We start from the raw sequence: 57671 nt of genomic DNA, 5'->3' as shown, positions 1-57671 counted from the left end.
GCACTGGAAGAGGCAGAGACAAAAGACGTTTCAGACGATCTGGAGGAGCTGATCGAGAGGCTGGAAGGATCGGACAAAAGCCAGGTTCCGGTAGAGGAAGAGCCGTTCTCTGAGGAAGAAGGGGAAGAGCCGGACTTTGAAGAGACGGAAGTCCCGGAAGAAGAGTCGGAGACAGAAGAACCTGTGGAAGAGTCCCGCGAAGAAGTTCTGTTTGAGGAAGAGATGGAACCGGAAGCTTCTCTGGAAGAGGAAGAAGGTCTGGAAGAAGCATTGACAGAGGAAGAAGAGACAGAGGAGTTCCCGGAAGCGCTCTCCGAAGAGGAGGCAGAGTCCGAAGAGTGGGAGGAAGATCTTGAAACTGCTTCGGAGGAGAACCTGGATGAAGAGTTTGACGAGGACGACTTTGACGAAGAAGAGATCTTTGATCAGGATGAGGAAATGCCGGAAGAGGCAGAAATGATCCATGCTCCTATGGAAGAGGCGGAAGCAGAGGACGATTTTGACGAAGAGGACGGAGACGATTTTCTCGATACAGAAGAATCGGAAGAAGAGATCGAAGAGTTCCTAGATGAGGAAGAGGACGAAAGCGAAGCGGACTTTGAGGAAGCAGAGCTTGCAGAGACAGACTTTGACGAGGACGATTTTGAGGAGGAGCCTCTGGAACCGGAAGAAGAGGAAGAATTGGAGATTGAGGAACCCTCTGAGGAGGAGATCCAGGATCGGATCCGCAAGTCGAAAGGCGGAGTTCCCTTTGATACCGGATTTGTGGTAACCGGACGATACGACCTGAGCGCTACCAGCGAGATCGGTCTGAAGGCAGGACTTACAGAAGAGCAAAAGAAACTGTTTTCTTACTTTGTTCCTGTTCGAGGCATGAGTGAGCAGATCGTGGAAGTGTTGGACAATGACAGAAGAGCGCAGCGGGAAGGCACATCCAAGACAGGAAACCTTCTGGTGATCGGACGGAAAGGCTCCGGGAAAACGGTGCTGGCTGTAGACATTGTCAAAGCGATCCAGAAGCAGAGAAATCTGAAGCAGGGAAAAGTGGCTATCGTGACGGGAGAGTCCCTCAACAAGAAAGAGCTGACGAATATCATTCAGAAGCTTCGAGGCGGTGCCATTATCGTGGAGAAAGCAGGCAAGCTGAATTCCAGAACCATCAAGGAACTGAGCTACCTGATGGAAAAGAAAACAGGAGAGTTGCTTTTTGTACTAGAAGACCAGAGAAAGCCGCTGGAGAGACTTTTGACGGCGCATCCCGAGTTCAAAAAGAAATTCACTTCCAAACTGGAGCTTCCGGTGTTTATCAATGATGAGCTGGTAACGTTTGGTCAGACCTATGCAAAAGAGAATGGGTATAAGCTGGATGAAATGGGAATCCTGGCGCTGTATAGCCGAATCGACGTGATGCAGAGGGAAGACCATGCGGTGACGGTAGCAGAGGTAAAAGAGATCATGGACGAGGCCATTGAACATTCCCAGAAGGCTAATGTGAAGCATCTGGCAAGGAGGGTGTTTGGTAAGGGCACGGACGATTCCTCCAGGATCATTTTGAAAGAAGAAGATTTCAGGGTATAAGCAAAGAGAAAGGGTTGGAAACATATCTCCAAACCCTTTCTTTTTACGTGTGCGTAAAGTATAATAAGAATAATACAGTAAAGGCGAGGTGAAGGTGAGGATGGAACAGAAGAAGCAGACGTCTTACGAGATAGAAGAACTGGATCAATACTTGTTTGGCCAGGGAACACACTACGAGATCTATAAGAAGCTTGGAGCACACAAAGCCAAAAAAGACGGGGTGGAAGGAGTATATTTTGCGGTATGGGCACCTCGGGCACAGGGAGTCTCCGTGGTGGGAGAGTTTAACGGATGGAATACGGAAGCGAACCGTATGGAGAGGCAGGAGCCGCTGGGAATCTACACCTGCTTTATTCCGGGGGTCCAGGAATACCAGATGTATAAGTACTGTGTCTGGACCTATACGGGTGAAGCAGTATTTAAATCGGATCCATACGGGAACTATGCGGAGTATCGTCCGGGAACGGCGTCGAAGGTGGCAGATCTTTCCAAGCTGAAATGGACGGATAAAGCCTGGATGAAGAAACGAAAAACATGGGATCATAAAGAAAGCCCCATGTCTGTTTATGAGGTCCATATCGGCTCCTGGAAAAGACATCCAGGGAGAGAGGATGAAGGATTCTACTCTTACAGGGAATTTGGGGAGGCGGTTGCCGAATATATAAAATATATGGGGTACACACATGTGGAACTAATGGGAATCGCAGAGCATCCCTTTGACGGCTCCTGGGGATATCAGGTGACTGGCTATTTTGCTCCCACATCCCGCTATGGAACGCCGGAGGATTTTGCCTGGATGGTCAACCATCTTCATGAGAACGGCATCGGCGTTATTTTAGACTGGGTACCGGCACATTTTCCAAGAGATCTTCACGGACTGGCAAACTTTGACGGAACGCCTACCTACGAATACGCAGACGCCAGAAAGGGAGAGCATCCTGACTGGGGGACCAAGATCTTTGATTATGGGAAAAATGAGGTCCGCAATTTCCTGATCGCCAATGCGTTGTTCTGGGTGGAGCAGTTCCATATAGACGGGCTGCGGGTGGATGCGGTTGCCTCCATGCTGTATCTGGACTATGGAAAGCAGGATGGACAGTGGATCCCCAATGAGTACGGCGATAATAAAAACCTGGAGGCCACCGAGCTGTTCAAGCATCTGAACTCCGTCATGAAGAAAAGGAATCCGGGAGTCGTGATGATCGCAGAGGAATCTACCGCCTGGCCGAAGGTGACGGGAGACGTGGAAGAGGGAGGACTGGGCTTTCACCTGAAATGGAACATGGGATGGATGCACGATTTCCTGGAATATATGAAGCTGGATCCCTATTTCCGCAAGCATAACCACAACCAGATGACCTTTGCCATGAGCTATGCATACGGAGAAAACTATATCCTGGTGCTGTCCCATGACGAGGTAGTACATTTAAAGTGCTCCATGATCAACAAAATGCCGGGGATCGGAGAAGACAAATTTTCCAATCTGAAGGCAGGCTACGCATTTATGATGGGACATACGGGAAAGAAGCTGCTGTTTATGGGACAGGATTTTGCACAGCAGAGAGAGTGGAGCGAAGGAAGAGAACTGGACTGGTATCTGCTGGGAGAAGAAAATCATCGGCATATGCAGGAGTTTGTAAGAGATTTGCTTCATCTGTACAGAGAGCATCCGGCTCTTTCCGAGATGGATAAAAGCTGGGATGGATTTGAATGGATCAACGCAGACGACTGTTTCCGCAGTATTTACAGCTTTGTGCGGTATTCGGCCAAGAAAAAGAAGAATCTCCTGTTCGTATGCAATTTTACCCCGGTAGAACGGGAAGATTACATGGTGGGGGTTCCCATGGACACGGACTATCGGCTGGTTTTAGATAGCGACTCGGCCAAATATGGGGGGAATAGTAAAAGAAAGAAAAAAGTTTATACAGCAAAACTGCAGGAATGTGACGGAAGAAAGCATTCGATTGCTTATAAGCTTCCTGCCTATGGAGTTGCCGTGTTTGAATTTGAGCCGGGCGCAGCACAAAAAGGAAAGCGAAGCCACGAAAAAAAGGGCACAGAGAAGGATAAACAAAAATAGGCAAAGAAAAGGAAGATGGCGGAGGGAACTTGAGATGTCCCCGAAGCATCAGATTTTGATAGCGAGACAGCGTTTGCTGCCTCGCTATTTTGGATCAAGGGGAAGGGCTTTACACCGCGCGATACTGCGAGGATCATAAAGTTACAGTAAATTTTCAAAAAGGCATTGACTATGACACAACGTAATCGTTTATGCTTGGCATTGTTAGGAGGTGCTTTCATGTATTTGATCAAAAAAGTTAGTGAAATGAGTGGGGTATCGGTGCGCGCTTTACGCCATTATGATAAGATCGGCCTGCTGTCTCCTCAAAAACAGGAAAATGGATATAGGTACTATTCGGAAGAGGATATGTCCTTTTTGCAAATGATATTGTTTTATAAGTACCTGGGCTTTTCTTTGAAGAAGATAAAAGAACTGCTAAAACAAGAGGAGAGCCAGGTGCTCTATCATCTAAAAAATCAACTGGCTTTGCTGCAAAAAGAAAAGCAAAAACTCCTGACATTGATAGATACCCTGGAAAAGACAATCGCGTCACAAGAAAGGAGAGTTACGATGTCAACAAAAGAAAAATTTAATGGATTTACGTACCAGGACAATCAAAAATATAGGCAGGCGGCAGTAGATCTGTATGGGAAGGAAGTGGTGGAAGAAGCGATTGAAAAACAAAAAGGAAAAGAGCAGGAGCTCACAGACGGCTTTAACAACATCTTCTTTGCTTTTTCTGAGAATAGGTCAAAGGGGATAAGCTCCGCCGCGAAAGAAACCATAGTGTTAGCAGAAAAGCTGCACAAACATCTTTGCGAATATGCGTTTGACTGTCAGCTGCAGGTATTTGCAAGCATTGGCCGGGGCTATGTTCAAAATGTGGAATTTAAACAGAACCTGGACAAATTTGGAGATGGAACAGCGCAGTACATCTGCGATGCGATTCAGCAATATGTGAAAGAAAAAGAAATTTAAAAGCAGCTTTCATTCACGCGTTACAATTCTCTTTCGGACGGGCGATCAGCTTGCAGATGGCGTTGCCCTTGGAGGAAAATTTCTCCTCATATTCTGTCATAATATTTCCCCGGCTTAGGACGGGATCCCGGTGAAGATCGTATGTGGAGCTGACCAGTTCAAAGACGGGGGAAGCCTGGATCTCCTCCAAAGAGAAATCAAATAAGAGACGGTTGTCCGTTTTGAATTCCAGCCGTCCGTCTGTCTTCAGGATCTGATGATAGAGGGGCAGGAAAAACGAAGAGGTCAGCCGTCTTTTGGCGTGCCGTGCCTTAGGCCAGGGATCTGAAAAATTCAGATAGATAGCGGATACTTCTCCTTTTTGGAAAATGTCGGGCAATGTTCGGGCATCTGTGCAGAGGAACCGAAGGTTCTCGGGAAGCAGATCTCCCAGTTTTTCCACGGCACGAAGCAGGACGCTGGAATAGCGTTCGATCCCAATGTAGTTGATGTGGGGATTTTGAGTAGCAAGAGATAAAAGGAACTGGCCTTTTCCCATGCCGATTTCTATGTGGATGGGGTGATCCTCCCTGAAAACCTGAGAATTCCATGCTCCGCATACCTTCTGCAAAGAAGAGATCACCAGCGGGCTGGCTTCCAGGACAGAATCTGCCCGGGGGATGTTTCTAAGACGCATAACGGTCCTCCTTGTAAGTCATTTGATGGATTTTGCAGGAAAAAGAAAGGCGGCAGCCTTCTATCTGCTAAGAACTTCCGCTTTGGTATCCGTGATCAGAACCATGTATTCCACTTGCGCGGACAGGCCGCCGTCCACGGTGGATACCGTCCAGCCATTTTGGCTGTTTACAGTAAAACGGGGACTACCTTGATTGATCATAGGCTCAATGGTAAAGATCATACCCGGCACCAGGACCATTTCGCTGCCTTTGGGAGTCACATAGCTGACATAGGGATCCTCATGGAATTCCAGACCGATGCCGTGTCCGCCGATCTCTTCCACTACGGAATAACCGTGTTTTTTCGCGTGGGAGGAGATGGCAAAGGCGATATCTCCCAGATGCCCCCAGGGGCGGGCGGCGGCAAGGCCGAGCTCCACACACTCCCTTGTGACCGCCACAAGGCGCCGGGCTTCGGGAGAAGGCGTTCCGATGCAAAACATGCGGGAGGCGTCAGAAAAATAACCGTCCAGGATGGTGGATACGTCTACGTTGATAATATCGCCCTCCTTCAGTATTTCCTGTTCAGATGGGATCCCATGGCAGATCACGTTATTGACGGAGGTGCAGACGCTTTTGGGAAACCCCTCATATCCGAGCGGGGCGGGGATCCCGCCGTGCTCCTTTGTAAACTGAAATACCAGACGATCGATGTCCTCTGTGGACAGACCGGCGCGGATATGGGCTTCTACATGATCTAAAACGGCCGTGTTCAGCCGGGCACTTTTTTTGATGGCCTCAATCTGCTGAGGCGTCTTTAACAGCGAGCTGTCCGGAACGATCTCTCCTTTGGCAGCCAGCTTCCATAGTTTTTCTTTTAACTGATCCAAGGTGCAACCTCTCTTTCCCCTCTTTTTGGATTGCCGGTCGTAACTTTTCCGGCAGCAATTCTTTTTTTCAGTATAACACAATTGTGCGGGAAAGAAAAATAGAGTATAATTCCAATGTGCAGGAAAGAAGAAACCAAGGAGGAAAGCCATGCTTAGAATAGGGATGCTGACCAGCGGAGGAGACTGCCAGGCGCTGAATGCGGCTATGCGGGGAGTCGTCAAAGGACTTTGCAGGGAAGGCCGGTCTGTAGAAATATATGGATTTCAGGATGGATACAAGGGATTGATCTACTCCGATTTCCAGATGCTGAAAAAGGAGGACTTTTCAGGAATCCTGACAAAAGGAGGCACGATCCTGGGAACGTCCAGACAACCGTTTAAGCAGATGCGGATCTCGGACGAGAATGGATTGGACAAGGTGGAAGCCATGAAGCATACCTATCACAAGCTGCATCTGGACTGCCTGGTGATCCTGGGGGGAAATGGAACCCACAAGACGGCGAACCTTCTGCGGTCAGAAGGGCTGAACATTGTGACACTGCCAAAGACCATTGACAATGATCTCTGGGGAACGGATATGACCTTTGGGTTTCAGAGTGCCGTAGATATTGCTACAGATACCATTGACAAGATCCATACCACGGCCACCTCCCACAGCCGGGTCTTTATTGTAGAAGTGATGGGACATAAAGTGGGGTGGGTCACACTTTATGCGGGCATTGCAGGCGGGGCGGATATTATCCTTCTGCCGGAAATCCCTTATGACATAGAAAAAGTGACGGAAGCGCTGGACGCAAGAAAGCGGGCAGGGAAGCGATTTACCATCATTGCAGTGGCAGAAGGCGCTTTGTCCAAAGAGGAAGCAGAGCTTCCAAAAAAGAAAAGAAAACAGCAGAAGGCGGCTGCCGGCTATCCTTCCGTGGCTTATGAGATCGCAGAAAAGATCCAGGAGAGAACAGATCAGGAAGTGCGGATCACCGTGCCGGGCCATGCGCAGAGAGGCGGAGCGCCCTGCGCTTACGACAGGGTTCTGGCCACCCGGCTGGGAGCTGCGGCGGCAAAGGCGGTGCTGGATGGGCAATACGGCTGCATGCTGGGCGTGCGATCCGGGAAGATCGTCCGTGTTCCCCTGGAAGAGGTGGCAGGCAGGCTAAAGGGTGTGGATCCGAAGGCGGAGATTCTGGAAGAAGCAAGGCAGACAGGCATCAGCTTCGGCATCTGACGGCGGCGGGAAAGGAACCGCAAACGTCTGGCAAACGACAGCGAGAGAAGCAGAAAAGACGGGAGAAAAATCATGTCATATATGGCATTATATCGCAAATTCAGACCGCAGGGATTTCAGGATGTAAAAGGCCAGGAGGCCCTGGTGCGGACTTTAAAAAATCAAATACAGGCGGATCGGATCGGGCATGCGTATCTGTTTTGCGGAACGAGGGGAACCGGAAAAACGACGGTGGCAAAGATTTTTGCGAAGGCAGTCAATTGTGAACACCCCAGGGAAGGCAGTCCCTGCGGAGCCTGCTCCATGTGCAGGGAGATCGGGGAAGGCAGCTCCATGAATGTCATCGAGATCGATGCGGCATCTAATAACGGAGTAGACAATATCCGGGAGATCCGGGAAGAGGTGTCCTACCGTCCGGCAAAGGGAAAGTATAAGGTCTACATTATCGACGAGGTGCATATGCTTTCGGCAGGAGCCTTTAACGCACTGCTGAAAACACTGGAGGAACCGCCGGAATATGTGATCTTTATTCTGGCTACCACAGAGGTGCACAAAATTCCGGTCACGATCCTAAGCAGATGTCAGAGATACGACTTCCGCAGGATCGACAGCGGTACGATCACAGAGCGCCTGCAGGAGCTGGTAGAAAAGGAAGGGCTTCAGGTGGAGGAAAAAGCGATCCGGTACATTGCACGCATGGGGGATGGATCCATGCGGGATGCGCTGAGTCTTCTGGACCAATGTACCGCCTTTTATCTGGGGGAGAAGCTGACCTATGAGCATGTACTGGAGGTGCTGGGAGCGGTGGACCAGTCCGTTTTTGGGAAACTGCTGGAGAAGCTGCTGGCGGCAGAAGTAAAGGGTGTGATCCAAACGGTGGAAGAGCTGGTGCTCCAAGGACGGGAGCTGACGCAGATGACGATAGACTTTACCTGGTATCTGCGAAATCTCCTTCTGGTAACGGAAGGAGAAGAAGCGGCAGAGCTTCTGGAGATTTCGGCAGAGCAGTTCCATCAGCTTCAGAGCCTGCGAAAGAAGGTAGAGGACGAAACATTGTTTCATTACATCCGGGTATTCTCCGAGCTGAGCAATCAGATGAAATTTTCCGGGCAAAAGAGGATCTTGCTGGAAATGACACTGATCAGACTTTGCAGGCCGGAGATGGAGAAGAAGGAGGATGCCCTGTGGGACAGGCTGCGGCGAATGGAACAGCGGCTGACAGTGATGGAGGAGGAACCTTCTGCCCGCCCGGTGATCCGGGAGGGGGGAACAAAGCTGCAGCAGGAGGCACAAAGTCCCAGGCCGGCACTTCCCGAGGCGTTGACGGAAGAGGTGCAGTATGTAGCAAAAAACTTTCGGGAGATCATACAGGAAGCATCTCCCCTGCTTCGGATATGTCTGAAAAAAGCGAGGCTGAGCGCGGGAGAGGGAAATCTGCTTTTGGTGGTGATGCCAAGCGAAGTGGAGGCGGATGCAGTAAGAGCTCCGGAACGGCTGGAGGAGCTGTCGCGTCTGTTGGAGGAAAAAACGGAAAAACAGATCCGGATAGACGTTCGCCAGATGGAGAAGGGCAGACGGTTTGAGGACAGCTTTGTAGACATAGAACAACAGATACACATGGAACTGACGATTGAGGAGCAAGAATAAAGGAGGAACAGACAATGGCAAAAAGAGGTGGATTTCCGGGAGGCGGAATGCCGGGAAACATGGCAAATCTGATGAAGCAGGCACAAAAGATGCAGCGGCAGATGGAAGAGCAGGCAAAAGAAATGGAAACCAGGGAATTTGTGGCTACGGCGGGAGGCGGAGCCGTGGAGGTGACGGTTTCCGGAACCAAGCAGATCCTGAAGCTGAAGCTGGATCAGGAGGTTGTGGATCCCGATGATGTGGAAATGCTGGAAGACCTTATTGTGGCGGCAGTCAATGAAGCGATGGGGAAAGTGGATGAATCTTCTGCTTCTGCCATGTCCAGGCTGACTGGCGGAATGGGTGGACAGATCCCGGGATTGTTTTAATGGAGTGAACAGGAATGGATTATTACAGTGGACAGATCAGCAGACTGATAGAGGAGCTGTCGCGTCTGCCGGGCATAGGTTCAAAGTCAGCGGCACGGCTGGCTTTTCATTTGATCCATATGCCGGTGGAGGAAGTGGAGCGCCTAGCGGACACCATGGTAGACGCCAGAAAAAATGTCAGGTACTGCAGACAATGTTATACGCTGACAGATCAGGAGTTGTGCCCGATCTGCAGCAATCAGGAGAGAGACCAGAAGACTATCATGGTGGTGGAAACCACAAGGGATCTGGCCGCTTATGAAAAAACAGGCAAATATAAAGGCGTTTATCATGTGCTTCATGGGGCGATCTCGCCGATGATCGGGGTGGGTCCAGGAGATATTAAGCTGAAAGAGCTGATCGAAAGGCTGCAGGGAGAAGTGGATGAGGTGATCATTGCCACCAATTCCAGCCTGGAAGGAGAAACGACGGCCATGTATATCAGCAAGCTGATCAAACCGGCGGGGATCAAGGTCAGTCGGATCGCCAGCGGAGTGCCGGTAGGAGGCGACCTGGAATACATAGACGAGGTGACGCTTCTTCGGGCGCTGGAAGGCAGGACTCAGCTGTAGAAGAAGGAGGCCAAAGGAATGGGCAGAAAAAAGAGCGCGGCAGGAACCTCTGCACAGGTGGCAAGCCTGGCGGGTGTTTCCCAATCCACTGTCTCCATGATACTAAATCGCAAGTCAAATGTTTCTTTTTCCAAAGAAACCATCGAAAAAGTGGAGACGGCAGCCAGGAAATTAAATTATGTGCTTCCGCAGAAAAAGGTACGAAGCAGAAAAAAGGGAGAAAGACTTCTGGTAGTGTTCTGTCCGAACCTGACCAATCCTTATTATGTTATGCTACTGCAGGGGATCGAGTCCAGAGCGAGGGAGCAGGGGTTCGGTCTCTTTGTCTGCAATACCCAAAGGGATCTGAAAATGGAGGAGCGATATCTGAAGATGGTACGCAGCCTCAAACCGCAGGGGGTGATCTACACCTGCAATCCCGGCTCCGGCTTTCTGGGAGCGGTGGAGCGTCTTTCCCGGGAGATCCCCATTGCCATCATCAACAATCAGAATGAAAAAATGAAGGTGGATGCGGTGGAACTGGATAATGCAAAGCTGGGGCGTATTATGGCCAGACACCTTTTGAAGCTGGGGCATCATCAGGTGGCATATATTGCACCGCCTCTTACTCTGCGACAAAAGCAGCGATCCAAGCGGGTAGAAGGATTTCTGGCAGAATATGAAAAGGCGGGGTGGAAAGAGGGCGTTACCGTAAAAGCAGCAAAGGAAGAAGCGGACCGAAAGATGCCGGATATTGATTCGGAATATCAGATCGGCTATCAACTGACAAAAGAACTTCTGGCAGAGAAAGAAAAGGTCACGGCCATTGTGGGGCTGAACGATATGATCGCATTTGGGATCCTGGACGCTCTCTATGAGGCGAAGATCAAGGTTCCTCAGGAGGTATCGGTGATGGGCTGCGACAACACCCTTTTTGCCAGAATGAGCAAGGTAGATCTTACCACCATCGAACATTTTGTGGTATTCAAGGGGAGAGATGCCTGCGACATCATTATGAAAAAGATGGAGTCCCACTACAGGGAAACCTCTCAGCCGGAACCCATCAGCACGTATCACGTGGAATATGAGCCAAGGCTGATCGTCCGGGGAACGACGGCGAACGCCTATACCGGAAAAAAGAACAAACATTAATAGTTTTCAAATAATTATTAATAATAAATTAGTTTTTCTCCTTCGCAGGAGTGAAAGCGAAAACGGCGGCAACATGCCGGGGGATTTTGGATAAGTCCGGAGAAAGCAAAGCGAAAAAAGGAAATAGAAAGTTTTCCGCAAAACGGGGAAGAAAATGCAGGGGAACAAAAAGAGGAGAAACGAAAAAAAGCCAGGATTGATAAAAAATACTAATAAAAATAATTGATTATTAATAAAAATCCAGATCTATTGACCGTGCTTCTGAAGATGGGATATAATCAAAGGCAAATGTGCAAGTAAGGCGTATGAATTGAAGGAGGAAGTTGGCATGAAATTTTTTATCGACACAGCAAAGGTGGAAGATATCCGGAAAGCAAATGATATGGGCGTGATCTGCGGTGTGACCACCAACCCGTCTCTGATCGCAAAAGAAGGAAGAGTGTTTGAGGAAGTGATCGCAGAGATCGCAGGGATCGTGGATGGGCCTATCAGCGGGGAAGTAAAAGCAACGACGGTGGATGCAGAGGGGATGATCGAGGAAGGCAGAAAGATCGCGGCGATCCATCCCAACATGGTAGTAAAGCTTCCCATGACGGTGGAAGGATTGAAGGCATGCAAAGCCTTGACTCAGGAGGGGATCAAGACGAATGTGACCCTGATTTTTACCGCCAATCAGGCGCTTTTGGCAGCGAGGGCAGGAGCTACCTTTGTATCTCCGTTTCTGGGACGACTGGATGATATCTCTGTAAGAGGAACGGATCTGATCGCAGAGATCGCAGAGATATTCGCGGTAGCAGGGATCGAGACAGAGATCATTGCGGCAAGCGTACGACATCCTCTCCATGTAACAGACTGTGCACTGGCAGGAGCAGACATTGCCACCGTGCCGTATTCCGTTATCGAGCAGATGACGAAGCACCCTCTGACAGATGCGGGGATCGAAAAGTTTCAGGCAGATTACAAGGCGGTTTTTGGAGAATAGCAAAGATCATTCCAAAGAAGTGAAAGGAACACACAGATGAACAAAGCAGAGTTAAAACACACAGCAAATGAAATCAGAAAAGGGATCCTGACGGCGGTTTATCATGCGAAATCAGGACATCCGGGCGGATCCTTGTCGGCTACAGAACTTTATACCTATCTGTTTTTCAAAGAGATGAGGATCGATCCTAAGGATCCCAAAAAGGCGGACCGGGACCGGTTTGTTCTGTCCAAGGGTCATACGGCGCCGGGCTATTATGCGACGCTGGCTAACAGGGGATTTTTCCCGGTGAAAGATCTGGAAACTTTGAGAAAGGTTGGATCTTACCTACAGGGACATCCGGATATGAAACACATACCGGGAGTAGATATGAGCAGTGGATCTTTGGGACAGGGAATCTCCACCGCAGTAGGTATGGCGATCTCTGCCAAGCTGAGCGGACAGGACTACAGAGTTTATACCCTGTTGGGAGACGGAGAGATCCAGGAAGGACAGGTGTGGGAGGCTGCCATGCTGGCGGCTCACAGGAAGCTGGACAACCTGGTGGTGATCGTAGATAATAACAATCTGCAGATCGACGGAGCGATCGATGAGGTAAATTCCCCGTATCCCATTGACAAGAAGTTTGAAGCATTTAACTTCCATGTGATAAATATTGACGGGCATGATTTTGACGCGATCGAAAATGCTTTGAAAGAAGCGAGGGAGACCAAGGGCCGTCCCACAGCTATCGTTGCGAAGACGGTAAAGGGAAAAGGAGTTTCCTTCATGGAAAACAAGGCGGCATGGCACGGATCTGCACCGAATCAGGAGCAGTACGAAGCGGCAATGGCAGAATTAGAGAAAGCAGGTGAAGTGTAATGGCAGAGAGAAAGAAGATCGCAACGAGAGAAAGCTATGGAAATGCATTGGCAGAGCTGGGAAAGCTGCATGAGGATGTGGTCGTTCTGGATGCAGACCTGGCGGCAGCTACAAAAACCAGTACATTTCAGAAGGCGTTTCCGGAACGCCATATTGACTGCGGGATCGCGGAATGCAACATGATCGGCGTGGCAGCCGGTCTTGCGGCGGCAGGCAAGGTTCCGTTTGCCAGCTCTTTTGCCATGTTTGCAGCAGGGCGCGCGTTTGAACAGGTGAGAAACTCTGTGGGCTATCCAAAGCTGAACGTAAAGATCGGAGCGACCCATGCAGGGATCTCCGTAGGAGAGGACGGGGCGACCCACCAGTGCAACGAGGACATTGCCCTGATGCGTACCATTCCGGGAATGGTGGTGCTGAATCCGGCTGACGATGTGGAAGCAAGGGCGGCTGTAGCCGCGGCCTATGCGCATAAAGGACCGGTTTACCTGCGGTTTGGCAGGCTGGCAGTTCCGGTGATCAATGAGGAAGAAACGTATCAGTTTGAGATCGGAAAGTCTATCCGTTTAAGAGAAGGGAAGGATGTGACCATCATCGCCTCCGGCCTTCCGGTATCCGAGTCGCTGGAAGCGGCGAAAATGCTGGCAGAAGATGGGATTGAGGCGGAAGTGATCAATATGCATACCATCAAGCCGCTGGATGAAGCGGCGGTGATCGAGGCGGCAAAAAAGACAGGAAAGATCGTGACGGTGGAAGAGCATTCTATTATAGGAGGTCTGGGAAGCGCCGTTTGTGATGTGGTTGCAGAGAAAGCGCCGGCCAGAGTCATGAAGATCGGAATCAACGACACCTATGGAGAATCCGGACCGGCGGCAGAGCTGATCAAAAAGTATGGACTGGATGCACAGAGCATTTACGAAAAAATCAAAGGGTTCCTGAAATAGGAAACCAGAGCGGAAGAAAAGAGCGGAGGGCTGATACTTCCGTTCTTTTTTTGAAAATTATGATGTACATCAAAAATGGATTTTCCAATCGGATGGGAAATTTAATCTGCGAATATCGCAGACATCAGAATAATTATTCAGTAACCGTTTGAAATCAGTTATAAAAATCGTCCAGGAATTTTCGGTTGGGCGAAGGTATTTCATAGAAAGTATAATTTGATATAGGCCACTGTATCGAGGAGGCGGACTAATGATGTCAGAATAAATAAGCTGTGGCCTTGTGCTGATGCTACGATTGTAAATACGGCTGTTGTGGGCGCAAATATTTCTCATTATGGAAACAGACTGAACCCAGGATGTGAACATGTCTTTTGATGGGTTGATATCATGTCCGTCGCCGCTTTTGAACTTATAATTTTTTATCAGTTCAGAAAACGCGCTGTTGTTGCCGGTTTTCATATTCTTAATAGTTTTTGATATAGTGCCGAAAGACATTACTTCGACAGCCGCCCATATAGGAATGGCTCCATCGTGGTTATGGAAGTTATGCTCTATGAAAATATCATTGGAGCGACTGATTTCGGATGCAATGGTGCTCTGATTTTTCCAGAATGTTTTCTTGTCCTTAAATACAGAAGGATTATTTAAAACCAGTGTATCTTGGGTAATCTGAAATGCGTTGACAAGCCGCGATTTTAATGCAACCTCAATTTGCGATGAATATCTGAACAGCAGACCAGACAGCTCTGAATCAAAATAGTACAGCCTTAAAACATCAGACAAATTTGTTCCTTTTATGTACTTTTTGGTGGAAGGATCAATAAGATGAAAACTGTAGCCTTTCAATCGGTAATATCCAATTGTGGTTAGTGCTATTTCAGCAACATCAATTGAATCTATTATCATTCCGTTGTCCTTGAGTTTTTGAATTAATTGTGTAATAGATAAAAAATTCTTGGGGTATGTATACATTGTTTACCTCTGGATATAGAAAGTCCCGCCGGGTTGCGCATTCTTGCCGAAACAAGACTAAGCGTGGCGGGTTCTGTTAATCGTATCTTACTTGGAATGAATCAATTTGTCAATATATTGAACTGGATTTAATAGGATGCTTTTGTTATATACACATTGTCGCATTATTTGCCGAGATGTCTCGCGTCTCAATTTCGGAGGGATACCAATCCCCTTCCAATATCTTTGCTGCGTTACCTTCCAATCCTGTATCCATATCTCGCTTTTATTCAGTTCGTATGATGTACTCCATCCAGCAGAGAAAATACCATGGGGTTTCCGGTTTCCGGGTGGAGAAATTCCAGGCGGTAGGCGCACAGACACAGTCTGTTTGTAAAAAGGGCAGAGGAGCCGTATTTTCTGTCACCGCAGATAGGGCAGCCCAGGTGTGCCAGCTGTACCCGTATCTGATGATGCCGCCCGGTTTCCAGCCGGATATCCAATTCTGTTCCCGGGGGAAGTGAAGGAGAGCCTGCGAAATAGTACGGGGGCTGCACCACCGTCTGATAAAACAGGGAGGCTGGTTTTGCGGCGGGATCTGAAGGCGTGGAAATACGGGAAAGATTTGTTTTGGTGTCTTTTGTTAGGTAATCCTTCAGATATCCCTTTGGCTGAGTCGGCTGGCTTTGCGTAAATGCCCGGTAGTATTTTCCAAAGCCGTTGCGCTGCAGCTGCTTGTTTAAACTGGCGGCTGTCTGGGAAGTCAGGGCAAAAACAAGGATCCCTTCCACCGGCTGATCCAGGCGATGGATCACGCCGAGAAAAGGCTCCCGTCCTGCCGGACGACTTTGTGCCAGATGATTTTTTAGGTGAGATTCCACGGTCATCTCGCCGATGCGACGGCTCTGGGTGGCCATACCGGGTGGCTTTTGACAAACCAGAATAGAGTCATCCTCATATAAAATAACAGGCTGATAAGAAACTTTCATAAAATGTCCTTTCAGATTCAGGTGAAAAGCGGTTTAAGCCGTGCAAAGACTGCTCTACCGGTTCCGGGCAGGCAGGCTGTCCAGCAGATCCCGGAGGACGGTTTCCACAGAGTCGGTGACGTGGGTGGCGTATTTTTGGATGCCTTCTGCGCCGCTTGCCATGGCATAGCTGGTGCCGGCAAACTGGAGCATCTCTTTGTCGTTGTACTCATCGCCAAAGGCCATACATTCCTCAGGACGAATCCGGAGATAGTCTGTCAGACGGGCAAGGGCAGTTCCTTTATTGACGCCGATGGCGGCAAAGTCGATCCAACCGGGGCCGGCGGTGACGACTTTCAGCCGGGAGGAAAAAGAACGGTAGGATTGCTGAAATAAGGCTTCTGTGTTTGTGAAGTCACAAAAAGAGATCTTTAAAAAAGCTTCCTCCACCTGAGACAGGTCCTCTACCGCGTAAATATTGGAACGGATCTCCTGCTGCATAAGGTGAAGGAACCCGTCACTTTTTGAATCCGTGTAGGCGCAGGATTCACAGGACAGCAGACAGCTGCAGTGGGGATAATTTCGGGAAAATCGAAACAGCTCCAGTCCCAGATCCCGGGGAATCTCCCCTTTTACCAAAACGGTTGCATTCTGAATGCATAAGGATCCGTTTTCTGCGATGTAGTAAATGTCGTCCCGAATCGGGGCAAAAAGCTGATGCAGGCTGTGCAGCTGCCTGCCGCTGGCCGCGGCAAATTGAATCCCTCTTTCTTTCAACTCCATGATCAGAGGAAAAAGAGAAGGATCCAGTCGCTGGGCGCCATCCTTCAGCAGAGTGCCGTCCAGATCACTTGCGATTAATTTTATCATAAAACCTCCTTGAAATCCTGATGTGTAAGGTTGTTATTTTGATACCAGCACATTATAATATAAAAAGAAACAAAGTGGAAGAGAGGAAGGAAGCCAATGACAAAGATAGGAATCGGAAATGACCATGCAGGAGTAGAACTGAAACGGGAGATCACACAGCATCTGCAGGATCAGGGATATGAAGTCTGGAACTATGGAACGGATACAGAAGAAAGCTGCAGTTATTCGGATTATGGAAAAAAGGTGGCAAAGGCAGTAATAAGCGGAGAAGTGGAGAAGGGAATCCTGATCTGCGGTACAGGGATCGGGATTTCGCTGGCGGCCAACAAGGTAAAGGGAATCCGAGCCGCCGTTTGTTCGGAGCCATGTTCGGCAAGGCTGTCCAAACAGCACAACAACACAAACATCCTTGCCTTTGGAGCAAGGATCATCGGTCCGGAGATGGCGAAAATGATCGTGGATGAGTGGCTGGCAGCCGAATTCCAGGGAGGACGGCATCAGGAAAGAGTGGATCTTCTGATGGCGATCGAAGAAGAATAGAGACAGGAAAGACGGCGGCAAGTCGTCTTTTTTCTCTGCTGAGAGCTTTACGGATGAGGGGAGCAGGAAGCAGACGGGAAAGAAGACAGAAAGGAAACAGAAAGAAAACAAACAAGCAGGAGGAAGAAAACAATGGAAGCAGTGATATTTGATCTGGATGGAACGCTGTGGGATTCTACAGAAGAGGTGGCCAGGGCGTGGAACGAGGTACTGGCAGGAAGAACGGACATTGCCAAAACGGTGACGCCAGAGGAACTGAAAGGGGAATTTGGGAAGCCGTTGCAGGAGATCATAGCCAACGTATTTCCTGAGATACAGGAAGAAGAAAGAGAATCCTTTACAGAGGCCATTTTGTCCTATCAGAACAAAAAAATGGAAGAGGCGGACTGCCTGCGATATCCGCACATGGAAGAAACGATACAGACCCTTAGTAAACAGTACCGGCTTTTTATCGTCAGCAACTGCCAGGCAGGGTATATAGAGGCCTTTCTGAAAAATACGGGGCTGGGAGAGTATATAACAGATTTTACCTGTCCGGGAGATACGGGCATGCTGAAGGCGGAAAATATCCGCTATATCATGAAAAAGCACCGGCTGCAAAGGGCAGTCTATGTGGGGGACACAAGAGGCGATGAGGCGGCATGCAAAGAGGCGGATATCCCAATGATCTATGCGGCGTATGGCTTTGGGTGGGTAGAAGATGCCCATGAACAGATCAGTGACCTGCAGGAGCTACAGGGAATATTAGACAAATTTTAAAGAGAGTTTAGATAAAATTTAGACAAAATTATAACAAAACTTGCAAAACGACAAAGGGTATGCTAAAATTAGAAAAACACTTAATTAAACATTTTAATAAAGTGGATATCGGAGAACAGTATGGGACCAGGTACAAATAATCTCCAAGTGAGAAAAATCAATCGAAACAGAGTATTTCGTTATATAAACAGTGTAGAAAAAACATCGATGCCGGAGATCGCTTCCGCTCTTCGGATGAGCACTCCGACGGTGCTGGGAGTAGTAAAAGAACTGCTGAAGGAAGGGATCGTCGAAGAGGTGGGGGAGTTTGGCTCCACCGGAGGAAGAAAGGCCAAGGCCTATGCCGCCAGAAAAGATACCAGGTACAGCATAGGAGTGGATCTTACCAAAAACCATGTAGGGATCACATATACAGATTTTACACAGCAGGCCAAATGCCATGAGAGGGTGTACAAGCCATTTGAGGACACGGCAGACTACTTTCGGGAAGTGGCAGAGCTGATCCGGAAATTTGTGGAAGAAAACCAGATCGACCAGGACAAGATCCTGGGAATGGCCATGTCTGTGCCGGGGATCGTGGATGAAGAGCAGGGAATGATCACGGCGTCCCATGCCCTGGGGATCCATGGGGTACCCCTGGACAAATGGAAGGACTACCTTCCTTATCCCTGCAAATTTATTAACGACGCCAATGCCGCTGCCATTGCAGAGTGCGCCGTGTCGGACATCCAGGGCAATATGCTGTACCTTCTGCTGAGCAATACGGTAGGAGGAGCGGCGAGGATGCAGACCCTGAACGGAGGAGAAGGGTTAAAGCCCAGACTGTATCTGGGAGATAACTGGAGAAGCTGTGAATTTGGACATATGGTGATCCGTCCGGAGGGAAACAGATGCTACTGCGGAAAGATCGGGTGTCTGGATACATATTGTTCTGCCCTGCGTTTGGCGGAACAGACAGAAGGAAACCTGGAGAGGTTTTTTGTGGAGATGGAAGAGGGAAACGAAAAATACCGCAGGATCTTTGCAAAATACCTGGACGATCTGACCATTGCAGTGGATAATCTGCGGATGCAGTTTGACTGTCGGGTGATTCTGGGTGGGTACGTAGGATGTTATCTGGAGCCTTACATCCATGTTCTTCAGGAAAAGATGCGGGAAAGAGACATTTTCGGCTCTTCCGGAGATTACGTTATGGCATGCAGATCCAGAAAAGAGGCATCCGCTCTGGGGGGCGCAGTTCTTGTGATGGAGGAATACTTGGAGTCGGTATAGCGCCGGGAACGGACGTCGGGAGTATCCGGTGGGGATCCGGGAAACGGGATTCGGGATCCGGAAAACGTCTGCAAATGATAATAAAATAACATTATGCAAAATAAACGAAAACCGAAAAATGATTTTGGCGGATATTACGTCTTGCACAACAGGGTCCTGCAGAATATAATGCAAGATATAAAAATTACATTTATAAAACACATTTACAAAACTGGTTGCAAATCAACAACCTGGATGATTGTTGATGCGAGAAGGAGGAAACTATGGGTATCATTGAAAAAATGCGGCTGGACGGGAAGGCGATCTACGTTACAGGCGGAGCAAGCGGCATCGGAAAAGCAGCATCCTATGGATTTGCAGAGGCAGGAGCAGACGTGGCAATCGTTGACATCAACCTGGAAGGAGCCAGGAAGGTGGCAGAGGAAATCGCACAGGCTACAGGATCCAAGACCATTGCCATTCAGGCGGATGTGACCAATCCGGAAGAGGTAGAAGCCATGGTGGCAAAGGTGGTGGAAACTTACGGAAAACTGGACGCCTGCTACAACAATGCGGGGATCGCAGTAAACGCTCCGGCAGAAGAGATGACCTTTGAACAGTGGAAGAAAGTGATCGACATCAACCTGACGGGAGTGTACCTTTGCTCGACGGCGGCAGGACGCCAGATGCTGAAGCAGGGATACGGATCTATCATTAATACGGCATCCATGTCCGGACATATTGTGAATGTGCCGCAGCCACAGTGTGCATACAATGCCTCCAAGGCGGGCGTGATCATGCTGACCAAATCTCTGGCCATCGAGTGGGCAAAGAGAGGCGTGCGCGTCAACTGTATCAGCCCCGGCTATATCGGGACGGAGTTGATCATGCAGGCAGAGAATCTGAAGCCGTTGATCGAAGTGTGGAACGGTATGGCGCCCATGGGAAGACTTGGCAAGCCGGAAGAGCTTCAGTCGGTGCTGGTATATTTGGCAGGCGACAGCAGTACCTTTACCACCGGCTCGGACATTGTGGTGGATGGAGCGTTTACCTGTTTCTAACAGAATGGTTCAGTCTAAAGGATAGCTAAAGCGAAAGCTATAAAATAAAAAATTTAGGAGGAGCGATTATGAAGAAAAAAGTGTTAAGTGCGATCTTAAGCGTTGCGATGGTAGCCGCATTGCTGGTAGGTTGTACGACAAAGTCCCCGGTGAAGGAAGACGAGAAGGACGCAGAAAAGAAGGACAGCTACAAGGTGGGAGTAACCATTCAGTCATTGGAGAATGACTACTGGGCAGGCGTATTCGGAGAAGTAGAAAAAATGCTCAAGGACAAAGGATGGGACTATACGATCGTAGATTGTAAGGACAACTCTGCTACACAGATCAGCCAGATCGAAAACTTTATCACAGCAGGATGCGACCTGATCATGGTACATCCGTCTGACCCGGATGCGGTAGAAGACGTTTGCAAGCAGGCGCTGGACGCAGGCGTGAAGGTAATGTGCTGGGATGACAAGATGGAAAACACCACAGCAAACTGGGTATTGGACAACACTGAGCTGGGAATCACCATTGCAAAGCCGGCGGCAGATTTTATCAATGAGCACTATTCTGCAGACAACAAAGCAGAGGTATGTGTAATCGGCTATCCGCAGACACCGATCCTTCTGGAAAGAGAGAACGGTATCCTGGAAGGACTGAAAGGCGCAGAAGGCAAGTATGAAGTAGTTGCACAGATCGAGGGACTGGAAGCAAATGATGCACAGACCAACGTAGAGACGGTACTTCAGGCACATCCCAACTGTAAAGTGTTTGTAACCATCGGAGCAGGATCTGATATCGGAGCAAACCAGGCGCTTCTGACAAAATACAATGGAAATATTCCGGAAGACTGCGGTATCTTCTCCGGTGATGCAACAGAGCAGCAGATGAGAGCCATTAAGAGCGGAAAAGAAGCTTCCAATACGACCGTTGGATTTGAAGGATCCAACACAAGAACAGCAAAAGCTTGTGTGGGTATGTATGAAAAGATCCTGAACGGAGACGACTTCTCCGGAGAGAAACACAATATCTTCAGACCATTTGTAGTCATCAATGCAGACAATGTAGATGAATACCTGGCAGATTATGACAAGAAGTAAGAAGAAATAACAGATCGTAAGTGGAGGCGGCTTTGTCCGCCTCCAATGAATATAAAACGGGAGAACGGTATGAGTGAAGAATACGTATTGCAGCTACAGCACATAAGAAAAGAATATCCGGGCGTTGTAGCGTTGAAAGATGTTTCCCTGGAACTGAAAAAGGGAGAAATTCTTGCGTTGATCGGGGAAAATGGAGCAGGAAAATCCACGTTGATCAAGACGTGTTCCGGAGCAGTGATCCCCACATCAGGAAAAATCATCGTAAATGGAAGAGAATATGACAGTATGACCCCACAGCTGGCGGCAGAAAACGGAATCGCCATCATCTATCAGGAATTTAATAACGTGGCGGAGCTGTCGGCGGCAGAAAACCTGTTTTTGGGAAGACCCATCCGAAAAGGGATTATCGTAGACAAGGCGGCGATGGAAAGAGAGGCGGAAAAGGCCTTTGCTCAGCTGCACATCAAGATCAATCCCAAAACACTCATGAAAAACCTGACGGTAGGCTATCAGCAGATGGTGGAGATCGCAAAAGCGATCCAGCAAAATGCAAAGGTGCTGATCATGGACGAGCCGTCTGCGCCTCTGACTAGCGCAGAGGTGGAAAGCATGTTTGAAGTGGTGGAGAGACTGAGGAAAGACGGGATCTCTATCATCTATATTTCCCACAGACTGGAAGAGATCTATCGGCTGTCCGACAGGATCGTGGTGCTAAGAGACGGGGAATATATCAAGACGCTGATCACAAAAGAAAGCCAGGTGGAGGAACTGATCCATCTGATGGTGGGAAGAGAGCTGACAGAATCTTATCCCCCCAGAGAAAACTGTATCGACCACAAGAATGTGGTTCTGGAACTGAAGCATGTTACAGGGAACGGTGATGAAGATATCAGCCTGAAGCTCCATAAAGGGGAGATCCTGGGCCTGGGAGGCCTGGTGGGCGCCGGGCGGACAGAGCTGGCGCAGCTGATCTTTGGAGCGGCCAAGAAAAAATCAGGGCAGATTTTCTTCAATGGAAAAGAAATCAACCCGAAAAGTCCAAGGGAAGCAATAGATCTGGGAATCGCGCTGGTTCCGGAGGATCGTAAGCGGCATGGAGCTATGCTTGGGATATCCATCAAAAACAATATCAACATGCCGATTTATGAGAGAAATTCAACATTGGGCGTCATTCATGCAAAAAAAGAAATGGAGGTTGCCCAAAGATATAAAGAGGATCTTGCCATCAAAACCCCTTCGCTGCATCAGCTGGTGAAAAACCTGAGCGGAGGAAATCAGCAGAAGGTGATTCTGGCAAGATGGATGGCGGCAAATTCCCAGCTGGTGATTTTTGATGAACCTACCAGAGGGATCGACGTGGGAGCCAAGTATGAGATCTACAAATTAATGAATGAGCTGGTAGAAAAAGAGGGCAAGACGATTCTGCTGATCTCGTCGGAGATGGAAGAACTGATGGGAATGTCGGACAGGATTATCGTGCTGGCAGAGGGCAAGATGACCGGGGAGCTGGAAAAAGGTGAGTTTGACCAGAGCACCATTATGGCATTTGCGTCAGCAGCAGAAATCAAGGAGGTTTAATGGATTATGAATAACAAAGTATTGTATCACATCAAGGATAAGGCGATCTGGGTGGTGTTTGTTCTGCTGTTTATCGCGTTTACCATCGCAAATCCAAGATTTATCACACCCAACAACCTGATTACCATTGCGCGTCAGGTTTCCATGTATGGAATCGCATCCATCGGTATGACCTTTGTCATCCTTCTGGGAGGGATCGATCTGGCGACCGGTTCTATCATTACCTTTGTAAATATCCTGTGTGCGTATTTCATGGTGCATAACGGACTGAATATGTATGTGGCCATCCTGCTTTCCCTGGTGGTTGCCACACTGATCGGAACGCTGAACGGATTTATGGTATCTACGGTGGGAATGCCGGCGCTGATCGCAACCTTTGCAACGCAGACGATCTTTGCGGGACTTGCCTACCTTCTCAGTGGCGGAAGCCCCATCAACGGGTTTACCGAGAAGTTTAAAATGATCGGACAGGGGTACGTAGGTCCCATTCCGGTCCCGGTCATCATTATGATCATCTGCTTTGCCGTGGGAAGCTTCATTTTGAACAAGACGTATTTCGGACGCTACTTCTACGCCGTAGGAGGAAATGAGGAAGCTGCCCAGCTGTCCGGAATCCGTGTAGGACGTGTGAAATATTTGGTATACTCTCTTTCCGGCCTGTTTGCCGGTCTGGCAGGGATCGTAATGCTTTCCAGAACCAACTCAGGTCAGCCGACCGCCGGGATCGGATATGAGTTCGACGTGATCACCTGCGTGGTTTTGGGTGGCGTGTCGGTAACCGGAGGATTTGGAAAGCTTTCTAATGTTATCGCAGGTGTTTTGATCATCGGAGGGCTGACCAACGGAATGGTGCTGATGAACGTAAGCTCCTACACTCAGATGGTGGTAAAAGGACTGGTGCTTGCATTCGCTGTAGGATTTGACTGTATCCAGAAGCGGAAACATTCCAACTAAAAAGAACGAAAAAAGAAAAGGATCTTACAGAAAACTTGACAAGAAAGAACATTGTCAGGTTTTCTTTGCTCCTGGGGAAAATTTTGCGGATCCCGGGAAAAAATATGCGTCAGATTATGGAGTAATTTTGAAAAATACAGTATGATAGGAACAGGAAAAAGCTGGAAAAAAAGGAGATGTATATGGAGAAAAGGGTTATGAAGGCGGCGGTCTACCGGGGAAAGGAAGAGATCCGGGTGGAAGAAGTCCCGGTAAGAGAACTGAAGGAAAACGAGGTAATGATCCGGGTAAAATACTGCGGCGTCTGTGGAACGGACGTACACATCTATCATGGAGACGGAGGATCCAGTGCAGTCACTCCGCCGTTGATCCCGGGACATGAATTTTCCGGGATCGTGGAAGCGGTGGGAGAAAAGGTCACGGCCGTGGCGTGTGGGGATCCGGTAACGGGAGATCCGAACGATATGTGCGGAGAGTGTTACTTCTGTAAAAGCGGAAAGCAGCATTTTTGTACCAACAACATCGGGATCGGAACCACCCGGGACGGAGGATTTGCAGAATACGTGATCCTGAGAGAAAAGCAGGTATACAAGGTGCCCGAAGGGATGGATCTGATGGAGGCGGCCATGGCGGAACCCATTTCCTGCTGTCTGCACGGGATCGATCTGTGCAGGATCCAGATGGGAAGCACAGTGCTGGTGATGGGAGGCGGCCCCATCGGCATGATTATGCTGCAGATGGCGAAACTGGCAGGAGCGGCAAAGGTCATTCTCTCAGAACCGGTGGCAGAAAAGAGAGAAATGGCGCTTCGTCTGGGAGCTACCAAGACCATTGACCCTCTGAACGAAGATGTGAAAGAAATGTTGGACGCATATTGCGATAACGTGGATGTGGTGATCGAATGTGTGGGAAGTGTACGGACGCAGGCGGATGCCATTCGATTTGCAGGAAAGGGAGCAACGGTGATGTTTTTCGGGCTGGCTGCTCCGGAGGAGTCCTTTCCACTGCGGCCGGATGATGTCTTTAAAAAGGAACTGACCGTCACATCATCCTTTATCAATCCGTACACCTTTGAAAGAGCGATACAGATACTGGAGACGGGACAAATCCAATTGAAAGAACTGATCACGACCGTACTTCCGCTGGAAGAGATAGAAAAGGCTCTGGCAGATGAGACCTGTCGGAGAGCCGGAAAGGTTATGATCCGACTGTAGGCGCAGGCCGCACGGAACAATACGGGAAAAAGCGGCCTAAAAAGGAGTACGCAGGATGGAAAAATTAAGTGCAAGTGAGATCAAGCTGCAGAACCGGCAGATGGTCTACCGCTATATCAGGGAAAATGGGCCGGTATCCAAGCAGGACATCGTGGTGGCGCTGCAGTTGAGTCTGCCTACCGTTACCCAAAACCTGGAATATCTGAAAAAACAAGGGCTGATCGACGCGTCCAGAAAGATCAAGCATACAGGAGGACGGAACGCTACGGCATACACCTACATTAAAAATGCAAAAACTGCTATAGGAGTGTCTCTGACAGCCAATCACATGAGCGTGGTGGCGGTGGATCTGTCCGGGGAAGTGATCGGGCTGGTCCGGGAGAAAGCAGTGTTTGACCTGGGCGATGAAACCTATCTGAAAAAACTGGGGGAAACAGTGGAGCTGGTGAAGGAAACGGCAGGGATCTCCACGGAACGACTATTGGGAGTGGGGATTTCCGTGCCGGGATTTATCTCGGATGACGGCGAGGAGGTCACCTACGGGCGGACCCTAGGATTTACCGGGAGAAAACGTGAGGAGATCGCCAGGTACATCCCCTACAGACATTTTCTGGTGCATGATTCCTATGCGGCCGGATGCATGGAATCCTGGGAAAACCATAGGATCACCAATGCCTTTTACATCAGCCTGGGAAACAGCATCGGAGGCACCGTTATCATTCAGAATGAGATTTATCAGGGAGACAGCCGAAAAGGCGGAGAGATCGGGCATATGACGGTGGTTCCCTCCGGCGGAAAAACATGCTACTGCGGGAAAAAGGGGTGCTTTGACACGGTGTGCCGGGCAACCAATCTGGACACATATACGGATGGAAACCTGGAAGAATTTTTTCTTCGTCTGAAGCAGGGCGATAAGAAAGCGGAGAAAATGTGGAAGGAGTATTTGAACCATCTTTCCCTGGCTATCCATAATATCCGGATGCTGTTTGACGGATCGATCATCCTGGGCGGTTACGTAGGGGCTTACATCGGAGATTATATGGAGCTGCTTTGTCAGAAGGTGGATGCCAGAAATCCATTTGGAGACAAGGCGGAGCAATATCTTCTGGAGTGCCGGTACAAGGTGGAGGCTGTGGCGGCAGGCGCGGCGATCTTTTACGTAGACAGATTTTTAAAAAGCATATAAGGCAGATAAAGGAGGAAGCAGAAATGAACTATTTATTGGGAACAGATATCGGAACATCGGGAACCAAAACCATTCTGATGGACACAGAGGGAAAACTGATCGCACAGGACCTTCAGGAATATGATGTATTGACCCCCAGACCCCTGTGGGCAGAGCAGTGGCCGGACGTGTGGTACGAGGCTACGGTGGAATCCATCAAAAACACGGTTTCCAAGGCGCTGGAGCAGGGAGTAAAGAAGGAAGAGATCAAAGGGATCGCCATCAGCGGACTGTACGGCGGCTCCGGAGTGCCGCTGGATGCAGAGATGAAGCCCATCCGCCCCTGTATGATCTGGATGGATCGGAGAGCGGATGCAGAAACGAAATGGGCGCTGGATACCATCGGGGAAGAAAAGCTGCTGGAGATCACCCACAACGGAGCGGATCCTTACTACGGATATACCAAGATGCTCTGGATGAAGCGCAATGAGCCGGAGAACTGGGAGAAGACAAAGCTGTTCCTTCCGCCCAACAACTATGTGATCTACAAGCTGACGGGAGAAGTGGCCATTGACTATTCTTCTGCGGGAAACATTGGCGGTATTTTTGATATGAATAAGCGGGAGTGGTCCCAGGAAATGCTGGACGCCATGGGGATCCCGGCCTCCATGATGCCGGAAAAGGTGGTGGAATCCACGGATATCGTAGGAGGCATGAAAAAAGAGATCGCAGAAGAAATGGGGCTTTGGGAAGGACTTCCGGTGATCGCAGGAGGAATCGACTGCGGAGCAGCCAATATCGGCCTGGGAGTGTTTGAGTCCGGCGTGTATGCGGCGGCTATCGGAACCTCCATGTGCGCCGCCCTGATCTCGGATAAGCCGGTAAAGGGGAAGGGGCTGATCGTGTGGCCATATCTGTACGATGCAAAAAATCTGTCCTATTATTTTGCAGGAGGTAATACGGCAGGTGCTATCGTAAAATGGTTCCGGAATACCCTGTGCCAGTGGGAGATGGAGCAGCAGAAACAAGGCGGCCCCAACCTGTATGACGTATTAAACGGACAGGCGGAAGAGATCCCGGCAGGAAGTGAAGGCCTTCTGGTGCTGCCGTATTTCATGGGAGAGAGAAGCCCGGTATGGGATTCGGATGCAAAAGGCATGATCCTGGGACTGTCTCTGACCCATACCAAGGGACACATTTACCGGGCGTTTCTGGAAGCGGTGGCATATTCTCTGAGAGATGCCATGGAAGCGACGGGAGAAGATCTGGGAGAATACATCCTGCTGGCAGGAGGCGTGACAAAGTCCAAAATCTGGAGACAGATTTTTGCAGACGTTACGGGATATCCGGTGGTTTGCCCCATCTATGACGTGGAGGCCAACATGGGAGATGTGATGCTGGCCGGGATCGGAACAGGCCTTTTGACCTACGAAGAGGTGCAAAAATGGCAGGTGCTGGACAAAAAGATCCTGCCCAACGAAGAAAACCATAAGAAATATAACGAGTACTTCAAGCTGTATAAGAGTACCTATGAACATCTGAAAGAGGACATGAAGGTGCTTACGACGCTTCGATAACCGGGGACAGCTTTGACGGAAGTCAGAGACAACAAGAGATGTGAATCAAAGAAGGCAGCCTGTGGATTCTTTTCACAGAGTTAAAGGTGCAGGAGTCAGGAGAAGAAAATTCTGATGACTGCACCTTTTTTGCGCGTTTTCTCTGCAAAGGGAAAAAATAGAAAGCTCGTAAGTGCAAGAATCGTCGCTTTAGGTAGATGCTATCAGATTTTTGAAAAAAAGAAGGAAGGGTTCAATCTAATTTTAATCTTCGCAGACATAATGAAAAGCGGATAGCCTGCCGGATGATCTGGGGAGAGGAAAAAAGGGAAAAAAGTAGGAATGTCAGAGGAACAACTTCCGTGGAGGTAACGGTAGAAAATGGAACCATCTCGGATGCTACGATTTTGTCTACGGAAGACGATCCGTCGTTTTTTGAGAGAGCAAAAGACCGGGTGATTTCCCAGATCCTGAATACCCAGTCGGTGGAAGTGGATGCAGTGACAGGGGTTACATTCAGCAGCAACGGAATCATGGTGGCGGTGGCAAACGCACTGGATCTGTCCTTTACCAATCCAAACAGCAGTATGCAGCAGGAGGGGCACGGGCAAAGAAAAGGCGGGCAATAGCCCGCCTGCCGTCTATTCGTTTTTATCAGAGTTGTCCGGAAGAAACAAACGGACGTGTTCGATCCGGTTTTTATCCAGCGATTCCACTACCATACGGATGCCATCCTCGGTGGTGATAGCATCGTTTTCCTCGGGGAAGCGATCCAGCAGCTCAATGATGAATCCGCCCAGAGAGTCGTAGGATTCGGAAGATAAGTCCAGCCCCAGCCGGTCGTTCAGCTCTTCCAGATTGATGGAAGCCTCCACCACATATTCGGAAGGGGAGATCTGACGGATGAATTCTTCTTCGTTGTCATCGTATTCATCGTGGATCTCACCCACGATTTCTTCCAGAATGTCTTCCAGCGTGATCAGACCAGCAGTTTCCCCATATTCGTCCAAAACGATGGCGATATTGAGGGAGGCCTGGCGCATCTCTACCAGCAGCTCGGAAATGCTCTTGTATTCGTAGGTAAAATAAGCCTCCCGCAGGATATCCCGGATATGAAATTCCCTGGAATTGTCATAGAGAAGAAGGTCCTTCATATTGATGGTTCCCACCACGTTATCGGTGGTCCCTTCAAAAACAGGAAGACGGGTAAACTTGTCCTCCCGGAAGATCTCGATCAGCTCCTGGTAGGAGCTGTCTATGTCTGCGAAAGTCACATGGACACGGGGAACCATCACATCCTTGGCCCTGGCGTCTCCCAGATCAAACACATTGTAGATCATTTCTCTTTCATCCGATTCGATCACGCCGTCCTCATGGCTGACTTCCACAATGGTACGGAGCTCGTTTTCTGTCATGCTCCGATTTCCGGGATCGGCATGAACACGGAAAAGGAACAGGATCCCCCTGGACAGGCCATTGATCACAAAGATGACAGGCGTCATCAGCTTCATATAGACAGAAACGGTGGGAGCATAAAAAAGGGACATCCTCTCTGCATGTAAGGTGGCCATTGTTTTCGGCGTGATCTCGCCAAAGATCAGGATCAGCAGAGTCAGGATCCCACTGGCGATGGCTACCATATGCCCTCCGAACTGGTAAGCCAGACTGGTGGCCAGGGAGGCGGCCGTCAGATTGACGATGTTGTTACCGATGAGAATAGCGCTGAGCATTTTTCCGGAATGTTCCGTCAGCTGCAGAACAAGATCGGCATGCCGGGTGCCTTCTTCGGCGAGGCTCCTCATCTTGATGCGGTTGACGGTGGTAAGAGCGGTTTCCGCCGAGGAAAACAGGGCGGACAGCACTAGCAGGATCAGCAATATAAGAAATCGTATGACGTCACTGGGGTCCAATTTTTTTCTCTCCTTTTTCTTTACATAGTTAGAGTAACTATAACTGATTTACAGAAAATTTGCAAGATAGGAAAAAAATGGTATAATAAACGAACTGTAGGTTCGGCAGACAGGAGAAGAGTCGGAAGGAACCTGCAAAGAATTGGAAACAGACAGGAAAAACACGTGCCGTACAAGGGGCGAAAGCAGAAAAGCCGGGGCACTTTAGAAAGATGAGGAGCAGATGGACCAGACATTTTTAAGCAGGTTAAAGGAAGAACTGAGAGAGGATCAGATCAGGCAGAGGGAGCCGATGAAAGGCTATGTTACTTTTCGGGTAGGCGGAGAGGCGGACTATTTCCTGCTTCCGGAGACGGAGGAGGAAGTGGGAGAGATCTTGAGCCTTTGTAGAGAATTTGAAATTCCTTATTATATTGTGGGGAACGGAAGTAATCTTCTGGTTTCCGACCAGGGCTACAGAGGCGCGGTGGTGTATTTAAGAAAGCTGCAGCAGATCCGTGTGGAAGGAAATCGGATCCATGCACAGGCAGGAGCGCTGCTGTCTAAGGTGGCGGTGGCAGCCTGGGAAAGCAGCTTGGCAGGGTTTGAGTTTGCAGAAGGGATTCCCGGCACCATCGGAGGAGCCTGTGTGATGAATGCAGGCGCGTATGGAGGAGAACTAAAAGACGTGCTGGAATCGGCAGTGGTCCTGACGCCGGAAGGAGAGATCCGCAGACTGTCCCGGGAGGAAATGGAACTGGGCTACCGTACCAGTGTGGTTTCCAAAAAGGGATATGTGGCGCTGGGAGTCACGTTGAAGCTGCAGGAAGGGAATCAGGAAGAAATCGGAGAGCGGATGGCAGATTTTAAACAGCGCAGAGTGACGAAGCAGCCGCTGGAATACCCCAGTGCAGGAAGCACCTTCAAGCGGCCGGAGGGATATTTTGCAGGAAAGCTGATTCAGGATACGGGCCTTCGGGGATTTTCCTGCGGAGGAGCCCAGGTATCGGAAAAGCACTGCGGATTTGTGATCAATAGAAAAGATGCTACTGCGGCGGAGGTGTATTCCCTGATCTGCCAGGTATCTGACCGGGTATATGAAAAGTTTGGCGTAAGACTGGAGCCGGAAGTAAAGCGTTTGGGAGAGTTTTAGTATGCGGTTTGTAATTGTGACAGGGATGTCGGGAGCCGGAAAAAGTACGGCGTTGAAGATCTTAGAGGATATCGGATACTTTTGTGTAGATAATCTGCCGGTGCCTTTGATCCCGAAGCTGGCGGAGCTGATCCGGGTGCCGAAGAAGGGGCTGGAAAAGCTGGTGCTGGGAGTGGATATCCGCAGCGGAGCCCATCTGGAAGAGATGAAGCAGGTGTTGAAGGTGTTGGATGCAGAAGAGATTGACTGCAAGATCCTGTATATGGAGTGCAAGGATGAAGTGCTGATCAAACGCTACAAGGAAACCAGAAGAACGCATCCGCTGACAGGAAAAGAGCGGGTAGATAAAGGGCTTATAGAAGAAAGACAGAAGATCGGCTTTTTAAAAGAGAGGGCGGACTATGTGCTGGATACCAGCCACATGCTGACCAGGGAACTGAAGGAAGAGCTGAACCAGATTTTTGTGCAGGATAAGGCGTACAACAACCTGTATATCACCGTACTGTCTTTTGGATTTAAGTATGGAATCCCGGCGGATGCAGATCTGGTCTTCGACGTGCGCTTCCTGCCAAATCCATATTATGAAGAGGAGCTTCGCCCGCTGACAGGCAGTGATACGGCGGTCTGTGATTATGTGATGCAGGACGGGGCGGGAGAGGTCTTCCTGGAAAAGCTGGAGGATCTGCTTCGATTCCTGCTTCCGAAGTACGTGAAGGAAGGAAAGACGCAGATGGTGATCGGGATCGGGTGTACAGGAGGAAAGCACAGATCCGTTGCCATTGCGGGGAAATTACAGGAAAGACTTAGAACCTGCGGAGCCTATGGCGTAAGGACGGAGCATAGAGATGTCGAAAAAGACAGAGTGACGAAAGCAGGATAGCAGGAGGAAAGATGTCATTTTCAGGACAGGTGAAACAAGAACTGGCGCAGCAATATCCCAAAGCAAGACATTGCAGACTGGCGGAGTTGGCAGCCATCACCGGATTTTCCGGAATCCATCCGCCAAAGGAAGAGGAGGAAGCAAAGATCTGCTTCCGTACAGAAAACGCCGACCTTGCAAGAAAGTACTTTACATTGCTAAAAAAAACATTTAATATAAAGGCTGATGTTGCGGTCAGAAAGATGACGGGGGGATGTCAATACCGTATTTTTGCTGAAAAAGAGGGGTTGCACGCCGTTTTTAAGGCGCAGGTACAGTCACCTTGCTGCCGGCGCGCTTACATACGCGGAGCTTTTCTGGCGGCAGGATCTATGAGTGACCCGCAAAAGTCCTATCATTTTGAGATCGTGGCAGAGAGGGAAACAGAGGCCGTGATCCTCCAAAAGATGATGAATCAGTTTGGGCTGGACGCGAAGGTCATCTACAGAAAAAAGGCGTATGTCGTTTACTTAAAAGAGGGAACACAGATCGTAGATGTACTGAATATCATGGGGGCCTGCGTGGCGTTGATGGAACTGGAGAATATCCGTATTTTGAAGGAGATGCGCAACGCCGTGAACCGCAAGGTAAACTGTGAAACGGCCAATATTCACAAGACTGTGTCAGCCGCAGTGAAGCAAAACGAAGACATTCAGTATATTCGAGATACCATCGGGCTTGATGATTTGCCGGAAAGTTTGCGTGAGATGGCCGAGGTGCGCTTGTCTCATCCGGAGGCGTCCCTGAAAGAATTGGGACAGCTGCTGCAGACACCCATAGGAAAATCAGGAGTTAACCATCGGTTACGGAAACTGGGAGAGATGGCAGAGAAGCTGAGAGCGAGATAAGGAGGAGCAATTTACGATGATTAAAAAACCTGTGATGATTCAAAACAACATGGAAATGGAGGACAGGCCGGTGGCACATCTTGTGCAGGAGGCGAGCCAATATGCCAGCCAGGTGTACATCGAAATGGACAATAAGAAGATCAATGCCAAGAGCATTATGGGTATGATGAGCCTGAGACTTCAAAAAGGAAGAGAAGTGGTGCTGATCGCAGAGGGGCAGGATGAGCTGGAAGCGATCGCCGGTGTAGAAGGATTTTTGGCTGCCGGCAATTAAGGACGGCAGAATAGGAAACATACAAGAAAGCGGGGCATGGTATATGCCCTGTTTGTTTTCAGGAAAAGAGGTGAATGAGGCTTGAAGCGTCTGCTCTTTATATATAATCCACAGGCAGGAAAAGGGATTTTAAAGGCAAAGCTGGCGGATGTAGTGGATATTTTTGTCAAGGAAGGATACGAAGTGGTTGCATATCCCACACAGTCCTATCAGGATGCTTATCATAAGATGCTAAGCTGCAACTGGGAGGAGTTTGACCGGATCGTCTGCGGAGGCGGAGACGGAACGATCGATGAGGTGGTAACCGGAATGGTCAGCAGGGGCATCAGCATTCCGCTGGGATATATTCCTACCGGAACCACCAATGATTTTGCTTCCAGCCTTCATATTCCCAGAGATATTCTGCAGGCAGCCAGCAATGCGGTAACGGGAGAACCGTTCCCCTGCGACATCGGAAGATTTAATGACGACGTATTTGTATATATAGCGGCGTTTGGCTTATTTACAGACGTTTCTTACGAGACAAAGCAGGAAGTCAAAAATGTTCTGGGACATCTGGCGTATGTGCTGGAAGGAACGAAAAGGCTGTTTAACATCCCCTCTTATCGGATGAAGGTGACCTGTAACGGAAAAGTAATGGAGGATGAGTTTGCCTTCGGGATGGTGACCAATTCCCGGTCGGTCGGCGGATTTCGCAATATGGTGGGAAAACAGGTGGTGTTTGATGACGGACTGTTTGAAGTGACGTTGATCAAGACTCCTAAAAACCCCATTGCCCTGCAGGAGATCGTGGCAGCGCTGATCTCAGAGCAGGTGAACGCCAAGCATATGTTTTCCCTTAAGGCAGAGAGGATCACCTTTGAATCGCTGGAAGAGATCCCCTGGACGCTGGACGGAGAGTTCGGAGGAAATCATGATCGGGTCCAGATAGAAAACATGAAACAAAAACTGCCCATTGTCGTGCCGAAAAAGCATGTGAAGGATTTGATGGAAAAGCCCTCCGGGAACCTGGAAAAGGAGGGCGCCCAGGAAGCGATGAAAGAAGGCAGTCTGATATAGAAAACACGCAGTATAGAAAGGAAAGAGAGAACGATGGGAAAGAGAGAAAGTTTTTCGTCCCGGCTGGGGTTTATCCTGATTTCAGCCGGCTGTGCGATCGGACTGGGAAATGTGTGGAGGTTCCCTTACATTACAGGAAAATACGGAGGAGGAGCCTTTGTTCTGATCTACCTGTTTTTCCTGCTGGTGCTGGGACTTCCTATTGTGGTCATGGAGTTTGCCGTAGGAAGAGCGAGTCAGAGAAGTTCTGCCACCTCCTTTAATGTGCTGGAACCGAAGGGGAGTAAGTGGCATATCTTCCGGTATTTTACCATGGCGGGAAACTACCTTCTGATGATGTTTTACACGACGATCGCAGGCTGGATGCTGGCGTACTTTTTCAAGATGGTAAAAGGAGAATTTGCGAAGGCAGACACCAAGCAGATCGAAGGGATCTTCGGCAGTCTGGTTTCCAACCGAAATGAAATGCTGTTTTGGATGGTGGCGATTTTCGTCATTGCTTTTGTCATCTGCTCCCTGGGGCTGCAAAAAGGAGTAGAAGGAATTACCAAGGTTATGATGACCAGCCTGTTTGTGATCATGATCTTTCTGGTAATAAAGTCCGTGACGCTTCCGGGAGCTCTGGAGGGAGTAAAATTCTACCTGCTACCGGATCTTCAAAGGCTGAAAGAGGCGGGAATCAAAGAGGGGATTTTTGCGGCGCTAGGACAGGCGTTTTTCACACTGAGCGTAGGACAGGGAGGTCTGGCGATCTTCGGAAGCTACCTGGGAAAAGACAGAAGCCTGGCGGGAGAAGCAGTCAGTATCACGGCTCTGGATACGTTTGTGGCGGTTATGGCAGGCCTGATCATTTTTCCGGCATGCTTTGCCTTTGGAGTCAATCCGGGAGGCGGGCCGGGACTGGTGTTCATTACGCTGCCCAATATCTTTCGGGATATGGCAGGGGGACGCATCTGGGGATCCCTGTTCTTCCTGTTCATGACATTTGCAGCTTTGTCCACCGTTATTGCGGTGGTGCAGAACATTATCCAGTATGGAAGAGATCTGTGGGACTGGTCCTTGCGGAAGTCTCTTTTGATTAACGGAGTGGCGTTGGTCCTGCTGAGTATCCCTACCGTGCTGGGACTGACAGACTGGGCGGGATTTACCGTTCTTGGAAAAAATATTATGGATCTGGAGGATTTCATCGTGAGCAACAATGTGCTCCCGTTGGGCTCCCTGGTATACCTGATGTTCTGCGTCAGCAGATACGGATGGGGCTGGGACAACTTTATCGCAGAGGCCAATGCAGGGAAGGGACTGAAATTCCCGACGGCGAAGGCGGTAAGATTTTACCTGACCTTTATCCTTCCATTGATCGTGCTGGTGATCTTTGTTCAGGGATATATGAGTATGATGGGAAAATAGGCAGGGCTTGTCAGATCCGATACGGAAGACGGACCTGCCGGACAGAAAAGACAACCTGCTGCGGGAGGAAGAGCCAAAGAAGGCTTCCTCCCGCGGTTTTTTCGGACAAGGGAAACTCTTGAGAAGCCACTTGAGAAATCTTATGTAAAAAAATCTTGCATATTGTATTATGATTTGTTATACTATCTAGGCATGAATGATTTGGCTCCATGGTCAAGCGGTCAAGACGCTAGCCTCTCACGCTGGAATCAGGGGTTCGATTCCCCTTGGAGTCACTAAGAAATAGTCGCGGAGTTGATCTGCGATTATTTTTTTGTGCGCAGGAAATGGTGCCCTATGCAATGATATGCTATCAGATTTTTCCTCTTAGGAGGGGAAGAGGCAATGTCCGTGCTGGCAGACAACACTGCTGAGGGGGACTAAAGAGGCGGTTTTTAAGAAAAATTTCACAAAAATCTATAAAACAGTGGAAATCCCCCTCTTGACAGGGTATAATGACGAAAACAGTCGGAGTTTGTCTGTTTGTGAATGCAAGTTGAAGCCGAATGAAAACAATCGGATACAACAATATAGGAAAGAAAGGGAGAGGATTATGAGAAACAAGAAATTAGCAAAGAAATTGTTCGCGGCAGTTTTGACGTTTGCCTTGGTTGGTGGAGTAGTGACTCCGCTTGTGAATGTGCGTGCGGAAGAAGGAACCCCCGCAGCAGGGACGGAGGCGACAGCGCCGGCAGCAGAAAATGCAGCTGCGACAGAGAACGATGCTGCGACAGGAGCAGAGGCGGCACCGGCAGCAGAAAACGATGCGGCTGCCCCGGTAGCAGAAAACAATGCGGTTGCCCCGGTAGCAGCAAATGGACAGAATGCAACAGAACTTCCGGGAGACCTTTTGGTAGGCGAAGACACGGAGCACGACAAGGTATATGAGACGACGAAGGATGCGGAAGTAGCTTTTACAGGAGCGCTGTATGTTTCCAAGGTGAAAGAGCAGATGAAAAGCATAGAGCAGCAGATCGGAGTTCCGGCAGCAGCTTTCCCGATGATCCAGTTGTCTGATGTGAAGACAGAGTTTGTTGCAACCCTCCTTCTTCCGGAGGAAATGGAGTTTGTAAATCCTAAGGGAACGCTGGTAGAAGGCGGCGCGTTTGAGGCAACGGATGTGATCGTAGATGCGGGCAAGAAGGCTGTGACTGTTAAAATGCAGCTGAAGGATGCTGCAACGATCAACACCTACCAAAAACTGCGGGATGCGATCATGGGAACACCGGATGTGCTGAAGGTAGTTGTGACCGGAGCAAAGTTTACGGCAGATGCAAAACCGGACACCAACTACACAGTAGTGGGTAGGGTGGATGGAACGATGAGTGCGAAAGCTACCCTCTATGGGAATCAAATGCCGTTTGACTTTGAATGGGAGGCAGTACAGCATACGGATGGAAAAGATGTGGTAGCGTCCGACGACAAGACGATTCAGTTTACGCTGAAGTATGTGGAGAAAGCGCCGGAACCACAGCCGGAGCCACAGCCGGAGCCAAGTGTAACACCGACTCCGCAGGAGGATAAGAAGCCGGCAGCAGAGACAAAGAAGACCACCAAAAAAGTTGTGAAGGAGAAGAAAGCAATGGCTCCGAAGACGGGAGATCATGCAAATCTTCCACTGTATGGCGGACTGGCTGTTGTATCCATTCTGGCAGTTGGCGGCGTGGTAGCGGCAAAGAAAAAAAGAGGATAATCCGCTGAGATCCGGGGATCCGGGTTTGTAGCAGGAAGAAAAAGGCAGGCAGAAACGCTTGCCTTTTTTATAGTGCCGCAAAAGCAACCCGCCGCAGGAGAGTTTTTTGGGAGTTATTTTATTGTAGAGAGTGATGATGGAAGGGGAGGCAGAGACGATTTTTTCTTATAATCTTTACGAAATTTATAAAAAAGTAGAAGTTTGCCGCCTTTACAGGATATAATAATGGCAACAGGCAGGTTTTGCCTGTTGTCTGTTTTTGGTTGAAGCCGGATCAAAAGAGCCGGATGCAACAATATAAAAAGAAAAGGAGAGGTTTATGAAAAACAGAAAATTGACAGGGAAGCTGTTGGCGGCAGTGCTGGCAGCTGCATTGGTGGGCGGAGTGGGGACTCCGTGTGCGAATGTACGGGCAGAAGAGGGGACGCCGGCAACAGAAGTGGAAGCGGCGGCGCCCACGGCAGAAAACAGTCCTGCAGCAGCAGAGACAGAAGCGGCAGAAGGGGAAGTGCCGACAGCGGAGGAAGCACCGGCAGAAATACCGGCGCCGATGGCGTTTCGTGCTCCACTTGAAACAGAACTTCCGGGGGATCTTCTGGTGGGAGATGACACAGAGCACGATAAGGTATACGAGACGACCAGAGAGAAGGGTCCGGCCTTTACGGGAGCGCTGTATATTTCCAAAGTAAAGGACCAGATGAAGGAGATAGAGGCAGAGATGGAGCAGCCGAAAGAGGCGTTCTCGAAAATGCAGCTGTCTCATCTGGAAGCAGAGTTTATTGCAACCCCCCTTCTTCCGGAGGAAATGGAGTTTGTAGATCCACAGGCAGATCTGGTAGAAGGCGGAGGATTTGAGAAGTCGGGAGATCTGATTGTAGATGCCGCCAAAAAAACGGTGATGGTCAGGATGGCGCTGAAAAACATGGCCGGAATCACTAACTACCAGCAGTTGCGGGATGCAGTCATGGGAACGCCGGATATTTTGAAGGTGGTTGTGACTGGGGCAAGATTTACGGCGGCTGCAAAACCGGATACCAATTATACGGTAGTAGGAACCGTAGAAGGAAGGATGATGGCGACCGCTACTCTGGATCAGAGTGCCAGCGCCTTCCGTTTTGCGTGGAAAGCAGTACAAAATCCGGAAGGGAAAGATGTGGCAGCGTCCGATGACAAGAAAATCCAGTTTACTTTAAAGTATGTGGAAAAGGCACCGGAACCAAAGCCGGAGCCACAGCCGGAACCGAAACCGGAACCAAAGCCGGAACCGAAACCGGAGCCACAGCCGGAGCCCAAACCGGAATCGAAGCCGGAAGTGCAGCCGGGAGCAAAGCCGGAGCCGCAGGTGACACCGGCTCCTCAGGGAGACAAGAAACCGGCAGCAGAGGCGAAGAAGACCGCCTCTAAGATGGGACAAGAGAAAAAGGCGATGACGCCGAAAACGGGCGATCGTACAAACCTTCCGCTGTACGGAGGACTGGCTGTTGTATCCCTTCTGGCAGTTGGCGGCGTGGTAGCGGCAAAGAAAAAAAGAGGATAATCCGCTGAGATCTGGGGGCGAAAACAGAAGCCGGAACATAGGTGGAATGACCGAAAGCACAAAGAAGAAACACCCGGAACCCGCAGAGAAGGGTCAGAGTATCAGAACCCATGGGATTTGGATTTATGGCAGGAAGAAAAAGGCAGGCAGCGATGCCTGCCTTTTTGCTTGGAAAGCACAGGAGATTGCAAGGAAAGAAGGTGTGATTGCCATGCACGGTAATTTATGCTATACTGTGTCCAATTAAAGGAATGAAGGGAGAACAGGAATGGGAGAGAAGAAAAAAGGAGGAGGGGCTCTTTTAGGAGCAGCCTTTCTTATGGCAACCTCGGCGATCGGGCCGGGATTTTTAACACAGACGGCAACATTTACCGGGCAGTATCTGGCAAGCTTTGGATTTGTGATTCTGGTTTCTGTGGTTCTGTCGGCCATCGCACAGATGAACATTTGGAGAGTTCTTTGTATTACGGGACTTCGGGGGCAGGACGTGGCCAACAAGCTGCTGCCGGGACTGGGATATTTTGTTTCTTTTATGATCGTGCTGGGCGGACTGGTCTTTAACATTGGAAATGTGGGAGGAGGAGCACTGGGACTGAACACCGTGCTGGGAATCCCGCTGAAGCTGGGCTATGTGATTGCCGGATTGCTGGCAATTCTGGTATTTTTACTGAAAAATGCTAAGGCAGCCATGGATATGATCACGAAGATACTGGCGGCTGTGATGATCCTGCTGATCGTGATCGTGATCTTCATTGTACAGCCTCCGGTAGGAGACGCTCTGAAGAACACGGTGGTGCCGGAAGCAGGAGTGACGACGTTGTTTCCTGCCATCCTGACATTGATGGGAGGAACGGTAGGCGGCTATATTACCTTTGCCGGAGCACACCGTCTGATCGATGCCGGGATCACAGGAGAAGACAAGCTGAAAGAGATTAACAAGAGTTCTGTAATGGGGATTTCCATTGCCACCATTGTCAGGATCGGTCTGTTTTTGGCAGTGCTAGGAGTTGTGGTAAAAGGAGTCGCTCTGGATGCAGCCAATCCGGCGGCAGATGCGTTTAAGCAGGGGGCTGGACAACTGGGCTTCCGGTTTGCGGGACTGGTGCTCCTTTGTGCGGCAGTGACCTCTATTATCGGAGCAGCGTATACCTCGGTATCTTTTTTGAAGACCTTTCATCCCAGCATCGAAAAGCATGAAAATGCAGTGATCATTGGATTTATTGTAGTATCTACCTGTGTCATGTTCCTGGTAGGAAGCCCGGTAGTGCTTCTGGTTCTGGCAGGAGCCTTTAACGGCCTGATCCTTCCGGTGACACTCGGGATCTGCCTGATCGCAGCACACAGACAGTCGATCATGGGAGCGCACAGCTATAAACATCCGGTGGTACTGACACTTTTGGGCGTTGTAGTGGTAGGGCTGTCTGCCTACATGGGAGTGACAACATTTGCAACGAAGCTGACAGAGCTGTTTTAAGCAGAAAAGATATGGGCAAAGGAGGTGCAATGGATCATTGCATCTTATTTGCTTTCTATAAGGAGAGAGGCTATGGAAGAAGTAAAGATTTTAACGGCGGGAGACAGTTCGATCCTGGTACAGATGAAACAGGAGATCCGTCCGGAGATCAACCGCAGACTGTCTGCGCTGGTACGTTTGATCAAAGAACAGAAGGTGGAGGGCGTGATCGATACGATCCCTGCGTTTTGTTCACTGTTGATCAATTACGATCCCAGAGTGGTATCCTATGAAGAAATAACCTGCAGGATCCGGGGGATGCTGAAGGTGGATGTGGATCCGGGCGAGGCGGGCAGGAGAGTATTTGAGATCCCGGTCTGCTACGGAGGGGAATACGGACCGGATCTTGCAGCCATTGCAGACCATGCAGGACTGACAGAGGAGCAGGTGATTAAGATCCACTCCTCTACAGACTATCTGATCTATATGCTGGGATTCCTGCCCGGCTTCACCTATCTGGGCGGGCTGGATGAGAGGATACATACCCCCAGGCTGGCCAACCCCAGGATCCGCATTCCGGCAGGCAGCGTGGGCATCGGAGGCTCCCAGACCGGGATCTATCCCATGGATTCTCCCGGAGGTTGGCAGCTGATGGGAATGACGCCCATTAAGACCTACGATCCGGGACGGAAACAGCCGATTCTGGTAGAGGCGGGAGATTATATCCGCTTTGTTCCGGTGGAAGAATCCGATTATCTTCGGATCAAACGGCTGGTGGAGCAGGGAGATTATCAGTGCAATATTCGGAAGGGGGTAGAGTAAGATGGGAATCCGTGTGTTAAAGGCGGGGATGCTGACCACCGTTCAGGATCTGGGGCGAACCGGCTATCAAAGCCAGGGCTTCAGCGTGGCAGGCGTGATGGACAAGCGATCCTTCAAAATAGCCAACCTTCTTCTGGATAACCCGGAGAATGAAGCGGTGCTGGAGTTTACGCTGATCGGACCTACACTGCAGTTTACCTCCGAAACCATCATCGCCATTACGGGAGGGGATTTCCAGCCTACGATCAATGGAAAGCCGGCGCCCATGTACACGGCGATCTATATGTATCGTGGCGATACCCTGAGATTTGGAAGTGCGAGAACGGGCAGCAGAGGGTACATTGCCTTTTCCAGCTACCTGGATATTCCGGTGGTGATGGGAAGCAGGTGTACGAACCTGAAAAGCGGGATCGGAGGCTTTAAGGGAAGGAAGCTTCAGGATGAGGACTATATCGGGTTTCGCATCAAGAGAAGATATCTGCCGTTTTTTCTTTCCAGAACGCTGGAGCTGGATGAATTTGATCAGCAGGAGGAAGAGATCCGCGTGATCATGGGACCCCAGGAGGGACAGTTCAGCAAGCAGGGCGTGAAAACGTTTTTGTCGGAGGCTTATACGGTGACCAACGAATTTGACCGGATGGGATGCCGGCTGGAAGGGCCGTTTATTGCACCCAAAGATTCTTCCGATATCATTTCCGACGGGATTGCGTTTGGTTCCATTCAGGTGCCTTCTCACGGAAAACCCATCATTTTGCTGGCAGACCGGCAGACTACGGGAGGATACGCCAAGATCGCTACGGTGGCCTCGGTGGATATTCCCAAGGTGGTACAGAGAAAAACAGACCATAAGCTGACGTTCAAGGCGATTTCTGTGGAAGAGGCCCAGAAGCTGTATCTGGAAGAAGAAAAAGGACTGACAGAAATGCGCAATCAGATCCACCGGCCCTGCAAGGAGGTATTGGAGTGCAGACTGGTGGCGAAGCGGGTAGCAAAGCTGCTGAACGGTTAAGGAGGAGACTGAAAGATCCTTCCCGAAGGAAAAAGGACAAGGCTGGCCGGAAAACCCGGGACAGGAAAGAATGGAGGAACGTATGAATATAGAACAGATCGAAAAACTGGTAAAGCTGATCGAAGACTCTGCTTTGACAGAATTTAGCTATAAAGATGAAGAAATCAAGGTGACTATGAGCAAACTGGATCATCCGCCGGTAATCTCCCAGGGAATGCACCCGGCAGTCATGCCGGAAAACAGACCGCAGGCGGTAGAAAGTACTTCTGAGGAGGAAGAGGCGCTGTTTATCACATCCCCTATCGTGGGAACCTTTTACTCGGCGGCGGCTCCGGATGTACCGGCTTTTGTGCGGGTGGGAGATCGGGTAAAAAACGGGCAGACCGTCTGCATTCTGGAGGCCATGAAGCTGATGAATGAGATCCAAAGTGAATTTGACTGCGAGATTGAAGCGGTGCTGGTAAGCAACGAGCAGAAAGTGGAGTATGGGCAGCCTCTTTTTAGGGTAAAAAAGATATAGGACGACAGGGTTTACTGCAAAGAGAAATCTAAAAGGAGGAAGTACGGTGTTTAATAAAATATTGATCGCAAACCGGGGGGAGATCGCGGTGCGGATCGCAAGAGCCTGCCGGAACATGGGGATCAGAAGTGTGGCAGTTTATTCCAAGGAAGATGAAAAAAGCCTGCATCTGCAGATTGCAGATCAAAGGGTCTGCATCGGAGAAGGACCGTCCAGAGAAAGCTATCTGAATATGGACCGTATCATCATGGCGGCAAAAAATGTGGGAGCAGATGCGGTGCATCCGGGCTTTGGGTTTTTGTCGGAAAACAGTGAATTTGTAAGGCGATGCCAGGAAAATGGCTTGACATTTATCGGGCCGTCCCCGGAAGTGATCGACAAAATGGGGAATAAATCGCAGGCGCGTATCACGATGATGGAAGCCGGGGTTCCGGTGGTTCCCGGTACCAAAGAGCCGGTTTATCAGGCGGAACGCGGAAAAGAGCTGGCAGATGAGATCGGATATCCGGTTATGATCAAGGCCTCCTCCGGCGGAGGCGGCAAGGGAATGCGGGTGGCAGAATCAGAAGATGAGTTTGAATTCCAATTTAACATGGCGCAAAGAGAATCTGCCAATGCCTTCGGAGATGATACCATGTATATTGAGCGGTTTATCCAGAATCCGAGGCATGTGGAGATCCAGATCATGGCGGATACCCACGGAACGGTAGCGGCTCTGGGGGAGAGGGACTGTTCGGTGCAGAGAAATCATCAGAAGCTGATCGAAGAATCTCCGTCGCCCGCCGTATCTTTGGAAACAAGAAAAGAGATGGAGCGATATGCGGTGATGGCAGCCAAGGCAGTGGGCTATACCAATGCAGGTACGATCGAGTATATTGTGGACAGACAAGGCCGGTTTTATTTTATGGAAATGAACACCCGCATCCAGGTGGAACACGGAGTGACAGAGATGGTAACGGGAGTGGATCTTATTATGGAGCAGATCCGGGTGGCTATGGGAGAACCTCTTAGCTTTTCCCCGGAGGAGGTGCAGATCCGGGGGCATGCCATAGAGTGCCGGATCAATGCGGAGATCCCCGAAAAAAACTTCATGCCAAGCCCCGGGCTGGTGGAAAAGATCCATTTGCCGGCAGGGTGCGGCGTTCGGGTAGATACGGCTCTGTATGGGGGGTATCGGATCCCGTCGGAGTACGATTCCATGATCGCCAAAGTTATGGTGCACGCGTCCAGCCGCCAGGAGGCGTTGATGAAAATGCGGGCGGCGCTGGACGAGATGGTGATCCTGGGAGTGGAAACCAATCTGGATTTCCAATACCAGCTGATCAAGCATCCGACCTTTGCAGAAGGAGAGGCGGACACAGGCTTTATTGAAGCTTTGATGGGCGGTAAGTCCCAGGCAGGACGGATGGAAGATCCGGGAGTAGACAGGAGGTAGAACGATGTATCAGATTGATCTCAACTGTGATCTGGGGGAAAGCTTTGGGTGTTACCGGCTGGGGCAGGACGCACAGGTGATTCCCTGGATCACGTCAGCCAATGTGGCCTGCGGATATCATGCGTCCGATCCGGTGGTAATGGAGCGGACGGTTGCAATGGCGAAGGAGGCAGGGATCCAGGTGGGAGCGCATCCGGGATTTCCGGACCTGATGGGATTTGGAAGAAGGAATATGCAGGTATCCTATGAGGAGGCAAAAGCGTATACCCTGTATCAGGTGGGAGCACTGGATGGATTTTGCCGAGCGAAGGGGATGACGCTGCAGCACGTCAAGCCTCACGGAGCTTTGTATAACATGGCGGCAAAGGATGCAGGACTGGCAGAGGCCATCTGCCGGGCGGTACAGGAATATGACAACGACCTGATCCTTATGGCGTTGTCCGGAAGCGAGATGATAAAGGCGGCAGAATCCATGGGGCTCTCCGCCGCCAGCGAGGTGTTTGCAGACCGGGCCTACGAGGAGGACGGGACATTGGTAAACCGCCGAAAGGACGGCGCCATGATCACGGATGAGGAGGAAGCCATCTTCCGGGTGATCCGTATGGTGAAGGAGAAAAAAGTACAAGCCATTACAGGAAAGGATATCCCCATCCGGGCAGATTCCGTCTGCGTGCACGGGGACGGGGAGAAGGCGCTGGCATTTGTGAGACGAATCCGGGAGGCTCTGGAGAAGGAAGGGATCCGGATCTGTTCTTTGACAGAAATGAAAAAGAACTAGACGGGCGAAAGGAACCGGCCGAAGGGGGGCAGGGAGGCAAAATACTGTCCCGCCCCTTTCGGGAGAAAAACAGGAGAGAAAGCAAGGAGAAAAAACAGAACAGGTGGGACTTGCATATTTGCTGTAGATGTGGTAAGCTATTGTAGCGAATGGAAGTAGGTCTTTTTTTTATGCCTAAAAATCAGGTAGCCTCGCAAGCTACCGGGAAACAAGAGAACAAAGAAGTGTAAAGCGAGGTGGAAGTTGTGCGTACAAGAATCACATTGGAGTGTACAGAATGCAAGCAGCGTAACTACAACATGACGAAGGATAAGAAAACACATCCGGAGCGCATGGAGACCAAGAAGTACTGTAAATTCTGCAAGTCACATACGATGCACAAAGAGACGAAATAGTCACCGTAAAGGAGTGTGGAAGTCATGAGTGAAAAGACTCAGAAGAAAAGCTGGTTCAAAGGAGTCCAAAAGGAGTTTAAGAAAATCATTTGGACGGACAAGCAGACACTTGCGAAGCAGACGGTAGCGGTTATTTCTGTCACCGTAGTATTAGGGGCGATCATTGCGGTCATTGACTTTGCCGCCCGCTACGGGGTGGATTTATTGGTGAAATAGGCTGATAAATTACAACAGGAAAGGTGAGTTTATGGCAGAAGCAAAATGGTACGTGGTTCATACCTATTCCGGGTATGAAAACAAAGTAAAAGCCAACATTGACAAGACGGTGGAAAACAGACATCTGGAAGAACAGATCCTGGAGGTTCAGGTTCCCATGCATGACGTGGTGGAAATGAAGAACGGAGTCCAGAAGGCGACCCAGAAAAAGATGTTTCCGGGATATGTACTGATCCGTATGATCATGAATGATGATACCTGGTATGTGATCCGTAACACCAGGGGTGTGACAGGCTTTGTAGGTCCGGGATCCAAACCGGTCCCGCTGACAGACGAGGAGATGGCGACCCTGGGAATCCGAAAGGAAAACATTGTAGTAGACTTCAAGGAAGGCGACACGGTACAGGTGATCGGTGGAGCCTGGGAGGATACGGTGGGCGTGATCCAGTCACTGAATCTGCAGAAGCAGAGCGCCAAGATCAATGTTGAGCTGTTTGGCCGCGAAACTCCAGTTGAAATCAGTTTCGCAGAAATCAAGAAAATGCAGTAAAGGTGGGAGGGACAAGGTCCCGACATTACCACAAGGAGGTAAGGAAAATGGCAAAAAAAGTACAAGGTTATATCAAATTACAGATTCCGGCAGGAAAAGCAACACCGGCACCACCGGTTGGTCCGGCTCTTGGTCAGCACGGTGTAAACATCGTTGAATTTACAAAGCAGTTCAACGCAAAAACAGCAGATCAGGGAGATCTGATCATTCCTGTAGTGATTACCGTTTATGCAGACAGAAGCTTCAGCTTCATTACCAAGACACCGCCGGCTCCGGTTCTGATCAAAAAGGCTTGCAACATCAAGTCAGGCTCCGGCGTTCCCAACAAGACCAAGGTTGCGACCATCACAAAGGCGCAGCTGAAGGAGATCGCAGAGCTGAAAATGCCGGACTTAAACGCAGCAACCGTTGAGTCAGCAATGAGCATGATCGCAGGAACTTGCCGCAGTATGGGTGTAAAGGTAGAAGAATAAGAAGTGAGTGGGAGGGTTATCCCGACATTACCACAAGGAGGTTATTTAGATGAAAAGAGGAAAGAAATATGTAGAGGCCGCTAAAGCAGTAGACAGAGGAAATCTCTATGACGCGGCAGAGGCTATCGCATTGGTAAAAAAGACTGCAGTAGCAAAATTTGACGAAACCATCGAAGCACACATCAGAACCGGCTGTGACGGACGTCATGCAGACCAGCAGATCCGTGGAGCAGTCGTGCTCCCACATGGAACCGGAAAGAAGGTTCGTATCCTTGTATTTGCAAAGGATGCAAAGGCAGAAGAAGCAAAGGCGGCAGGCGCGGACTACGTAGGAGGGGATGAGCTGATCCCGAAGATCCAGAACGAGAACTGGTTTGAGTTTGACGTAGTAGTAGCAACTCCAGATATGATGGGTGTAGTAGGACGTCTGGGACGTGTGCTGGGACCAAAGGGACTTATGCCAAACCCGAAGGCCGGTACGGTTACCATGGACGTTACCAAGGCCGTTCAAGATATCAAAGCAGGTAAGATCGAGTACAGGCTTGACAAGACAAACATTATCCATGTGCCGGTAGGGAAGGCTTCCTTTACCGAAGAACAACTTGCGGACAACTTCCAAACGCTAATCGATGCAGTAGTTAAGGCAAGACCGTCAGCAGTAAAAGGACAGTTCCTTAGAAGCGTAACGTTGACTTCTACAATGGGACCGGGCGTGAAGCTGAATCCTTTGAAGCTGGTATAGTCTTATTTATTGACATCAGAAATATATCATGCTATAATCGCAAAGTGATGACTGCCAAAGACAGCAGGTGCGAAAGCGTAAGTAGACCAACGCCTGCCGAGGAGTAAGAATTCTTTATCAGAAGAGTTGGATTCCTCTGTGTCTTTTTGGCACAGAGGATTTTTATTTTATCGCATATCCGAAGGAGCGGCATTGCCAGCCTCCCAAGGATTTCCGGGAATATTTCCTTTCAGCAGTCAGACAAATACTATAAGGAGGTGTACCATTCGTGGCAAAAGTTGAATTAAAACAACCGATCGTTCAGGCAATCGCAGACGATGTGAAAGATGCAGCCAGCGTTGTGCTTGTAGACTACCGTGGACTTACGGTGGCACAGGATACAGACCTGCGTAAACAGCTGAGAGAAGCTGGTATCGTATATAAGGTTTGCAAAAACACAATGATGAAGAGAGCTTTTGAAGGAACGGAGTATGCAGCGTTGGAAGAGCATTTGGAAGGACCGAGCGCCATTGCGATTTCCAAAGATGATGCAACGGCTCCGGCGAGAATTCTCTGCAAATTTGCAAAGAATGCCAAGGCTCTTGAGCTGAAGGCAGGTGTGGTTGAAGGTGCAGTGTACGATGCACAGGCATTGGCGGAAGTGGCAAAAGTTCCTTCCAGAGAAGAGCTTCTTTCCAAATTGCTTGGAAGCCTGCAGTCACCGATCACCAATCTTGCTCGCGTCCTGAACCAGATTGCAGAGCAGGGTGGAGCAGCTAATTGCGAAGCTCCGGCAGAAGCAGCCGCAGAGGCAGAAGAAGTGGCAGCGGAAGCAGTAGAAGAAGCTCCTGCACAGGAAGCAGAAGCGACAGAAGAGTAAGAGATTGAGATTTATCAATTAAAATAAGATGGAGGAAAAGAAAATGGCAAAATTGACAGTAGCTGAATTTATTGATGCAATCAAAGAATTATCAGTATTGGAACTGAATGAGCTTGTAAAGGCTTGCGAAGAAGAATTTGGTGTTTCTGCAGCAGCAGGTGTTGTAGTAGCAGCGGCAGCAGGAGAAGGTGCAGCAGCAGAGGAAGAGAAGGATGAGTTCACAGTAGAGCTTGTATCTGCAGGGGCTTCCAAGGTTAAGGTAATCAAGGTTGTTCGTGAGATCACAGGTCTGGGACTGAAAGAAGCAAAAGAGCTGGTTGACGGAGCACCGAAGGCAGTAAAAGAGGGCGTTTCCAAGGCTGAGGCTGAAGAGATCAAGACAAAACTGGAGGCAGAAGGAGCAGAGGTAGCTTTGAAATAAGCAGACTTTGCACAGTTGCACGAAGAAGATACGGCACCGTTTCGGGATTTCCCGGGGCGGTGTTTTCGTTTCGTGAGAGGCAGCGCTTTGGAGCTATAGGACAAAACATATTTTGCGGAGTTATGGGATCAGATTAGTTATGATGCACAGAGGCATTGTAATCCTACAGACAAGACCAGAATCGGGCCAGCAGGATTAGTCAGATCAGTCAAGAACAGTCAGATTAGTTCAGATCAGTCAAGAACAGTCAAGAACAGTCAGATTGAAACAAAAAGATTGACACCGAAAAGCTTTTTTTGTATAATGTTGAAATTGTGAAAGTGTTTTTTTATGAAATGCAAGCTGACTTGACAGAAGCTTCTGTTTCATCTGTAAGCAAAACTGTGGAAAAGATTGCAGAACTGTCACAAAAAGCAAGAGGAAGAGAAAGGAAGCGGATTGATATGGAGGCAAAGAAGAGACTTCTCACTTATGCAGGGCTGAAAGCATTGGAAGATGAGCTGGAGCATTTGAAAGTGGTAAAGCGCAAGGAAGTTGCGGGAAAGATCAAAGAGGCCAGAGAGCAGGGAGACCTGTCGGAAAATGCGGAATATGACGCTGCAAAAGACGAGCAGAGGGACATAGAGGCACGTATCGAAGAGCTGGAAAATATTTTAAAGAATGCAGAAGTCGTAGTGGAAGATGAAGTAGACTACGACAAGATCAACGTGGGATGCACCGTCAGAGTGTTCGATAAGACCTTTGACGAGGAGATGGTATTCAAGATCGTTGGTTCTACGGAGGCAAACAGTCTGGAAGGAAAAATTTCCAATGAATCCCTGGTGGGACAGGCGCTGATCGGAAAAAGTGTGGGAGATCTGGTAGAGGTAGAAACACAGGCAGGATTAATTACATACGACGTACTGGATATTAGCCGTTCTTTGTAAGAGACGGAAGTACCTATAGATGAAAGATTAGCTCCCTTTTTTCAGGGGGCTGATTTTGCCAAAAGGAAGGAGAAGAAAGATGTCTGAGCAACAAAAAAAAGCACAGGAACCGGATTTAAATCAGTTGAGAAAAGTCCGCAGAGAGAAGCTGGCCGAGCTGCAGGGAGCGGGAAAAGACCCGTTTCAGATCACCAATTATGAGGTGACGGCTCATGCAGAAGAGATCAAAGCAGACTATGAGAATCTGGAGGGGCAGAAAGTCTCTGTGGCAGGACGTGTAATGCAGAAACGTGTGATGGGGAAAGCCTCTTTTTGTAACATTTTGGACCAGAGTGGAAACATCCAGTCCTATGTGGCAAGAGACAGCATCGGAGAGGAAGCCTACAAAGACTTTAAGAAACTGGACATTGGAGATATTGTAGGGATAGAAGGAGAAGTGTTTACGACTAAAACGGGTGAGATCTCTATCCATGCGACCAGTGTGAAGCTTTTGAGCAAGAGTCTTCAGATCCTTCCGGAGAAATTCCACGGTCTGACCAATACGGACATCCGTTACAGACAGAGGTATGTGGATCTGATCATGAACGCAGAAGCAAGGGATACGTTTGTGAAGCGATCCAGAATCCTCAGCGCCATTCGCCGTTATCTGGACGGAGAAGGATTTTTGGAGGTGGAAACACCAATGCTGGTAAGTAATGCAGGCGGAGCGGCAGCCCGTCCTTTTGAGACGCATTTTAATGCGTTGGGAGAGGATTTCAAGCTTCGTATTTCCTTGGAGCTTTACCTGAAACGTCTGATCGTGGGAGGATTGGAGAGAGTCTATGAGATCGGGCGGGTGTTCCGGAATGAAGGGCTGGATACCAGACACAATCCGGAGTTTACCCTGATGGAGCTGTACCAGGCGTATACCGACTACCATGGGATGATGGATCTGACGGAAAACCTGTTCCGCCATGTGGCGCAGGAAGTGCTGGGTACGACGACTATCGTCTATAATGGAGTGGAAATGGATCTGGGGAAACCTTTTGAACGGATCACCATGGTAGAGGCAGTAAAGAAATATGCCGGGGTGGACTGGACCCAGGTAAAAGATACAGAAGACGCAAAGCGTCTGGCAGATGAACACCATGTAGAGTACGAAGACAGACATAAAAAGGGAGACATCCTCAGCCTGTTCTTTGAAGAATTTGCAGAGGAGCACCTGATCCAGCCAACCTTTGTAATGGATCATCCTATCGAGATCTCTCCGCTGACCAAGAAAAAGCCGGAGGATCCGGAATACGTAGAGCGGTTTGAGTTCTTCATGAACGGCTGGGAGATGGCAAATGCGTATTCGGAGCTGAACGATCCCATCGACCAGAGAGAACGCTTCCTGGCGCAGGAAGAATTGCTGGCACAGGGAGACGAGGAGGCCAACACCACGGACGAGGATTTCCTGAACGCTCTGGAGATCGGCATGCCCCCCACAGGAGGGATCGGATATGGAATCGATCGGATGTGTATGCTGTTTACCGATTCGGCTGCAATACGGGATGTGCTGCTGTTCCCCACAATGAAGTCCCTCGGTGATGTAAATAAGAAAAATGATGTAAAAAATCAGGCTGCCGAAGAAATGAAAGCAGAGCCGGAAAAAATTGATTTCTCTAATGTAAAGATTGAGCCTTTATTTGAGGAAGAAGTTGATTTTGATACATTCAGCAAGTCAGATTTCAGAGCTGTAAAGGTTAAAGAGTGTGTTGCAGTACCGAAGTCAAAGAAACTCCTTCAGTTCACTCTTGATGATGGAACAGGTACAGATCGTACGATTTTAAGCGGTATTCACGCTTATTACGAGCCGGAAGAACTGGTTGGTAAAACACTGATCGCCATCACAAACCTTCCACCAAGAAAGATGATGGGAATTGAGTCTTGCGGTATGTTATTATCAGCAGTAAATAATCTGAAAGACTCAGAAGATGAAGAACTGCATCTGATCATGGTTGATAACCACATTCCAGCAGGTGCAAAGCTCTATTAAGATGATGTATGGATGTACCGTTTCACTAAAATGACGGGATGTACTTCATTTGGTCAAAACCATATAAAACAGTGATTTACATCAAACTTACATCATTTGATGCAGAAATTTGTGTAGAGCAAGAAAAATCGCATATTTTTAATAATAAATGGGTAGTTCCGATTGGAATTGCCCATTTTTTACATCATATACCGATATTTGCACAGAAGATGGATAACCGTTAAGATGTTTCTGTCGATACGATATTGTATGAGCTTAAAATCGGAGGAACAAGAAATGTATATGCGACTGACACCGAGAGAAAAAGAGATGGCGGACATGTTTGAACAAATGAGCAAAGAAGAACAGGAAATTATGATTGAGCTTGCCAAAAGAATGAGGACGGAGGAACCTGAAAAATTATTAAAAGAAATAAAGCAGCGATTGAATATAGATGATGGTGTGTAATTGATAGCTGTATTGCCCTTTGAGAGAGGAAAATCCTTTTTCAAAGGTTTTTTCTATTTTCAAAGGGGGTTCGCAAACTACAACATCAAGCAAAAACTTTCTATACTTTAAGCACAGAGGAAGTGGAGGTTTTGATATGAATAACAGTTTATCAGTAGTGCATCCGGAATTGATAGTTGAGTGGTCTAAGAAGAATCTGCCACTGACACCAGATGGTATTACATTCGGCTCTAACAAAGTCGTCTGGTGGAAAGGCAGCTGTGGGCATGAATGGCAGACCAGTGTTAAGGCAAGGTCAAAGGGCGAGAAATGCCCGATCTGCTCCGGTGCGAGAGCAGTCGCAGGAATTAACGATCTAAGTACATTGAAGCCGGGATTGGCTTCTGAGTGGTCCAAGAAGAATGAAATCAAACCGACAGAGGTAACCGTAGGTTCTCATAAGAAAGTCATCTGGAAGTGCCGACTGGGGCATGAATGGACAGCATCGGTTAAGAGCAGGAGTATCAATGGTTCTGGTTGTCCATACTGTTCCCATAATAAGGTGCTTGTTGGATTTAATGACCTTGCGACAGTGGTTCCAAAAGTTGCGGATGAATGGTCAGAGAAAAATGAGAAGAAGCCAACGGAAGTTACTGCATTTGCTAATCGTAAAGCATGGTGGAAGTGCAGGGATTGCGATTATGAATGGAATACACTTATTTCTACACGCTCAGGCGGAAGCAAGTGCCCTTGTTGCAGTGGCTATACCTTTATAAAAGGCAGGAATGATTTGAAAACAACACATCCGGAGATTGCTGAAGAATGGTCAGAAAAGAATTATCCGTTACAGCCTGATGAGGTCAATGCAAAGTCGAGAAAAAATGTGTGGTGGCATTGTAAGAAATGTGGCAATGAATGGAAGTCAGTCATCAATGCCCGAATAAAAGGAACTGTTTGTCCGGTATGTGCCGAAAGAGAAGTGCTTGCAGGATACAATGATCTGGCGACAACGGATAAAAATCTACTCAGTGACTGGGATTATGAACAGAACAGAATACAGCCGACAGAAGTATCACGAACTTCTGCTAAACGAGCATGGTGGAAATGCAGACACGGACATTCATGGAGTATGAAGATCAATGAACGGACAATTCTCGGAAAAGGTTGCAGGATATGTGAGCAGGAGTATTTATCAGTGTTTCCGGCTTTTGCCCTCAGTTATTATTCACATATGAAAGGATTGAAAATCGAACTCGGCTCAGACAGAGTTTTAGGGATACCGCTTGATACTTATATTCCATCTGAACAGGTGGCGATTGAAGTGAACAGCGGTTCAGAAGATATGGAAATCTTAAAAGAACATCTCTGTCAGCAAAGAGGAATTAAACGGATCAAGTTGCCTATGAAAACCAATGAAACAGAAATCGCTTATGCTCAGCGTATCAAAGCAGCCTTTCAAAGCGTACATATATTTATTACTTCCGATACGGAAGAAGATGTCGGGACTATCAGAAACGTATTTGAGAACTGGAGGAACAGCCAATGAGAGAAAAGAAATATCATATTTACTTAACAGCCGAAGAACAGAGCAGAGTTATTCAGTCACTTATCCGGCTGAAAAATGAGCTTCTCGAACAAGGCAGATATACTGACGCAGTGGATGATGTTCTCTGCAAGGTATTGGCAGCCAAGAAGAAGCATAATTTATTCATCTAATCAAATTGCCCAGAATATAAGAGGACCGCCTACACCGAAGTGCAAGCGGTCTTTTTAATGGGAATATTATCCATACAAACTGGAAGTTTCTTAAATAATATAATTAACTATTCCATAAATCAAATGGCATACCATAAATATTGAAATAGGTATAACAGCAATCATATTCTTTCTTTCAATAGCGAAAAACAGAAATACCAAGCATGGAAAAATAGTCAAACCCAATATAACAATGCCATTCGTCACACCTACATAATAAAATATCCAACATAAAAAATACAGTAGACAACAAATAATTGTGGCCATAATAAATCGTGTGATACTTATTTTTTTACGGTCTTGATTAATGAATATACATAACGACATTACCATTAACACCTGACATATAGATGCTATTACATCTACTGTTTTTGTAATTGACTCTCCCCTTAAAATATCATTCGGTGCTGGAACTGCGAACCAAATAAAATTGGGAATCATAATAATAATAAAAGTAATCAATCCCCATATATCAAAACCTATTTTGTATTTTTTTATCATCTCAACATCTCCACAGATTCAAATTTAGCTCATTCTTATCTTTTCATAAATTTCTTCTGTTTCGCAATTTGCCCCGTCAAATTTAGGCCACGCATCCACATTATCGTTTCTTCTTCTTGGAATAATATGAATATGAAAATGCGGAACAGATTGACCAGCACTTTCATCACTTGCATTCAGTAAATTCACACCTTCGTACCCACATTTATCAACACAATAGTTGGCTACTTTCTTCACTGTGGACATCAAATGGCTAAGCGTATCTACATCACAATCGAGAATATTTTTAATATGCTTTTTAGGTATTGCAACCATATGGCCGTCAACATCTTTTGCAATATCCATAAAAACCATTGTATATTCATCTTCATATACTTTCAAACTCGGAATTTCTCCGTTTAATATCTTACAAAATATACAATCCATTTACGACTTACCTCCATGAAATTCAAAGTTTCTGTTCCTTACAGTCGAGTAGACTTACACCTCACAATGTAAGCCCCTCACAGAACCGTACGTGCGGCTTTCCCGCATACGGCTCTTCATAATAATATTTACAGTCTCAAAACAAGCTGACATAAATCTTTGGCATTGCCAATGGATAATATTTCAGCATTTCAATGAATCCTTCTCTTGTATAACTCTTTCTGTCACTTCGTCTATTCAGCACCTTAAACAGAAGTTCTCTCACTTGTTGTTTGTAGTTTGAAATCATTCTGCCATTAAAACTTATGCCATAGTACCTATAATGACCTATTAGTTTCAGACTTAGCATACCCATTAGTTTCTTTAGCGGTTGGTCTCTATTCGCATATAACCATACCTTGATGTCTCGAATTTTCTGTCTGAATTTCTTAGAGCTTGTCTTTGGCATTATATATGGCATGCCTTTGCGTGAACGCCCACAATAGAATGTGAATCCCAGAAAATCAAATGTTTGTAATCTGATACACTCACCGCTCTTTTGCTTTGCCCTTGCAATATAAGCACCGCTTTGTAAGAGACGACTTTTACTATCTTCTAATTGCAAACCGAACTTTTCCATTCGTTCTTTAAGAAGCTTGTAGTAATTCTCTGCTTCCCATTTATATTGAAATCCTGCAACAAAATCATCTGCATATACAATTAGAAAGTTATCTCCCTTGCATTCTTTGGTAATAATAAACTTATACCATAGTGTCAATACATTGTGCATATATATGTTTGCTAGGATTGGACTTATGATATTGCCTTGGGCTGAACCTTCTTCATTCACCATAAGTTCACCATTATCCAGCACTCCCACTTTAAGGTACTTCTTAACCAGACCGATTATGTTAGGGTCTTTGATATAGAGATGGAGAAACTTGATAATCCATTCATGTTTCATGTGGTCGAAGAAGCCTTTGATGTCAGCGTCCACAATATAACATATTTTCGTGTTGTTTAATCTCTTATACAGTTCTTTTATTGCGTTATGACATCCTCGATTTGGTCTGAATCCGTACATGCAGTTCAGAAATCTCGGTTCATAGATGGCTTCCAATATCTTCTTTAATGCTAATTGGACTATTTTGTCCTCATAGCACGCAATTCCTAATGGTCGAAGTTTTCCATTGCTTTTAGGGATATATACCCTAATTGATGGCTGTGGTTTGTATGATTTTCTTTTCAGTCTTTCTACCAAGTCATCTATGTTTTGCTCCAGATTTCCCTCGTACTCTTTCTTAGTAATCTCATCAACGCCGACTGCTTTGTTTCCGTCTAATTCTTTGTGACATTGCAAAAGCATTTCTTTATTGATTAGATGATACAACGATGTGAACTCTGGTCTCGGCGAATTTGCCGATATTTCTGCTATTCTTTCTAATTTCTAATTTCGTTTCCATCAATACCTCCGTCCCTGAGTACGGTTGATGTGTCCTCAGAAAGACCATTATTATGTAGCTCCCTTTCCTCCGTTGGCATTACCCAACTTCTTCAGTACTATGAAGCTATCCGACTGCCTACTGTTCTTTTGACATTCTCCTGTTTTGCAGTTGTTTGCCATACTTGCAATGGCAAGAAACAATAGGCTCTCCCCAGTTGACTGAATAATCACAATGTAAAACATAAAGTGCTCTTTGACCCCGCAGAAGCAAACCATTTCTCACCAATGCGAATTGATTTGTATTGCTTTCCGTCGAAATTAGAACGTCAGCCTTCTAAATGTCAAAATTTCGAGGCTCAATCACACTCTCTATTTTCTCGCTGTCTACGCTTAGCAACTATCATTACTGACAGTCACCCAAGACTCGCTACTGGCGGTTGGTTAGACCTTACCAGACAGGCATTCCACCTGCTAGACTACTCGCCCTTATCTGGGCGCACAATCCCGATTTGTTTCTATCTTTATTTCTTAATTATACACGGGATTTGAAGCTTTTTCTACTTATCTATTGTTCTAAAATCTCTCTCAAAAAAATAATTAAAAAAATTTATAAAAAATAGGGTGTCAAAAGCCTGAGCAATTCCAAATAAGTGAAGGGAGTAATTCCAATCAACAAAAATGGAATGCCTTCCTTTGAAATTTAAAACTGAATATACAGGTCACTAAGACGTTAATTCTGATGATAGCCACCTTATCGGGTACGCCATAACTTTTGTGGATGCAGAACAGCGAGAACTCCCGGTATGAGTGTCAGGTTGCTCCTGACATGGCGATGACAGTCAGAAAGATAATGATACTTCTCTAAGGAGCTGGCGGAGTACCCGGCAGAGGTTAGAATCCTATGATACAGATCAGCAGTCTGTTCCTTAGTGGCTTCCCATGAGCGATACGCTCGGCAAGGGGTGTTGAGAACAAATGTTGCCACGACCGTTTAGAAAATGAAACGGTCAGGTACATAGTCATTCTACAATGGCTATGAATATTCAGGAAAGGAGGACGCAAGAAGTGTCAAACTGCAAAACGATTGCCATCTGCAATCAGAAAGGCGGAGTAGGAAAGACCACCACTTCGGTCAATCTCGGAATCGGTCTTGCAATGCAGGGAAAGAAAGTATTACTTGTTGATGCAGATCCACAGGGAGATTTAACCGCTTGTCTGGGGTGGCAGGATACGGACAGTCTGGGTATCACGCTTGCAACGAAATTAACAGATGTGATGAATGAAACGATGAATGACCCGATGGTTGGAATCCTGCACCATGATGAAGGAGTTGATCTTATTCCAGCAAACCTTGAGCTTTCAGCAATGGAGTATAACCTGATGAATGCCATGAGCAGAGAAACCACGATGAAAAATTACTTGAATCAGATTAAAGACAGATATGATTTTGTCGTGATCGACTGTATGCCATCGCTTAGTATGGTAACACTCAATGCTCTTTCGGCGGCAGACAGTGTGATTATTCCGGTTCAGGCTCAATATCTGCCAGCAAAAGGAATGACGCAGCTCGTGCAGACGATTTCAAGGGTAAAGAAGTATATCAATCCGGATATTAAGATTGATGGAATACTTCTGACTCTCGTAGACAGTCGGACTAATCTTGCTAAAAGTACGGTGGAAGCTCTGAGGGAATGCTCATGTACGGTAAGGAAGCAAGCAACCGAAAACAAGAGATAGACCGCCAGCACTACACTATTCCGAACCAAAGACCAAAAGATAAGCATTGTGGGAAAATCTAAACTTTTGGATTTTCCTACAATGCCAACTACG

Annotated in this window: 56 protein-coding genes, 1 tRNA gene, 1 pseudogene and 1 other annotated feature (1 of these 59 running past the window's edge); of the genes and pseudogenes, 50 read left to right on the top strand and 8 right to left on the bottom strand. The window is 48.3% G+C overall.

Annotated elements, in window-relative coordinates:
* The 3 genes from SOW26_RS01245 to SOW26_RS01235 form a co-directional block, all read left to right on the top strand.
* On the top strand, window positions 1–1578 hold the 3' portion of the coding sequence (locus SOW26_RS01245; protein WP_276960290.1) for a tetratricopeptide repeat protein. Its footprint begins 1161 nt before the window's first position; 1578 of the gene's 2739 nt are visible here — the last part of the coding sequence; its start codon lies beyond the left edge, outside the window; its stop codon occupies window positions 1576–1578.
* A gap of 100 nt (window positions 1579–1678) precedes the next feature.
* Window positions 1679–3658, top strand: a complete 1980-nt coding sequence (gene glgB / locus SOW26_RS01240) for a 1,4-alpha-glucan branching protein GlgB (protein ID WP_320651732.1) — start codon at window positions 1679–1681, stop codon at window positions 3656–3658.
* A 219-nt stretch (window positions 3659–3877) separates the two neighbouring features.
* The gene (locus SOW26_RS01235; protein ID WP_320651731.1) at window positions 3878–4618 is read left to right on the top strand and encodes a MerR family transcriptional regulator; all 741 of its coding nucleotides are present in this window, start codon (window positions 3878–3880) and stop codon (window positions 4616–4618) included.
* Window positions 4619–4631: 13 nt separating this feature from the next.
* Here SOW26_RS01235 and trmB read toward each other — a convergent pair whose 3' ends face one another.
* Entirely contained in the window at window positions 4632–5294 is a 663-nt protein-coding gene (gene trmB / locus SOW26_RS01230) for a tRNA (guanosine(46)-N7)-methyltransferase TrmB (protein WP_320651730.1), read from the bottom strand.
* Window positions 5295–5354: 60 nt separating this feature from the next.
* Window positions 5355–6164 (bottom strand): type I methionyl aminopeptidase, encoded by an 810-nt coding sequence (gene map, locus SOW26_RS01225; RefSeq protein ID WP_320651729.1) that lies wholly within the window; start codon window positions 6162–6164, stop codon window positions 5355–5357.
* A gap of 148 nt (window positions 6165–6312) precedes the next feature.
* Here map and SOW26_RS01220 point away from each other — a divergent pair, with 148 nt between their 5' ends.
* The 8 genes from SOW26_RS01220 to SOW26_RS01185 all read left to right on the top strand — a co-directional run bounded on the left by SOW26_RS01220 (window position 6313) and on the right by SOW26_RS01185 (window position 13927).
* The gene (locus tag SOW26_RS01220; RefSeq protein WP_276960283.1) at window positions 6313–7386 is read left to right on the top strand and encodes a 6-phosphofructokinase; all 1074 of its coding nucleotides are present in this window, start codon (window positions 6313–6315) and stop codon (window positions 7384–7386) included.
* Window positions 7387–7458: 72 nt separating this feature from the next.
* Window positions 7459–9033 carry a DNA polymerase III subunit gamma/tau gene (gene dnaX, locus SOW26_RS01215; protein ID WP_276960284.1) on the top strand — a complete coding sequence of 525 codons (1575 nt, stop codon included), beginning with the start codon at window positions 7459–7461 and terminating at the stop codon, window positions 9031–9033.
* Between the two features lie 14 nt (window positions 9034–9047).
* Window positions 9048–9401: a YbaB/EbfC family nucleoid-associated protein gene (locus tag SOW26_RS01210; protein ID WP_154477379.1), complete on the top strand. Its 354-nt coding sequence runs from the start codon at window positions 9048–9050 to the stop codon at window positions 9399–9401.
* Window positions 9402–9415: 14 nt separating this feature from the next.
* Window positions 9416–10012: a recombination mediator RecR gene (gene recR, locus SOW26_RS01205; protein ID WP_154477381.1), complete on the top strand. Its 597-nt coding sequence runs from the start codon at window positions 9416–9418 to the stop codon at window positions 10010–10012.
* An 18-nt stretch (window positions 10013–10030) separates the two neighbouring features.
* On the top strand, window positions 10031–11143 hold the full coding sequence (locus SOW26_RS01200; RefSeq protein ID WP_276960285.1) for a LacI family DNA-binding transcriptional regulator: 1113 nt from the start codon (window positions 10031–10033) through the stop codon (window positions 11141–11143).
* Window positions 11144–11471: 328 nt separating this feature from the next.
* The gene (gene fsa / locus SOW26_RS01195) at window positions 11472–12125 is read left to right on the top strand and encodes a fructose-6-phosphate aldolase (RefSeq protein ID WP_276960286.1); all 654 of its coding nucleotides are present in this window, start codon (window positions 11472–11474) and stop codon (window positions 12123–12125) included.
* Window positions 12126–12161: 36 nt separating this feature from the next.
* The gene (locus SOW26_RS01190; RefSeq protein WP_276960287.1) at window positions 12162–12986 is read left to right on the top strand and encodes a transketolase; all 825 of its coding nucleotides are present in this window, start codon (window positions 12162–12164) and stop codon (window positions 12984–12986) included.
* A complete protein-coding gene (locus tag SOW26_RS01185; protein ID WP_276960288.1) occupies window positions 12986–13927 on the top strand; it encodes a transketolase family protein in 942 nt (313 codons plus the stop codon). Before SOW26_RS01190 ends, SOW26_RS01185 begins: the two co-directional genes overlap by 1 nt.
* 69 nt (window positions 13928–13996) lie before the next feature.
* Here the strand turns inward: SOW26_RS01185 and SOW26_RS01180 are convergent, their stop codons facing one another.
* From SOW26_RS01180 to SOW26_RS01170, 3 genes are all read right to left on the bottom strand, one after another.
* Entirely contained in the window at window positions 13997–14833 is an 837-nt protein-coding gene (locus SOW26_RS01180) for an Abi family protein (protein ID WP_276960289.1), read from the bottom strand.
* 335 nt (window positions 14834–15168) lie between these two features.
* Window positions 15169–15867, bottom strand: a complete 699-nt coding sequence (locus SOW26_RS01175) for an RluA family pseudouridine synthase (protein ID WP_320651728.1) — start codon at window positions 15865–15867, stop codon at window positions 15169–15171.
* A gap of 54 nt (window positions 15868–15921) precedes the next feature.
* On the bottom strand, window positions 15922–16716 hold the full coding sequence (locus tag SOW26_RS01170; protein ID WP_276959579.1) for an HAD family hydrolase: 795 nt from the start codon (window positions 16714–16716) through the stop codon (window positions 15922–15924).
* A 96-nt stretch (window positions 16717–16812) separates the two neighbouring features.
* Here SOW26_RS01170 and rpiB point away from each other — a divergent pair, with 96 nt between their 5' ends.
* The 11 genes from rpiB to SOW26_RS01115 all read left to right on the top strand — a co-directional run bounded on the left by rpiB (window position 16813) and on the right by SOW26_RS01115 (window position 28505).
* Window positions 16813–17256 carry a ribose 5-phosphate isomerase B gene (gene rpiB, locus SOW26_RS01165; RefSeq protein WP_276959581.1) on the top strand — a complete coding sequence of 148 codons (444 nt, stop codon included), beginning with the start codon at window positions 16813–16815 and terminating at the stop codon, window positions 17254–17256.
* Window positions 17257–17388: 132 nt separating this feature from the next.
* Entirely contained in the window at window positions 17389–18015 is a 627-nt protein-coding gene (locus SOW26_RS01160) for an HAD family hydrolase (RefSeq protein ID WP_276959583.1), read from the top strand.
* Window positions 18016–18135: 120 nt separating this feature from the next.
* Window positions 18136–19287 (top strand): ROK family protein, encoded by a 1152-nt coding sequence (locus tag SOW26_RS01155; RefSeq protein WP_276959585.1) that lies wholly within the window; start codon window positions 18136–18138, stop codon window positions 19285–19287.
* Window positions 19288–19550: 263 nt separating this feature from the next.
* Window positions 19551–20327 (top strand): SDR family oxidoreductase, encoded by a 777-nt coding sequence (locus tag SOW26_RS01150; RefSeq protein WP_154477397.1) that lies wholly within the window; start codon window positions 19551–19553, stop codon window positions 20325–20327.
* 68 nt (window positions 20328–20395) lie between these two features.
* Complete coding sequence (locus SOW26_RS01145) at window positions 20396–21409, top strand: sugar ABC transporter substrate-binding protein (protein ID WP_276959587.1); 1014 nt, start codon at window positions 20396–20398, stop codon at window positions 21407–21409.
* 69 nt (window positions 21410–21478) lie between these two features.
* On the top strand, window positions 21479–22987 hold the full coding sequence (locus tag SOW26_RS01140) for a sugar ABC transporter ATP-binding protein (RefSeq protein ID WP_276959589.1): 1509 nt from the start codon (window positions 21479–21481) through the stop codon (window positions 22985–22987).
* A 6-nt stretch (window positions 22988–22993) separates the two neighbouring features.
* The gene (locus tag SOW26_RS01135) at window positions 22994–23941 is read left to right on the top strand and encodes an ABC transporter permease (RefSeq protein ID WP_154477403.1); all 948 of its coding nucleotides are present in this window, start codon (window positions 22994–22996) and stop codon (window positions 23939–23941) included.
* A 182-nt stretch (window positions 23942–24123) separates the two neighbouring features.
* Complete coding sequence (locus SOW26_RS01130; protein WP_276959591.1) at window positions 24124–25155, top strand: zinc-dependent alcohol dehydrogenase family protein; 1032 nt, start codon at window positions 24124–24126, stop codon at window positions 25153–25155.
* 55 nt (window positions 25156–25210) lie between these two features.
* A complete protein-coding gene (locus SOW26_RS01125) occupies window positions 25211–26341 on the top strand; it encodes an ROK family transcriptional regulator (protein ID WP_235899315.1) in 1131 nt (376 codons plus the stop codon).
* A gap of 23 nt (window positions 26342–26364) precedes the next feature.
* Window positions 26365–27897, top strand: coding sequence for an FGGY-family carbohydrate kinase (locus SOW26_RS01120; protein ID WP_276959594.1), 1533 nt, complete (start codon window positions 26365–26367; stop codon window positions 27895–27897).
* A gap of 284 nt (window positions 27898–28181) precedes the next feature.
* Window positions 28182–28505: an FMN-binding protein gene (locus SOW26_RS01115; RefSeq protein WP_472910320.1), complete on the top strand. Its 324-nt coding sequence runs from the start codon at window positions 28182–28184 to the stop codon at window positions 28503–28505.
* A 12-nt stretch (window positions 28506–28517) separates the two neighbouring features.
* Here SOW26_RS01115 and SOW26_RS01110 read toward each other — a convergent pair whose 3' ends face one another.
* The gene (locus SOW26_RS01110) at window positions 28518–29786 is read right to left on the bottom strand and encodes an HlyC/CorC family transporter (RefSeq protein ID WP_320651727.1); all 1269 of its coding nucleotides are present in this window, start codon (window positions 29784–29786) and stop codon (window positions 28518–28520) included.
* A 223-nt stretch (window positions 29787–30009) separates the two neighbouring features.
* Between SOW26_RS01110 and murB the strand changes: the two genes are divergently transcribed.
* The 27 genes from murB (at window position 30010) to SOW26_RS00975 (ending at window position 53452) form a co-directional block, all read left to right on the top strand.
* On the top strand, window positions 30010–30918 hold the full coding sequence (murB, locus tag SOW26_RS01105; protein ID WP_320651726.1) for a UDP-N-acetylmuramate dehydrogenase: 909 nt from the start codon (window positions 30010–30012) through the stop codon (window positions 30916–30918).
* Window position 30919: 1 nt separating this feature from the next.
* On the top strand, window positions 30920–31798 hold the full coding sequence (gene rapZ / locus SOW26_RS01100; RefSeq protein WP_154477413.1) for an RNase adapter RapZ: 879 nt from the start codon (window positions 30920–30922) through the stop codon (window positions 31796–31798).
* An 11-nt stretch (window positions 31799–31809) separates the two neighbouring features.
* Window positions 31810–32685, top strand: a complete 876-nt coding sequence (whiA, locus tag SOW26_RS01095; protein WP_154477415.1) for a DNA-binding protein WhiA — start codon at window positions 31810–31812, stop codon at window positions 32683–32685.
* 16 nt (window positions 32686–32701) lie between these two features.
* Window positions 32702–32959: an HPr family phosphocarrier protein gene (locus SOW26_RS01090; protein WP_154477417.1), complete on the top strand. Its 258-nt coding sequence runs from the start codon at window positions 32702–32704 to the stop codon at window positions 32957–32959.
* Between the two features lie 81 nt (window positions 32960–33040).
* On the top strand, window positions 33041–34018 hold the full coding sequence (locus tag SOW26_RS01085) for a diacylglycerol/lipid kinase family protein (protein ID WP_276959604.1): 978 nt from the start codon (window positions 33041–33043) through the stop codon (window positions 34016–34018).
* A gap of 33 nt (window positions 34019–34051) precedes the next feature.
* On the top strand, window positions 34052–35425 hold the full coding sequence (locus tag SOW26_RS01080) for a sodium-dependent transporter (protein WP_154477421.1): 1374 nt from the start codon (window positions 34052–34054) through the stop codon (window positions 35423–35425).
* Between the two features lie 203 nt (window positions 35426–35628).
* A tRNA-Glu gene (locus SOW26_RS01075) sits at window positions 35629–35700 on the top strand.
* Window positions 35701–36017: 317 nt separating this feature from the next.
* Window positions 36018–37157: an LPXTG cell wall anchor domain-containing protein gene (locus tag SOW26_RS01070; protein ID WP_320651725.1), complete on the top strand. Its 1140-nt coding sequence runs from the start codon at window positions 36018–36020 to the stop codon at window positions 37155–37157.
* Between the two features lie 319 nt (window positions 37158–37476).
* Entirely contained in the window at window positions 37477–38694 is a 1218-nt protein-coding gene (locus SOW26_RS01065) for an LPXTG cell wall anchor domain-containing protein (protein WP_320651724.1), read from the top strand.
* 268 nt (window positions 38695–38962) lie between these two features.
* Complete coding sequence (locus tag SOW26_RS01060; protein WP_154477449.1) at window positions 38963–40168, top strand: NRAMP family divalent metal transporter; 1206 nt, start codon at window positions 38963–38965, stop codon at window positions 40166–40168.
* A gap of 72 nt (window positions 40169–40240) precedes the next feature.
* Window positions 40241–40969, top strand: coding sequence for a 5-oxoprolinase subunit PxpB (pxpB, locus tag SOW26_RS01055; protein WP_276958665.1), 729 nt, complete (start codon window positions 40241–40243; stop codon window positions 40967–40969).
* A gap of 1 nt (window position 40970) precedes the next feature.
* Complete coding sequence (locus SOW26_RS01050; RefSeq protein ID WP_154477453.1) at window positions 40971–41978, top strand: 5-oxoprolinase subunit C family protein; 1008 nt, start codon at window positions 40971–40973, stop codon at window positions 41976–41978.
* Window positions 41979–42060: 82 nt separating this feature from the next.
* On the top strand, window positions 42061–42498 hold the full coding sequence (gene accB / locus SOW26_RS01045; RefSeq protein WP_154477455.1) for an acetyl-CoA carboxylase biotin carboxyl carrier protein: 438 nt from the start codon (window positions 42061–42063) through the stop codon (window positions 42496–42498).
* Between the two features lie 46 nt (window positions 42499–42544).
* Window positions 42545–43933, top strand: a complete 1389-nt coding sequence (accC, locus tag SOW26_RS01040; RefSeq protein WP_276958666.1) for an acetyl-CoA carboxylase biotin carboxylase subunit — start codon at window positions 42545–42547, stop codon at window positions 43931–43933.
* Window positions 43934–43937: 4 nt separating this feature from the next.
* On the top strand, window positions 43938–44711 hold the full coding sequence (locus tag SOW26_RS01035) for a LamB/YcsF family protein (protein ID WP_276958667.1): 774 nt from the start codon (window positions 43938–43940) through the stop codon (window positions 44709–44711).
* Window positions 44712–44956: 245 nt separating this feature from the next.
* Window positions 44957–45106: a 50S ribosomal protein L33 gene (rpmG, locus tag SOW26_RS01030; RefSeq protein ID WP_044987260.1), complete on the top strand. Its 150-nt coding sequence runs from the start codon at window positions 44957–44959 to the stop codon at window positions 45104–45106.
* Window positions 45107–45130: 24 nt separating this feature from the next.
* Complete coding sequence (gene secE, locus SOW26_RS01025) at window positions 45131–45322, top strand: preprotein translocase subunit SecE (RefSeq protein ID WP_154477459.1); 192 nt, start codon at window positions 45131–45133, stop codon at window positions 45320–45322.
* 31 nt (window positions 45323–45353) lie between these two features.
* Window positions 45354–45872, top strand: a complete 519-nt coding sequence (nusG, locus tag SOW26_RS01020; RefSeq protein ID WP_154477461.1) for a transcription termination/antitermination protein NusG — start codon at window positions 45354–45356, stop codon at window positions 45870–45872.
* 47 nt (window positions 45873–45919) lie between these two features.
* Window positions 45920–46345, top strand: a complete 426-nt coding sequence (rplK, locus tag SOW26_RS01015) for a 50S ribosomal protein L11 (RefSeq protein ID WP_154477463.1) — start codon at window positions 45920–45922, stop codon at window positions 46343–46345.
* Between the two features lie 49 nt (window positions 46346–46394).
* Complete coding sequence (gene rplA / locus SOW26_RS01010) at window positions 46395–47087, top strand: 50S ribosomal protein L1 (RefSeq protein ID WP_154477465.1); 693 nt, start codon at window positions 46395–46397, stop codon at window positions 47085–47087.
* Window positions 47088–47123: 36 nt separating this feature from the next.
* Window positions 47124–47260: a sequence feature (ribosomal protein L10 leader region), on the top strand.
* Window positions 47261–47355: 95 nt separating this feature from the next.
* The gene (gene rplJ / locus SOW26_RS01005; protein WP_276958668.1) at window positions 47356–47946 is read left to right on the top strand and encodes a 50S ribosomal protein L10; all 591 of its coding nucleotides are present in this window, start codon (window positions 47356–47358) and stop codon (window positions 47944–47946) included.
* 43 nt (window positions 47947–47989) lie between these two features.
* Window positions 47990–48367, top strand: coding sequence for a 50S ribosomal protein L7/L12 (rplL, locus tag SOW26_RS01000; protein WP_154477467.1), 378 nt, complete (start codon window positions 47990–47992; stop codon window positions 48365–48367).
* Between the two features lie 443 nt (window positions 48368–48810).
* Complete coding sequence (gene greA, locus SOW26_RS00995) at window positions 48811–49293, top strand: transcription elongation factor GreA (protein WP_154477469.1); 483 nt, start codon at window positions 48811–48813, stop codon at window positions 49291–49293.
* Window positions 49294–49372: 79 nt separating this feature from the next.
* Entirely contained in the window at window positions 49373–51310 is a 1938-nt protein-coding gene (gene lysS / locus SOW26_RS00990) for a lysine--tRNA ligase (protein WP_320651723.1), read from the top strand.
* A gap of 276 nt (window positions 51311–51586) precedes the next feature.
* Window positions 51587–51757, top strand: coding sequence for a hypothetical protein (locus SOW26_RS00985; protein ID WP_154477473.1), 171 nt, complete (start codon window positions 51587–51589; stop codon window positions 51755–51757).
* A 136-nt stretch (window positions 51758–51893) separates the two neighbouring features.
* On the top strand, window positions 51894–53282 hold the full coding sequence (locus SOW26_RS00980; RefSeq protein WP_154477475.1) for a zinc-ribbon domain-containing protein: 1389 nt from the start codon (window positions 51894–51896) through the stop codon (window positions 53280–53282).
* The gene (locus SOW26_RS00975; RefSeq protein ID WP_023920558.1) at window positions 53279–53452 is read left to right on the top strand and encodes a hypothetical protein; all 174 of its coding nucleotides are present in this window, start codon (window positions 53279–53281) and stop codon (window positions 53450–53452) included. The genes SOW26_RS00980 and SOW26_RS00975 overlap by 4 nt, the downstream gene beginning before the upstream one ends.
* Before the next feature lie 564 nt (window positions 53453–54016).
* On the opposite strand, the gene SOW26_RS00970 is transcribed toward SOW26_RS00975, so the two are convergent.
* Together SOW26_RS00970 and ltrA are read right to left on the bottom strand one after the other, a co-directional pair.
* A complete protein-coding gene (locus SOW26_RS00970) occupies window positions 54017–54418 on the bottom strand; it encodes an HIT family protein (RefSeq protein WP_117910468.1) in 402 nt (133 codons plus the stop codon).
* 136 nt (window positions 54419–54554) lie between these two features.
* Window positions 54555–55787: a group II intron reverse transcriptase/maturase gene (ltrA, locus tag SOW26_RS00965; RefSeq protein ID WP_320651722.1), complete on the bottom strand. Its 1233-nt coding sequence runs from the start codon at window positions 55785–55787 to the stop codon at window positions 54555–54557.
* Window positions 55788–56906: 1119 nt separating this feature from the next.
* On the opposite strand from ltrA, the pseudogene SOW26_RS00960 reads away from it, so the two are divergent.
* A pseudogene (locus SOW26_RS00960) lies at window positions 56907–57533 on the top strand (ParA family protein); the annotation flags it as partial.
* Between the last annotated feature and the right edge of the window lie 138 nt (window positions 57534–57671).

Origin of the sequence: Suipraeoptans intestinalis (assembly GCF_034091795.1) — a bacterium.
GTDB lineage: Bacteria > Bacillota > Clostridia > Lachnospirales > Lachnospiraceae > Suipraeoptans > Suipraeoptans intestinalis.
Note: the sequence above shows the minus strand (reverse complement) of the source record. Positions and strands in the feature narration are given on the sequence as shown.

Bases quoted from the DNA above. Each gene is read 5' to 3' on its own strand.
- glgB (WP_320651732.1), top strand. From the start codon at position 1,679: ATGGAACAGAAGAAGCAGACGTCTTACGAGATAGAAGAACTGGATCAA.
- SOW26_RS01235 (WP_320651731.1), top strand. From the start codon at position 3,878: ATGTATTTGATCAAAAAAGTTAGTGAAATGAGTGGGGTATCGGTGCGC.
- trmB (WP_320651730.1), bottom strand. From the start codon at position 5,294: ATGCGTCTTAGAAACATCCCCCGGGCAGATTCTGTCCTGGAAGCCAGC.
- SOW26_RS01220 (WP_276960283.1), top strand. From the start codon at position 6,313: ATGCTTAGAATAGGGATGCTGACCAGCGGAGGAGACTGCCAGGCGCTG.
- dnaX (WP_276960284.1), top strand. From the start codon at position 7,459: ATGTCATATATGGCATTATATCGCAAATTCAGACCGCAGGGATTTCAG.
- SOW26_RS01210 (WP_154477379.1), top strand. From the start codon at position 9,048: ATGGCAAAAAGAGGTGGATTTCCGGGAGGCGGAATGCCGGGAAACATG.
- recR (WP_154477381.1), top strand. From the start codon at position 9,416: ATGGATTATTACAGTGGACAGATCAGCAGACTGATAGAGGAGCTGTCG.
- SOW26_RS01200 (WP_276960285.1), top strand. From the start codon at position 10,031: ATGGGCAGAAAAAAGAGCGCGGCAGGAACCTCTGCACAGGTGGCAAGC.
- fsa (WP_276960286.1), top strand. From the start codon at position 11,472: ATGAAATTTTTTATCGACACAGCAAAGGTGGAAGATATCCGGAAAGCA.
- SOW26_RS01190 (WP_276960287.1), top strand. From the start codon at position 12,162: ATGAACAAAGCAGAGTTAAAACACACAGCAAATGAAATCAGAAAAGGG.
- SOW26_RS01185 (WP_276960288.1), top strand. From the start codon at position 12,986: ATGGCAGAGAGAAAGAAGATCGCAACGAGAGAAAGCTATGGAAATGCA.
- SOW26_RS01180 (WP_276960289.1), bottom strand. From the start codon at position 14,833: ATGATAATAGATTCAATTGATGTTGCTGAAATAGCACTAACCACAATT.
- SOW26_RS01175 (WP_320651728.1), bottom strand. From the start codon at position 15,867: ATGAAAGTTTCTTATCAGCCTGTTATTTTATATGAGGATGACTCTATT.
- SOW26_RS01170 (WP_276959579.1), bottom strand. From the start codon at position 16,716: ATGATAAAATTAATCGCAAGTGATCTGGACGGCACTCTGCTGAAGGAT.
- rpiB (WP_276959581.1), top strand. From the start codon at position 16,813: ATGACAAAGATAGGAATCGGAAATGACCATGCAGGAGTAGAACTGAAA.
- SOW26_RS01160 (WP_276959583.1), top strand. From the start codon at position 17,389: ATGGAAGCAGTGATATTTGATCTGGATGGAACGCTGTGGGATTCTACA.
- SOW26_RS01155 (WP_276959585.1), top strand. From the start codon at position 18,136: ATGGGACCAGGTACAAATAATCTCCAAGTGAGAAAAATCAATCGAAAC.
- SOW26_RS01150 (WP_154477397.1), top strand. From the start codon at position 19,551: ATGGGTATCATTGAAAAAATGCGGCTGGACGGGAAGGCGATCTACGTT.
- SOW26_RS01145 (WP_276959587.1), top strand. From the start codon at position 20,396: ATGAAGAAAAAAGTGTTAAGTGCGATCTTAAGCGTTGCGATGGTAGCC.
- SOW26_RS01140 (WP_276959589.1), top strand. From the start codon at position 21,479: ATGAGTGAAGAATACGTATTGCAGCTACAGCACATAAGAAAAGAATAT.
- SOW26_RS01135 (WP_154477403.1), top strand. From the start codon at position 22,994: ATGAATAACAAAGTATTGTATCACATCAAGGATAAGGCGATCTGGGTG.
- SOW26_RS01130 (WP_276959591.1), top strand. From the start codon at position 24,124: ATGGAGAAAAGGGTTATGAAGGCGGCGGTCTACCGGGGAAAGGAAGAG.
- SOW26_RS01125 (WP_235899315.1), top strand. From the start codon at position 25,211: ATGGAAAAATTAAGTGCAAGTGAGATCAAGCTGCAGAACCGGCAGATG.
- SOW26_RS01120 (WP_276959594.1), top strand. From the start codon at position 26,365: ATGAACTATTTATTGGGAACAGATATCGGAACATCGGGAACCAAAACC.
- SOW26_RS01115 (WP_472910320.1), top strand. From the start codon at position 28,182: ATGATCTGGGGAGAGGAAAAAAGGGAAAAAAGTAGGAATGTCAGAGGA.
- murB (WP_320651726.1), top strand. From the start codon at position 30,010: ATGGACCAGACATTTTTAAGCAGGTTAAAGGAAGAACTGAGAGAGGAT.
- rapZ (WP_154477413.1), top strand. From the start codon at position 30,920: ATGCGGTTTGTAATTGTGACAGGGATGTCGGGAGCCGGAAAAAGTACG.
- whiA (WP_154477415.1), top strand. From the start codon at position 31,810: ATGTCATTTTCAGGACAGGTGAAACAAGAACTGGCGCAGCAATATCCC.
- SOW26_RS01090 (WP_154477417.1), top strand. From the start codon at position 32,702: ATGATTAAAAAACCTGTGATGATTCAAAACAACATGGAAATGGAGGAC.
- SOW26_RS01080 (WP_154477421.1), top strand. From the start codon at position 34,052: ATGGGAAAGAGAGAAAGTTTTTCGTCCCGGCTGGGGTTTATCCTGATT.
- SOW26_RS01070 (WP_320651725.1), top strand. From the start codon at position 36,018: ATGAGAAACAAGAAATTAGCAAAGAAATTGTTCGCGGCAGTTTTGACG.
- SOW26_RS01065 (WP_320651724.1), top strand. From the start codon at position 37,477: ATGAAAAACAGAAAATTGACAGGGAAGCTGTTGGCGGCAGTGCTGGCA.
- SOW26_RS01060 (WP_154477449.1), top strand. From the start codon at position 38,963: ATGGGAGAGAAGAAAAAAGGAGGAGGGGCTCTTTTAGGAGCAGCCTTT.
- pxpB (WP_276958665.1), top strand. From the start codon at position 40,241: ATGGAAGAAGTAAAGATTTTAACGGCGGGAGACAGTTCGATCCTGGTA.
- SOW26_RS01050 (WP_154477453.1), top strand. From the start codon at position 40,971: ATGGGAATCCGTGTGTTAAAGGCGGGGATGCTGACCACCGTTCAGGAT.
- accB (WP_154477455.1), top strand. From the start codon at position 42,061: ATGAATATAGAACAGATCGAAAAACTGGTAAAGCTGATCGAAGACTCT.
- SOW26_RS01035 (WP_276958667.1), top strand. From the start codon at position 43,938: ATGTATCAGATTGATCTCAACTGTGATCTGGGGGAAAGCTTTGGGTGT.
- secE (WP_154477459.1), top strand. From the start codon at position 45,131: ATGAGTGAAAAGACTCAGAAGAAAAGCTGGTTCAAAGGAGTCCAAAAG.
- nusG (WP_154477461.1), top strand. From the start codon at position 45,354: ATGGCAGAAGCAAAATGGTACGTGGTTCATACCTATTCCGGGTATGAA.
- rplK (WP_154477463.1), top strand. From the start codon at position 45,920: ATGGCAAAAAAAGTACAAGGTTATATCAAATTACAGATTCCGGCAGGA.
- rplA (WP_154477465.1), top strand. From the start codon at position 46,395: ATGAAAAGAGGAAAGAAATATGTAGAGGCCGCTAAAGCAGTAGACAGA.
- rplL (WP_154477467.1), top strand. From the start codon at position 47,990: ATGGCAAAATTGACAGTAGCTGAATTTATTGATGCAATCAAAGAATTA.
- greA (WP_154477469.1), top strand. From the start codon at position 48,811: ATGGAGGCAAAGAAGAGACTTCTCACTTATGCAGGGCTGAAAGCATTG.
- lysS (WP_320651723.1), top strand. From the start codon at position 49,373: ATGTCTGAGCAACAAAAAAAAGCACAGGAACCGGATTTAAATCAGTTG.
- SOW26_RS00985 (WP_154477473.1), top strand. From the start codon at position 51,587: ATGTATATGCGACTGACACCGAGAGAAAAAGAGATGGCGGACATGTTT.
- SOW26_RS00980 (WP_154477475.1), top strand. From the start codon at position 51,894: ATGAATAACAGTTTATCAGTAGTGCATCCGGAATTGATAGTTGAGTGG.
- SOW26_RS00975 (WP_023920558.1), top strand. From the start codon at position 53,279: ATGAGAGAAAAGAAATATCATATTTACTTAACAGCCGAAGAACAGAGC.
- SOW26_RS00970 (WP_117910468.1), bottom strand. From the start codon at position 54,418: ATGGATTGTATATTTTGTAAGATATTAAACGGAGAAATTCCGAGTTTG.